45 protein-coding genes and 1 other RNA gene (2 of these 46 only partly in view) are annotated in these 57671 nt (G+C 51.4%); 7 read left to right on the top strand and 39 right to left on the bottom strand.

From position 1 onward, the window contains the following. The 8 genes from HFE64_01070 to HFE64_01035 form a co-directional block, all read right to left on the bottom strand. Positions 1-14560, bottom strand: the 5' portion of a protein-coding gene (locus HFE64_01070) for an isopeptide-forming domain-containing fimbrial protein (GenBank protein MCI8632062.1). The gene continues 7253 nt to the left of window position 1, outside the view; only the first 14560 of its 21813 coding nucleotides appear in the window; its start codon is at positions 14558-14560; its stop codon lies off the left edge, out of view. A 173-nt stretch (positions 14561-14733) separates the two neighbouring features. After that, the gene (locus tag HFE64_01065; protein MCI8632061.1) at positions 14734-15033 is read right to left on the bottom strand and encodes a hypothetical protein; all 300 of its coding nucleotides are present in this window, start codon (positions 15031-15033) and stop codon (positions 14734-14736) included. A gap of 13 nt (positions 15034-15046) precedes the next feature. Beyond that, complete coding sequence (locus HFE64_01060) at positions 15047-15967, bottom strand: ABC transporter ATP-binding protein (protein MCI8632060.1); 921 nt, start codon at positions 15965-15967, stop codon at positions 15047-15049. Between the two features lie 4 nt (positions 15968-15971). Continuing rightward, positions 15972-16652, bottom strand: a complete 681-nt coding sequence (locus HFE64_01055) for an ABC transporter ATP-binding protein (protein ID MCI8632059.1) — start codon at positions 16650-16652, stop codon at positions 15972-15974. Positions 16653-16657: 5 nt separating this feature from the next. Continuing rightward, entirely contained in the window at positions 16658-19468 is a 2811-nt protein-coding gene (locus HFE64_01050) for an ABC transporter permease (GenBank protein MCI8632058.1), read from the bottom strand. Positions 19469-19481: 13 nt separating this feature from the next. Continuing rightward, positions 19482-20588 (bottom strand): hypothetical protein, encoded by a 1107-nt coding sequence (locus tag HFE64_01045; GenBank protein ID MCI8632057.1) that lies wholly within the window; start codon positions 20586-20588, stop codon positions 19482-19484. After that, positions 20575-21939 carry a biotin/lipoyl-binding protein gene (locus HFE64_01040; protein ID MCI8632056.1) on the bottom strand — a complete coding sequence of 455 codons (1365 nt, stop codon included), beginning with the start codon at positions 21937-21939 and terminating at the stop codon, positions 20575-20577. Before HFE64_01040 ends, HFE64_01045 begins: the two co-directional genes overlap by 14 nt. A 19-nt stretch (positions 21940-21958) precedes the next feature. Next, entirely contained in the window at positions 21959-23050 is a 1092-nt protein-coding gene (locus HFE64_01035) for a biotin/lipoyl-binding protein (protein MCI8632055.1), read from the bottom strand. A gap of 237 nt (positions 23051-23287) precedes the next feature. Between HFE64_01035 and HFE64_01030 the strand changes: the two genes are divergently transcribed. Beyond that, the gene (locus tag HFE64_01030; protein MCI8632054.1) at positions 23288-23575 is read left to right on the top strand and encodes a hypothetical protein; all 288 of its coding nucleotides are present in this window, start codon (positions 23288-23290) and stop codon (positions 23573-23575) included. Here HFE64_01030 and HFE64_01025 read toward each other — a convergent pair. The 12 genes from HFE64_01025 to HFE64_00970 all read right to left on the bottom strand — a co-directional run bounded on the left by HFE64_01025 (position 23530) and on the right by HFE64_00970 (position 34423). Continuing rightward, the gene (locus HFE64_01025) at positions 23530-23769 is read right to left on the bottom strand and encodes a DUF2508 family protein (protein MCI8632053.1); all 240 of its coding nucleotides are present in this window, start codon (positions 23767-23769) and stop codon (positions 23530-23532) included. The genes HFE64_01030 and HFE64_01025 overlap by 46 nt on opposite strands. An 87-nt stretch (positions 23770-23856) precedes the next feature. Beyond that, positions 23857-24456 (bottom strand): recombination protein RecR, encoded by a 600-nt coding sequence (gene recR, locus HFE64_01020; GenBank protein MCI8632052.1) that lies wholly within the window; start codon positions 24454-24456, stop codon positions 23857-23859. 2 nt (positions 24457-24458) lie between these two features. Then, a complete protein-coding gene (locus HFE64_01015; GenBank protein MCI8632051.1) occupies positions 24459-24800 on the bottom strand; it encodes a YbaB/EbfC family nucleoid-associated protein in 342 nt (113 codons plus the stop codon). A 1-nt stretch (position 24801) separates the two neighbouring features. Continuing rightward, the gene (gene dnaX, locus HFE64_01010) at positions 24802-26385 is read right to left on the bottom strand and encodes a DNA polymerase III subunit gamma/tau (protein MCI8632050.1); all 1584 of its coding nucleotides are present in this window, start codon (positions 26383-26385) and stop codon (positions 24802-24804) included. Between the two features lie 68 nt (positions 26386-26453). Next, positions 26454-26552: signal recognition particle sRNA small type (gene ffs, locus HFE64_01005), an RNA gene on the bottom strand. A gap of 70 nt (positions 26553-26622) precedes the next feature. Next, on the bottom strand, positions 26623-27636 hold the full coding sequence (locus tag HFE64_01000) for a LacI family transcriptional regulator (protein MCI8632049.1): 1014 nt from the start codon (positions 27634-27636) through the stop codon (positions 26623-26625). A 30-nt stretch (positions 27637-27666) separates the two neighbouring features. Continuing rightward, on the bottom strand, positions 27667-29277 hold the full coding sequence (locus HFE64_00995) for an ABC transporter substrate-binding protein (GenBank protein MCI8632048.1): 1611 nt from the start codon (positions 29275-29277) through the stop codon (positions 27667-27669). A gap of 14 nt (positions 29278-29291) precedes the next feature. Then, on the bottom strand, positions 29292-30242 hold the full coding sequence (locus HFE64_00990; protein MCI8632047.1) for an ABC transporter ATP-binding protein: 951 nt from the start codon (positions 30240-30242) through the stop codon (positions 29292-29294). Further along, entirely contained in the window at positions 30232-31035 is an 804-nt protein-coding gene (locus tag HFE64_00985; protein MCI8632046.1) for an ABC transporter ATP-binding protein, read from the bottom strand. The genes HFE64_00990 and HFE64_00985 overlap by 11 nt, the downstream gene beginning before the upstream one ends. Further along, positions 31028-31957, bottom strand: a complete 930-nt coding sequence (locus tag HFE64_00980; GenBank protein MCI8632045.1) for an ABC transporter permease — start codon at positions 31955-31957, stop codon at positions 31028-31030. The genes HFE64_00985 and HFE64_00980 overlap by 8 nt, the downstream gene beginning before the upstream one ends. Next, positions 31950-32930 carry an ABC transporter permease gene (locus HFE64_00975; protein MCI8632044.1) on the bottom strand — a complete coding sequence of 327 codons (981 nt, stop codon included), beginning with the start codon at positions 32928-32930 and terminating at the stop codon, positions 31950-31952. The genes HFE64_00980 and HFE64_00975 overlap by 8 nt, the downstream gene beginning before the upstream one ends. A gap of 101 nt (positions 32931-33031) precedes the next feature. Continuing rightward, positions 33032-34423, bottom strand: a complete 1392-nt coding sequence (locus HFE64_00970) for an MATE family efflux transporter (GenBank protein MCI8632043.1) — start codon at positions 34421-34423, stop codon at positions 33032-33034. Between the two features lie 218 nt (positions 34424-34641). Here HFE64_00970 and HFE64_00965 point away from each other — a divergent pair, with 218 nt between their 5' ends. From HFE64_00965 to HFE64_00955, 3 genes are all read left to right on the top strand, one after another. After that, the gene (locus HFE64_00965; protein MCI8632042.1) at positions 34642-35817 is read left to right on the top strand and encodes an MFS transporter; all 1176 of its coding nucleotides are present in this window, start codon (positions 34642-34644) and stop codon (positions 35815-35817) included. Positions 35818-35872: 55 nt separating this feature from the next. Beyond that, positions 35873-36631, top strand: a complete 759-nt coding sequence (locus tag HFE64_00960; GenBank protein ID MCI8632041.1) for an AraC family transcriptional regulator — start codon at positions 35873-35875, stop codon at positions 36629-36631. 79 nt (positions 36632-36710) lie between these two features. After that, on the top strand, positions 36711-38102 hold the full coding sequence (locus tag HFE64_00955) for a hypothetical protein (protein ID MCI8632040.1): 1392 nt from the start codon (positions 36711-36713) through the stop codon (positions 38100-38102). Between the two features lie 341 nt (positions 38103-38443). Here HFE64_00955 and HFE64_00950 read toward each other — a convergent pair whose 3' ends face one another. The 19 genes from HFE64_00950 to HFE64_00860 all read right to left on the bottom strand — a co-directional run bounded on the left by HFE64_00950 (position 38444) and on the right by HFE64_00860 (position 55210). Beyond that, entirely contained in the window at positions 38444-39229 is a 786-nt protein-coding gene (locus tag HFE64_00950) for a carbon-nitrogen hydrolase family protein (protein ID MCI8632039.1), read from the bottom strand. After that, entirely contained in the window at positions 39229-39972 is a 744-nt protein-coding gene (locus HFE64_00945) for an amino acid ABC transporter ATP-binding protein (protein MCI8632038.1), read from the bottom strand. The genes HFE64_00950 and HFE64_00945 overlap by 1 nt, the downstream gene beginning before the upstream one ends. Further along, positions 39962-40654 carry an amino acid ABC transporter permease gene (locus HFE64_00940; GenBank protein ID MCI8632037.1) on the bottom strand — a complete coding sequence of 231 codons (693 nt, stop codon included), beginning with the start codon at positions 40652-40654 and terminating at the stop codon, positions 39962-39964. Before HFE64_00940 ends, HFE64_00945 begins: the two co-directional genes overlap by 11 nt. 97 nt (positions 40655-40751) lie before the next feature. After that, positions 40752-41567, bottom strand: a complete 816-nt coding sequence (locus HFE64_00935; protein ID MCI8632036.1) for a transporter substrate-binding domain-containing protein — start codon at positions 41565-41567, stop codon at positions 40752-40754. A gap of 127 nt (positions 41568-41694) precedes the next feature. Further along, positions 41695-43083 (bottom strand): MATE family efflux transporter, encoded by a 1389-nt coding sequence (locus HFE64_00930; protein ID MCI8632035.1) that lies wholly within the window; start codon positions 43081-43083, stop codon positions 41695-41697. Positions 43084-43091: 8 nt separating this feature from the next. Further along, positions 43092-44114: an ROK family protein gene (locus HFE64_00925; GenBank protein MCI8632034.1), complete on the bottom strand. Its 1023-nt coding sequence runs from the start codon at positions 44112-44114 to the stop codon at positions 43092-43094. Between the two features lie 129 nt (positions 44115-44243). Further along, positions 44244-45464, bottom strand: a complete 1221-nt coding sequence (locus HFE64_00920) for a beta-hexosaminidase (protein ID MCI8632033.1) — start codon at positions 45462-45464, stop codon at positions 44244-44246. After that, positions 45461-46270: an acetyl-CoA carboxylase carboxyltransferase subunit alpha gene (locus tag HFE64_00915; protein ID MCI8632032.1), complete on the bottom strand. Its 810-nt coding sequence runs from the start codon at positions 46268-46270 to the stop codon at positions 45461-45463. Before HFE64_00915 ends, HFE64_00920 begins: the two co-directional genes overlap by 4 nt. Before the next feature lie 3 nt (positions 46271-46273). Continuing rightward, complete coding sequence (locus tag HFE64_00910) at positions 46274-47140, bottom strand: acetyl-CoA carboxylase carboxyltransferase subunit beta (protein ID MCI8632031.1); 867 nt, start codon at positions 47138-47140, stop codon at positions 46274-46276. A gap of 1 nt (position 47141) precedes the next feature. After that, complete coding sequence (accC, locus tag HFE64_00905; GenBank protein MCI8632030.1) at positions 47142-48479, bottom strand: acetyl-CoA carboxylase biotin carboxylase subunit; 1338 nt, start codon at positions 48477-48479, stop codon at positions 47142-47144. Between the two features lie 27 nt (positions 48480-48506). Continuing rightward, the gene (gene fabZ / locus HFE64_00900) at positions 48507-48920 is read right to left on the bottom strand and encodes a 3-hydroxyacyl-ACP dehydratase FabZ (GenBank protein MCI8632029.1); all 414 of its coding nucleotides are present in this window, start codon (positions 48918-48920) and stop codon (positions 48507-48509) included. An 18-nt stretch (positions 48921-48938) separates the two neighbouring features. Next, entirely contained in the window at positions 48939-49373 is a 435-nt protein-coding gene (accB, locus tag HFE64_00895) for an acetyl-CoA carboxylase biotin carboxyl carrier protein (protein MCI8632028.1), read from the bottom strand. A gap of 2 nt (positions 49374-49375) precedes the next feature. Beyond that, the gene (fabF, locus tag HFE64_00890) at positions 49376-50632 is read right to left on the bottom strand and encodes a beta-ketoacyl-ACP synthase II (GenBank protein ID MCI8632027.1); all 1257 of its coding nucleotides are present in this window, start codon (positions 50630-50632) and stop codon (positions 49376-49378) included. A gap of 35 nt (positions 50633-50667) precedes the next feature. After that, entirely contained in the window at positions 50668-51411 is a 744-nt protein-coding gene (gene fabG / locus HFE64_00885; GenBank protein MCI8632026.1) for a 3-oxoacyl-[acyl-carrier-protein] reductase, read from the bottom strand. 177 nt (positions 51412-51588) lie between these two features. Beyond that, on the bottom strand, positions 51589-52503 hold the full coding sequence (locus HFE64_00880; GenBank protein ID MCI8632025.1) for an ACP S-malonyltransferase: 915 nt from the start codon (positions 52501-52503) through the stop codon (positions 51589-51591). Then, the gene (gene fabK, locus HFE64_00875) at positions 52491-53438 is read right to left on the bottom strand and encodes an enoyl-[acyl-carrier-protein] reductase FabK (protein MCI8632024.1); all 948 of its coding nucleotides are present in this window, start codon (positions 53436-53438) and stop codon (positions 52491-52493) included. The genes HFE64_00880 and fabK overlap by 13 nt, the downstream gene beginning before the upstream one ends. Positions 53439-53515: 77 nt before the next feature. Beyond that, positions 53516-53755, bottom strand: a complete 240-nt coding sequence (locus HFE64_00870; protein MCI8632023.1) for an acyl carrier protein — start codon at positions 53753-53755, stop codon at positions 53516-53518. 24 nt (positions 53756-53779) lie between these two features. Continuing rightward, on the bottom strand, positions 53780-54748 hold the full coding sequence (locus HFE64_00865) for a ketoacyl-ACP synthase III (protein ID MCI8632022.1): 969 nt from the start codon (positions 54746-54748) through the stop codon (positions 53780-53782). Next, the gene (locus HFE64_00860; protein MCI8632021.1) at positions 54749-55210 is read right to left on the bottom strand and encodes a winged helix DNA-binding protein; all 462 of its coding nucleotides are present in this window, start codon (positions 55208-55210) and stop codon (positions 54749-54751) included. A 129-nt stretch (positions 55211-55339) separates the two neighbouring features. On the opposite strand from HFE64_00860, the gene HFE64_00855 reads away from it, so the two are divergent. The 3 genes from HFE64_00855 to HFE64_00845 form a co-directional block, all read left to right on the top strand. Further along, entirely contained in the window at positions 55340-55660 is a 321-nt protein-coding gene (locus tag HFE64_00855; GenBank protein ID MCI8632020.1) for a rhodanese-like domain-containing protein, read from the top strand. A 222-nt stretch (positions 55661-55882) separates the two neighbouring features. Then, on the top strand, positions 55883-57472 hold the full coding sequence (locus HFE64_00850; GenBank protein MCI8632019.1) for a SpoIIE family protein phosphatase: 1590 nt from the start codon (positions 55883-55885) through the stop codon (positions 57470-57472). 63 nt (positions 57473-57535) lie between these two features. After that, positions 57536-57671: the beginning of a trypsin-like serine protease gene (locus HFE64_00845; GenBank protein MCI8632018.1), read on the top strand. 1088 nt of this gene lie beyond the right edge of the window; 136 of the gene's 1224 nt are visible here — the first part of the coding sequence; its start codon is at positions 57536-57538; its stop codon lies off the right edge, out of view.

Genomic DNA, 57671 nt, shown 5'->3' with positions numbered 1-57671 from the left:
CGATATAGCTGCCATTTTCGGCAACCATGGCCGCCGCGCTGATGGTACCGGCTATACTGGGCGTAATGCCTGTACTGATCAGGTACTGCTGCGGTTGTGCCGGCTGCTCTGCCTCATCCAGCTCCACCTTCAGCACAATATTTTCGGGCATTCCCGCAGCAAACAGATCGTCATATACAAAAGTATATCCATAACTGCCGTCTGCCTTCGTGTACTCCGATGCGGAAAGCGCCGTACCATTTATGGTAACGCTCTTCAATGAGAACTTTTCGCTGTCACTGATCGACCATATAATCTCAGCTGGCGCATCTCCCTTTCTCAGCGTAGCCGCCGCAGGGCTGATGCTTCCGCCTGCATCGATCACCGCCGTGATGCTGTACTGGGCTTCCTTCTCAAAGACAACCTTCACTGTAACATTCTGTCCCACCTCATAAGAGAAGAGATAGCTGCTTTCGTCAAGGCTTTGGATCACCGTACCATCCTCCGTCTTGATCAGCTGCGCTGACTTCACGTACCAGCCATCGCCGGCAGCCCATGTCACGGTATAAGGCTCCTCGCCCTCGCTCAGGGTAGCTCCGTTGCTAATCGTACCGTTTCCTTCATATTCTGTAGAGACCGTAAACCGGTTCTCCTCCGCAGGCGGCGCAATAATCTGATCTCGTTCAAAGACTACCTTGATATTGACATCGCCTGTCAGCTCGCTGTATTTCACGGTATAGCTTCCGCTTGCCGCTTCCTCATCGGAAAGACGCGTGCGGTCAACCACAACCTTGCTCACATGCCAGCCTTCCGCAGCCGTCCATGTCACCGCATGATTCTCGCTGTCCGCATCCTCCTGACGAAGGATGCCCGCTCCTGTCACTGTGCCGCTGCCTTCCTTGGAAACATTGATCCTGTATTCCGGCTGTGCCGGCTCCTCCTCCGTCTGCAGCTCGTAGATCACTTCGATGAGATAGATCTGATTCGCCGCCGGACTGTCAGGAGTAAAGATCAGCTCCGTCTGATTCGGATCTGTGATCGCCTGCGAAACGCCGTCGATCTTGATCGCCTGCAGCACAGCGCCTTCTGCCGGGACCCACTGAATGGTGCTGCTCTGCGTGAGCTCGCACTGCTCCGGCGCTGCCGTGATGCTCTGCACATTCTGCGCAGAGGTTGTGATATAGTAATAATCTTTATCTTTAAATACGATATCGATGGTGGCATCCGCTGCCATCTTGTCATATTCAAATGTATATCCATAGCGGCCGGAGGCTGCATCATAGGTCCAGTCGTCTGCCGTCAGCACCTTGCTCTCGCCAAGCGGCGCATATCCAGATACGGTTACGGACACCAGCTCTGCGCCTTCATTTGGCTTCCACCATACCTCGTACTGCTCGCCCACGCCGTACATCGTCTTCGGATTGGCCGCCGTACCGCTGCCAACCGGATTCACATTCACCGTATAACCGGTATTGCGCTCAAAGACAACATAAAGCTCTGCGTCGTGGCCATCATCATAACGGAAGGTGTACGGACTGGCCGGTGCATCTGCCTGCACGGCTCCGTCCAGCTTATAAACAACCTCTCTCACATGATAGCCAGGCTTAGCCGACCATACGATCTCTGCTGTCTCGCCAGAGGCCTTCAGCGTCGCACCGGATGTGACCGTACCCATCGCCGTATCATTGACACCGGTGATGACAGAATATACCGGAGTGCCCTCCTGCTTAGCAAAGGTCACGGTAAGCAGCCGGTCTGAATCCAGCGCCTCATACTGATAGGTATAGCTGCCGCTGGCGGCATCCACCGTCTTGGCATCACTGCCATCCGGCTTAGAATCCGTTACGCTCACAACCTCATAGCCCTCTTCAGCCGTCCATGTCACCGTATGCGTCTGGCCATCCAGCTTCAGGGTACCGCCTTCGCTCACCCGGCTGCCAGGGCCATATACGCCGCTCATCACCGTCGTAATCGTCCGCTTGTCATTCTCAGCAAACGTCACAATGAGCGCCGCATCTCTATGATCATCATACTTAAACTCATAGCTGGTCGGAATCTGGTTATCCGCACCGCGGTACGGCACACCATTGATCGTAACCTCAGCCACATGCCAGCCAGCCTCCGGCGTCCATGCTACCACATGGGTCTCGCCCTCATGATACAACGTCTTAGGCGCCGTCACGATGCCGGAGCCGATCTTGCTCGTTCCGATGGAATACGGCACAGCCGTCAACCCGCCCGGTGTTTCATCCTTTTTAAAGGTAATCGTAATTTTTCTGTCAGATCCGCCCATGGATGCATAGGTGAAGGTATGGCTGCCTGCGGCAATGGCTGCCGCATCCAGCACCGTCCTGTCACTGCCGTCCGGTCTGGAAATCACAACACTTTCTACATGATAGCCCGTATCGGCATTCCACGTAACCGTCTGGCGGTCGCCTGTCTGACTGAGAACCGCACTTGCAGGCTCTGCTGTGCTTTTTGCACCGCCGCCGATCTTTTCTACTGTTATTTCATAGCTCGGTATGGGCTCCAGCTCTACATGCAGTGCCAGATCCTTTTTGTCCGCATAGCGGAAAACGAATCGACTGCTGGTAAGCTCCTCTGCCGAGGCCTCTCTTGCATTACCTCCGTCAGGATCCGAGATCGTCACCTTCTTCACACGGTAGCCGGTATTGGCACCCCATGTGATTGTACTCTCTCCTGCCGCTCTGAGTGTAACAGACGGGCTTACCCAGCCCATGGCGGCATCATTGACGGATGTGTTAATGGCATAGATCTGCGCATCTGCATTTTCCTTGGTAAAGGTAACGGTAATCGTCTGATCAGAGGTCATCTCATCATAAGAGAAGGTATACTGACCGGCTGCCAGCTCTGTTTCGTCACAGGTCCATACGACCTTGCCCTTTGCATTCGTTACGACTGCACTCGTGGCCTTATACCCTTCATCCGCTGTCCATTTGACCGTATGGGTATCGCCGGACTCGCTGAGCGTACCGCTTGCCGGAAGCACTCTGCTGCCTGCACCGCCGCCCACCATGACTGCCGATGCGGTATATTCCTGATTGGGAGCAAAGGTGACCTTCACAGTTACATCCTTATACTCGTCATATGCAAAGGTATAGCTGCCTGGAGCATATCCTCTGCCATCTATCGAAACGCTCTTGACATAATAGCCCTCATGGGCACTCCAGGTAACCTCATAGGTTGCGCCGGCCTCCTTGAGCGTCATAGACGGGCTCACCGTTCCCATCGTTTCATCATTCACCGACGTGGTCACGGTATACGGCGTCGCCGGAATGCTGCCACCGCCGCCGGGCGTTGTATCTTCATCCTTTTCAAAGGTCACTACCAATTTACGGTCAGAAGCACCCACCCCCTCATAGGTAAAGGTATAGCTGCCCAGCTGAATGGCTGCTGCATCCAGCGTAATTCTATCGCTGCCGTCCGGCTTGGAAACCACCACGCTCTTCACATGGAAGCCCTCGTCCGCAAACCAGGTAACCGTATGTGCCTGTCCCGGCTGAGAAAGTACAGCGCCATCGCTGACAAAGCTGCCCGCGCCGCCGTTTCCTTTCTGCTCCGTCGTAATCACATACTGAGGCTCCTGCTCAAACATAGCGCTCACGGCTACATCCTTGTGATCATTATATTTAAAGGTATAGGAGCTGGGGAGATTTCCCTCTGCGCGCGTATAGGTCTGACCATCTATGGTCACGCTCTTGACCTGATAGCCTGATTTGGCACTCCAAGTGACCGTATACTCCGCATCAGGCCTTCTCAGCGTAGCAGACGGATCAATGCTGCCCATCGCTTCATCATTGACAGAGGTCGTCACCGAATAGGGAAGCGTGCCTGCACCGCCGCCGGAAGAAGTGTCTGTAGCAAATACTACTGTCAGCTTCTGATCGGAGCTCATCTGATCATAGGCAAAGGTATACTTGCCGGCTGCGATCTCCGTCTCGCTCAGCGTCTTTACAACCTGCTGCGCTGCATCCGTGATCACAACGCTGTCCACCTTGAACGCGCTGTCCGCAGACCAGGTAACCGCATAGGTTTCTCCGCTGCGCGTCAGCGTTGCTCCGCTGCGGACACTGCTATTAGCGCCGCCGCCCACCTTTTCTGTGCTGATCACAAATTCAGGGTATTTTTCATAGACAACCTGAACAGCTGCATCCTGATGTCCGCTATAGCGGAAGGTATACGTATTTCCTGTATAATCTGCTCCGTTAACTGTCACGCTCTTGACATAATATCCCTCATGAGCGCCCCAGCTAACTGTATATTCCGCCCCTTCTGCATACAGGTCAGCCGACGGACTGATCCAGCCCATGCTCTCATCGTTCACGGAAGTGACTACAGAATATACTGAAGGAATCGCCTTTTCAAAGGTGACTGTTACCTTACGGCTGGCCGTCATCGTATCATATTCAAAGGTATAGCTGTTTCTCGCTGCTTCTTCGGCGCTGAGCGTCTGTGTATTTGTACCATCGGTATTGGCGATCACAACGCTCTTCACTTGATATCCGGCTCCGGCCGCCCATGTTACCATATGGCTCTGTCCGCTTGCCGTCAGCGTCTTGCCGCCAGTTACCGTGCTGCCTGCGCCGCCGTCTACGCCTATAATGCTGATCTCATAGGCAGGATCCTGTTCAAATACCACATATACATGCTGATCCTTGCCGTCATTATAGGCAAAGGTATACTGCCCTTCGGCCAGCTCCTCACGGCTGAGCGCACGCGCATCGCTGCCATCCGGATAATTAGAAACAATCACGCTTCTTACACGGAAGCCCGGATTGGCTGTCCATGCAATGCTGCAGGTGCTGCCGGCTGCTGTCAGGCTCTTGACAGAAGGCGTCACCGTGCCCATGGCTGCATCGTTTACCTGTGCATGAACCGTACGCCATGCACTGCCGGTCGTATTTTTCTCATAAGTAACGGTTACTTTACGGTCTGCACTCAGATCCGCATAGCGCAGCGTCAGTGATCCTCTTGCCATTGCTGCTGCATCCAGCGTCTGCGCATTCTGACCGTCCGCATCTGCTATCACAATGCTTTCAATCCGGTATCCGGCAGAAACTGTCCAGCTTACCGTGCATTCATCACCGGCCTGCTTCAGCACGCCGCTGCCGGTAACCGTGCATCCTTCTCCCAGATTGCCCGCCGCAGCGGAGCTCACCGCATACTGCGGATCCCGCTCAAACACTACATCAACAATCTTATCGGTATGATCATCATAGGCAAAGGTATACACCCCAGCCGCTGCCTGTTCTTCTGTAAGCAGTACGGGATTGCTTCGATCCGGATAATCGGAAACCGTCACGCTCACAATATGGCAATACTGTTTGGCATCCCATTTCACAGCAGCCTCGGCACCGTCTTCCTTTAAGGTAGCTGCCGAAGGCGTTACCGTTCCAAGCGCCGCATCATTGGTATATGCATATACCGAATATGGCGTAATCACAGATCCGCCGCCGCCAGGCTGACCGGGCTGAATCTTCTCGCAAATGACTTCAACCGTCACAACCTCGTCCGCTGTCTTATCGGCACCGGAAATCAGCAGACTGTAGCCGCCCAGCTGCGCCGTATAATTTGTTACGGCTGTGCCGTTTACCTTAACACTTTGCAGCTGATAGCCGTCCAGCACTGTCCACAGCACCAGATAATCCTCGCCCAGCTTGCGGGCCGCGCTCTCAGAGATAGTGCGTGTAAACACGCCTGCCGTCTGTACCGTATAGAACTGATCGGGCTCCTCCGGCTCCTCGCCGCCGGCACCTTCTGCTACATAAGTCACAATGATCTCATAGGTATGACCGGCTGTGAGTCCCGTTGTATGATCAAATGTATATTCCGTCTGATCGGCAGCCACCGTAACCTCTGTCCCATCTATCGTAACAGAAGATAAAACAAAGCCTTCCGGCGCCGTCCATTTAACCGTTGTATCGGTGTCGATGGTATAGGTGCCGTTTCCGGCCGTAATACCGGTATTTTTGCCAATCGCTTTAACTGTATAATATTTCTGCGGCTCAAATTCCACCCGTAGTGTTACATCCTTGCCGTCTTCATAATTAAAGACATAGCTCTCGCCTGTATACGGCATGCCGTCCACCGTAACCGCCTTGACACGATAGCCAGAGCTGGCGCTCCATGTAACAGTGTAGGATTTTTCTGCATCCGTCTCATACAGCGTTTTAGAAGCAGAGACAACGCCTCCGCTGTTGCGTCCCGTTGTAATGGTATAGGAACGAATCTTATCACAGAGTACCTCTACCTGATAGGTTCCGTTTGCTGCTGTATTGCTGCTGTCAAAGGTATAGCTGTATACGCCGTCCTTCAGCACCGGCGTGACTTCCGTTCCGTTTATCGTTACACTCTTGAATCGGTAGCCTTCTGCTGCCTTCCAGCTCACCGTATAGGCATCCCCCACATAAGGATCTGCGCTGGCGCTCAGATTCTCACAGCCTGTGCCTGTCGGCCGCACATGATAGTACAGCTTGGGCGTACAAATCACATTAAATTGATAGGTCTGGCCGGCTGCTCCCTGACTAGCCGGGAAGCTGTAGCTTCGGTCATTTTCCAGGTCAATGCCGGATACCGACACACCGTCGATCGTGATATCGCTCACGCGGAAGCCGTCGGCAACGGTCCAGCGCAGGATCGCTCCCTTGCCTACATTCACCGTACCGCCGCCGGAAACCGTACCGCCATTTACAATATTGGCAGCAATCTTATAGTTTTGTTCGGAATCCTTTTCCACCGTAACGGCGATCGTGATATCCTTCGTTACATGATCAATCGTCCAGCTATTGCCGTCCACATAGCTTTGCTCGACTCCATCCACCTTCAGACTGCTCACATGATAGCCCTTTGGCGGCGTCCAGCTCACGGTACAGCTTTCGCCGTCGTTAACAATCTTCTGACCGTCGGACGCACCCAGATTGATGGTCGTTGTCACAATATGCTTGCCCGTCAGATCAATATCAGAAATAACACGCTCACATACCACCTTGAGGGTGTGTGCTGCCGTAATATTGCGCAGCGTATAGCTGTTGCCATTCGTCTCTGCGTTATAATCATCCACCAGCTCGCCGTCAAGATAGACGCCGACAACCCGGTGGTTTGGCGCCATGCGCCAAGTAACAGTTACATCCGAGCCATTCGGCACGCTGCCGGGTTTGTCGATCGTACCGCCGTTTTCCATTGATGTCGTGATCGCATGCAGCGCCGGAGCCGGCGTATCGCCGCCGGAGGACTCAACCGGTTTCACCTCTACCACCACGTCATGGTTGGTCTGCAAATTCGTAAAGGTATAGCTGTAGAATATTTTATTGGCGCCTGAATCAGTCTTCTGCAGTACATTATCGATATAAACTGCCGACACATAGTAGCCGCTGTCTGCGCTCCATGTTACGGTATGATTATCTCCCTTGGCCAGCTGCCCGATCGGTGTGGTAGGCGTAATGCTGCCGTGATCATCGATCGTTGTGGTGACATAAATGGTATCAGGAGGCAAGCTCGGATCGGGCTTGCACATAACGATAATCGAGCTGTTCTGTGTGACATTGCGGAATACATAGGTATTATTCTGCGGTGGTGTTGCCAGCGGCACACGGTTGATCAGCACGCTGTCAACTACAAATCCATACGGAACCTTCCATGTAATCGTACTGCTGTCGCCGTAGGCAACTGTCTGGTTAGGCGTGATTTCTGTACCGCGTCCTATTTTAGTCGAAATGGTATAGGGTCCTCTGTTTACTGTACCACCGCCAGAGATGCCGCCGCTGCCGCGCACTGCCGTAACCTTGATTTCCTGATCAATATGGATATTGTTGAAGGTATAGCTGTTATCGCTTTCGCTGATATCCATCGGCAGTCCGTTGATGGTCACGGAGGACAGCGTATATCCGGGAGAAATTCTCCATTTTACCGTATAGTCCTCGCCATACTGCGCTTTATAGGTACCGCCTCTTTCCGGCACGTCAAATGCAACGCCGCCTACAGGCGTCGCCGTTATATTATAGGTCGTTTCTTCTTCAATGCCGCTGTCTCCTTCGCCGAAGCCGAAGACAACATATACGCTGTGATTCTCGCGAATATCCTCCAGATGCCATCCGCCATTTTTAATCAGATCATCGCTCAGGACATTATCGATGTACACATGCTGCACATAGCTGCCCGGATTTGCTCTCCAGCGGATATCCACTGTATCTCCCGGCGCATACGAGCGTTCGCCGCCGGCAGGATCGTTGATATCCCAGATCGTACCGTCACCCTGAGAACTGCGGCTGACAGAATAGGACTCTGTCCACAGTGCTTTGATCGTCACATTCTCATAATTGGGCAGAATGGTATCCTTAGTGACGACGGTTTCCGTCATCTCGCCATTTTCCACCAAACGCCACTCTAGGAAGGTGTATACCTTACCCTCGGTATCCTTCCACGCGCTTGGCGTGGCAGGCAGTCTGCGCGGTTTAGAGCTATACCCATACCGTCCGCTCTCGCTGACAATGGGGTCAAGGGCAATTTTATCGGAACGTGACGCGCCCTGCGCGTGGTTCTGATAATTATAGTCAAAGGTGGCCTGTGCGTTGCCCAGAGGCTGCCAGTGCGCATAAGCAATGAGTTTGCCGCCTGGTTCAATTGTATCAAGCGTAGTCTCATCCACCACGGTGTCGGTGTCGATGATATTGCCGGGGTCCTCGGGATCGGCGTTTTCAAACCATCCTCTGAAGCGGAAGAACTGATTGTTCTGACCGGCATTTAGGGCGGCGGCATTGGGCACGCCGCTGACGTTGCCGCCGTAGGCTACCTGCACCGTTTTGAAGATTCCATTTTCATCGCCGCCGGGAGCGCCGTTGAGGTTATAAACTACATCATAATGATTGATGTCATAATATACCTGGACAATTGCGCCGTCGTTTCTGGTCACGCTGAGCTTTGATTTGCTGGTATTGACCGTATACCCGGGCATCGGGTCTGGTGTAAAGACGATGTTGCCGGATGTTGCCGTATCAATCCGAACCTCTGTATCCTCCTGCTCGTAATCGCCGTTTGCATTTTGCATATAGGTCTCGACCAGATACATTGTCTGGCTGGTTGGGATATAGCGGGCGGTAAGCGTGGTCGGGTTTTTCTCAACATAGAAATAGTTCTCGGCAGGATAAATCGTTGTTTTACCATTATCCTCCGTATAGCTCCATCCAACAAACTTTTGGCCGCTGGGTGGCGTCAGCTTGTCACCCTTAGGCAGGACAATGGGCTCCTGCATGTGAGCCGTCTGCGATGCAGGCGCCGTACCGCTGCCGGCTCCCCTATTGAAATTGACAGTCGCATCGGTGGCTTCTACAAAGATTTCTTCACCGTCTTCGTTCTCATCTACATAGAGAGGGAAGCGCACAGAATCTGTCATGAGACCTGCATCGGAAAGTCCATATACCGTGATAGAATGATATTCACCCGCGACCCAGTCTCTGGGCTTTTCTACTGTACCAGTTATATTGACAAAATGATTCTCTGTTCCGGTTCTGAAATATGCTGTTTGCTGCGCTGCGCTATAGCCGCGGAAGGTGGCTGCCGAGACAACGCCCTGTGCGTTTACCTTGTTGCCCAGGGAGGCCTCACTTTGCTGTGTGGGCAGCCCTTCATCCAGAACATAGTAAAGTCTGAGCGGATATGCCGCTTCGCCGGCCACCCATGCGCTGATATCCAGATTGCTGCCATTTAACGTCACGTTGGTGCTTCTGCCGCTGCCGCTGTCATAATGCGGCACAATGCGCGGCGGCTCGGACATCTTACCAATACCAAACTGGCAGGTAAAGGTGACCGACTCACCGGGCGCAAGCGGATGCTTCTGCGGCACCCAGCTAAAGGTCAGACCAGAGTCAATACCCGTCACATAGGCCTCGCCATTCGCATTGATTTTCTTATTGCCATCCCCGGCAACCGTGGACTGCCAGTGCTGACGGCCGCTGTAAACGCCAATCCAATAGCCGTCTGCCGAAACGCTGATACCGGCCGTGGCTGTAGTGGTATTGATATTAAACTGGCACATATCACCGCTTGCCTCTTCCATCTTGATACCATTGCTGGTAACAGTCAGAGGCGCTCTGTCATTGTTGTGGATCATAACGTCAGAACCATAGGACAGGCCTACATAGCGCGTGCCGGTGCTGTCGTTGCGGAAGGTGACGCTATACTCTACAAAAGCGCCGCCGCCGCGTTCGCTGGTTTTGACCATGTATTTTACGCTCTCGCCGGCATCCTGCCAAACATCCTGAGCGCCAAAATTGGTTGTTTTCTGACTGACAGTCGGAGAGGAGCTAGCTGTATAATAACACTCCCAAGGCTTATCCGCATAAACTGTTTTTTGCCCCGCAGCACCTGTAACATGAGGCTGATTGCTTACTATATTATATTTAATGAAGTTTGTGCTGCCTGAGGTCTTTGAGGGAGGATTAATATTCCAGCTGATTTCTCCGTACGGCTCACGCCCATTAAACTCACGCACAAGATCCTCGCCAAATACCACGCCGGAGGCTGGTCTTTCAAATTGAGCAGCCGGCTGGATTCTGCCGGCAGGCGCCGTCGCATCATAGGCTGGCTGTGTCCATGAGGGCGTAATGGTGCTCTGCTTAAAGCCGGTAGTATTCGATTTATCTAAAAGGGTTACACCAAACGGCTTATTCAATTGGGTGAGTAAATTCCCCCATGTCACCGCCGACTGATTGGTCCCGCCAATCGTCGGCACCTTAATGATCGGTGTTTTGGCAGCCGCAATCGCATCAAAATCAGCACCGCCGTCCTTTTTCAGTCCGGTGATGATCGTACCCCATTGATACCAGACTCTGGCCATTTCGGTGTCTGCATTTTCTGTAAAGGTATATCCGCTAAGCGTCGGCTCGATCGCAACAAAGCCTGCTGCCGATCCAGTGCCTACCTCATCTACAATAGAAGCGGCATTTGCATTTAACGCTCTCCAGTGATACTGCTGGCTCGCATCATATACGCTGCCTTCGATCAGCTTCCAGTTGCTGCCGTCAATCGTGATCGTATCAGTAATATTCAGACCGCCGTTCGCATCCTTAAGCTCGACGCGCAGCGCGGTTGGGATTTTGCTGCTAAGCTGCGCGGCGTTGCTGAGCGCAACAAAGCTTGTAGTCGCGGCATCCGTTTCACTAATCAGTGCGCCCACAATACTGTCAATTACGCGGCTCCAATAAATATTGGCTTCAATGTTCGTATAGCGGAATGCATCTGCCAGAACATATTGTCCTTGCTCTACTGCGTCGATCTTTGCACGCCATACCCATTTAGCGGCCGGTGCACGTGCTCCCTGCATATTGGCCACGGCGGCGCCGCCCATCCAACGGGCTGTCATGCTCTGCGAAGCCGTATCGTATTCATCAACTGTATATTTTTCCCATGTAACAGGCAGCTCCATGACAATGGGCGTAGGATCACTTTCCTCTGAACGCACATCATCCATCATGACTTTAACGGTTCCATAGTGCGCATTTAACCAGGCCAGCTGCTCTGCTTCAGCAGCCGCCTCATTATTTCCCTCTGCCTTTTGGGCAGCCGTAGGCAAGTCTCCATTAAACTCATTATTCGATTTAAAGAACCAGTCACTATAGGTTTGTTTCCAATAAGGATTATTAGGCGCTCCTGCCAGCTCTGCTACCTTGGCTTTTTCCTCTGCACTGCCAGAGGCTCCGTACATACCGTTATATTTTACATAATCTGCATTGTTCGCCAAACCTTTAAGCTCGGTATTCCAGCAAACCTTGATATGCGGAAAACGTCCGTTCAGACCGGCCGCAATCACCCATTTAACGGCATCATCTTCATCATAATCCAGCGCATTCGGATCTGGATGCTCATCAATATATTTCTGCAGCTCCTCTGCATTCCACTGCGGAATGATCTGTGCAAATACAGCATCATACCGGTATTCTGCTTTTGTACTGCTTAGATTGTATTGTTTTCCGTTCTGAACAATAAATCTCCAGGGCACAGGGATCTCCACCGCGCCCAGCTTGGTTTCAACGGTCTCAATATCCTTTTCTACCTGATATTCATAAATCGCAACCACGCTTTCAGGGAAGTTTGCGATAGCGCGCTCTTCTCTGACACCATCAGCAAAGTATTCAACCAGATAGGATCTCGTATAATCATATTGCTGCGCCGTGCTGACATCAAAGTTTTCCGGATCCGCCAGATAGCGCTCTGCTTCCTCTGCGGTAAGGAACGCAATGATTCTGCGCGTGCTGGAGGCCTGACTGCGCAGCAGCTTTGGATTTACCAAAACCGTAAACGCATCATCCGGTGTGCTCGCCGAGATGAATCCCCAGCGCGTAACCTCACTCAGATGGTTCGCCGTAGCAATCGCCGAGCTGATGCAGCGGAAGGACATACCCGTCAGCCGCATACGGCCGGCATAGGTTTCGGGCAGCTCTATTTCTAAGACACTGGTATTTTCCGTATCATCCGTGCCATCCGTAATGGTAATATAATCGAGCACAGCGCTCTCAAGCGTGCTGATGGGCTTCCATTCCTCACTGCCGTTCTCTCTATATTCCCATACATGCTGATAGCCGCCGCCATAATTGGGGTCAACACCTAAAGCATAATCACCAGCTATGGCTCCGTCAGGAAGATTAAATTCATCCGCCTCTGCCCTAGCCGTTGCACGAACGGTCAATATTTCATTTCCTGTTGCAAAGGTATTCAGCTCATTGATTGCATCCACCTCAAGCCATGCATTCTGCAGCCATGACGACTGACCATACTCGGAAATGAGCGCTTCGTTGATGCTTACCGTAACTTCCTTTGAGCGGCTGATCTCATAGGGATCTCCGTTTGCGGCCGCATCTCCGTTGGCATATAGCTCGGCCGTGCAGCGAATCGTCGCTCCGTCCATCGCCTTAAGATTCGCTTTATTGCTGGACCCTGTATTATTGAAGCTAAAGCTATTTCCGCTTTCGCTGAATACGCCGCCTTGGAATATGCCAGAGGCTGCGCTCAGCGGCTGAAAGACAGAAGCCCCCTTTGCCTTGTATTCCCAAATATATTTTATAACTGCCTCATCTGCATGCAGACCATCCACTGCCGTTTCATAGCCAATGGACATACTCTGCCCAGGGTAGTCAATCCGGCTGCTGTTCGATGGCGACGCCGTCATAATCAAACTAAACTCTGTCAAAAGCTCCGGAGCAATTTCTACGACTGCTTCCTCGCCAATCACCTGCGGCGGATTGACCGGACTGACACCGTTTACCGAAACAACGCAGCGAACCTTCGTCTGATTAAGCGCTCTGCGCGAATCCACATTTTCCGGCAAAGGCATCGATAACACAGAATCTGCTCCTGATGTACTGGTAGCATACCGCAATGGACAGTTTTCATCGCTGCGGCTAATACTTGTCCAGTTGCCCTCAGCATCCAGATACTGCCAATCGTATTGATAATTATTGAAGGACGCATCAGCGCCGCTCAGAGCGGGCGTTACCTTAAAGCTTAAAATATCACTGGCATCCTTGATCTGCGCCGCTGTATTGTCGCTCCTCACCAAAAGACCATACTGCAGCAGGCTGCTGTCAACGGAAACCGTCCCGAATTCATAAAAACCAGTTGGCGAATTGCCGATCGTATATCCGTCTGCTGTCGCCGTCACCTTACACTGTACCCGCAGGCCGTCTAGCTTTTTCCTCTCTGCTATCGTTGCCGGCAAGGTCAGCATCAACGTACCATCCGAAACAACTGCATTTTTAAGAGGAGAATTTCGATAGGTAATATCTCTCCACTGTCCGCGCCATCCCGAAGTATCATAATACTGCCATGTATAGGTATATGTAATATCACTGTCAACAGGCGCATTAGCCACCGCAGGCACTGCCTCATAGCTAAGATCCGGCGCCGACACCGTCAGCACTGTATTCTCTGTATAGGTAACCGTAAGGTCACAAGCAAGCAGCGCTGCATCCATGCGGATATTGGTCCTATTCGTAACGATCGTCTTGGAAAGCTCCTCCAGCTCATTGCCTTCTCCATCCTGAACTGTTGCTCCCACAACGCAGCGTACCGTCATCTTGGAAAGCTGCGTACGGCGATCTATGCCATCCGGCACCGAAACAAGAAGCATGCGGCCGACACTGCTGCCGTCCTCTGCTGTGACTCCCTGCTCTGCTGCTGTGCAGAATGGATTAAACGTACCGTCAGGCTTTTCCTCTCCTCCAATGACGCATGTTTTCCAGTCAGCTTCTGTAAGCTCCTGCTCATTGCCCCATCTATCATATTTACGCTCCGCATACTGCCAGCTATATGTATAGGTTATCTGAGCCCCTTCCGGAAGCTCTTCTCCCTCCTCTGGCTGATAGCTGGGTACCGCCGTAAATTGCAGCTTGTCCTGCGCAGTTTCTGCAGAAGCGTCGCTGCTGCCTTCCTCAGAGGAAAGCTGCGCAGAAAGGGCAGCAGGCATAATTCCGCCAGCAGTCATCACACTGGACATATCGCCCAGCATCATCACTGCGCATAACAACATCGCCATTACTTTTTTTATCTGTTTGCAATGTCTTCCGTTCATAAACTTTCTCCTTTGTAAGAATGATATATAAGTTTGATCAGACGTCCCCGTGACGCCCCTGTAGTATGTGCTATACCAAAAAGCTATACATAGTCATAATATAAATTATGCTTCAACTTGTCAATATTGTTTTTTTAAAAATTCACACTTTAAAGAAACTTTTATCCGAACCTTTACATCACCCCTTTTAAAATTAAGAGCATGGCCGTGCCCGGCAGTCCAAACAGACCGCAAATTCCTCCCGTCAGCAGGTTAAGGCCTACCTGAAGCTGCGGTCCGAACGCGACAGCAGCCAGCTGTAATAAACAGAGCCCTACTGCTGCATTGCGGACAAAGCCCAAAATAAATTTCCTCATTCCCGGCCATATGATCATCACCACGGAAAGCGATAATAAAATAATCATAGCCTCTACCATCCATCTAGCTCCCATAAATAAAACACCCCAATCCATAATATAGTACAATTTATGCATTGGGGTGTTTTATTTATGCTTGTTCCTTATCCTCTGTATTCTCCTGTTCTTCCGGAGCAATGACAATCCGGCCATCGACAACCTCTAATTTAACCTTGTGGCTGGTTGCGCCGATCTCATCCAGCATCTGCGAAGGAATCTGCAGCCTGCCGGCCCTGTCCAGCACTGTGAATTCTTCATGTGCTGCTTCCGCCATCGCCTCTGCCATGCCATCGTCCAGCCCATCCAGCTCCTTCATGCGCTCCCGATAGCTCTGCCGCATGATCATCTCACTGCTGGTCTTTCCATCGCGGATGGAAACCACACGGTTGACCTTCTTCGCCAAATGACGGTCATGCGTTACAATCACAATCGTAAGTCCGAGCTCTTCATTCAGCGCACGGAATGTATCCAGTAGATAATCGCTCGTTCTCACGTCTACGCTGCCAGTAGGCTCATCCGCAAGCAGCAGCTTGGGATCGTTTGCCAGCGCAATGGCAATGGCCACACGCTGCTGTTCTCCGCCGGAAAGGGAGCTTAGCTTACTGTTTTTACGATGCCCGAGGCCTACCAGCTCCAAAAGCTCCATTGCGCGCTCCCTTTGCCGCCGCCTGGTCGTAAACATCATCGGCATCTGCACATTCTCCAGCGCGGTTAAATAGGGCATTAGGTTACGGGCGTTGTTTTGCCAGACAAAGCCAACTATGTCACGCTTATAAGCCACCAGCTCTGCTTCTGAAAGCTTAAACAGATCCAGGCCATCCACATACAGACGTCCGGCCGAAGGGCGGTCCAGCCCGCCAATCATATTCAAAAAGGTCGACTTACCGCTGCCGCTGTTGCCGATGATCGCCATCAGCTCGCCCTTCTGCACAGTAAGCTCCAGCCCCTGCAGCGCCAGTACCTCTATGTCTTCTGTCTTATAAATTTTGACCAGATTCTCGCACTCAATCATATTTTCAGCCAATGATCTCACCATCCTCCAGCTCATAGACCTGATCGCCGATCTCCATCAGCCCCGTATCATGCGTCGTCATGATGACCGTGACTCCTTCATCCTGGCAAAGATCTTTAAAAATTTTCATTACCTGTAGTCCTGTATTGGTATCCAGCTCTGCCGTAGGTTCATCGGCAAATAAGACCGCAGGCTTATGCGCCACCGCCCTGGCAATGGCCACACGCTGCTGCTCACCGCCGGAAAGCTCCTGCGGCATATGCTGCATCCGAGCGCCCAGCCCCACCATATGCAGGCATTTAGTGACCCGCTCCTTCCAGTTTTCCTCGTAGCCGGCAAGCCGAAGACTAAACTCTACATTTTCATAGGCCGTCATCATCGGAATCAGCGCTACGGACTGAAAGATATAGCCTACCTCTTTACGCCGCAGATGGGTCCTCTGCTTTTCAGACATTTTCGTAAGCTCATTATCGCCTAAAAATACGGTTCCTTCTGTGGGCTGATCCAGTGCGCTTAAAATGTTCATGAGCGTCGTTTTACCCGAGCCGGAGCGCCCTTTGAGGATTGTCAGCTTCCCTCTGGGGATTTCCATATCGATATGCTTAAGCGCCCAGAACAGATCGTCTCCTCCTACCTCAAAGCCCCGGGAGACGTTTTTTACGATGATCATATTTTTTGTATCCATCCGCATTAGTCCTCCCCTAGCTTGAGCGCCTGCGCGATCTTAATCTTTTTAATCATCCATCCTAGAATGATCATGCAGCTAATCATCACAACCGCGACCACCAAATACAGCTTAAACTGATCGCCTCCTGCACCGCTGATTTCGAGCGGAATAAGCTGATCTGCACTGCTGTATGCCATTTGAATGAGCGGCACATAAAGCTGTGCGGCGAGCTTGCCTACCATGGCTCCGGTCACAATGGAGATTCCTGACATAAAGACCTGTTCGTTAATCAGCATTCCCAGCACCTCTTTCATGGCCATTCCCATTGCCCGGAAGATGCCGAATTGGAGCGCTCTGGACTGAATCGACAGGATCCAGTAGATCAAAAAGCCTACGCTGCAAAGCACCAGTACCACGATAAAACCAACGGTCAGGATTCCGTTTGTGGCCTGAAACACCGGATCGTTCTTTAAATCAATCAAATCAGCATTGGTATCTATAAATAGATCAAATGCGACTTCCTGCTGCTCTGCAAAATCATAGATATAGCGAGAGGAATCTCCTGCATTCTTCATCCAGATCTGATATGGCAGGACTCCCCACTTCAGCTGAAGCTGTGACAGATGCGCTACGATAAAATAGGATTCGCCGTTTTCTTCCGCCTCGGGCGGTATCATGCCCGGCCAATAGTCGACAAAGCCGTAGATGACGCCTCGTATCGTGGACTTGCCGTTTTCTTCGTAGCTGATGCGTTCGCCCAGCTTATAGCCCAGCTTGTCGCGGAAGCTGGTTGACACCAGCACGGCTTCCGGATCCTGTGACATGGCGTTTAGATAATGGTACCAATGCTCCGGCAGCAGTCCGTCCTTCATATACGCGACCTGACCGAATTCCTTGGTGTTGATCCCCATGAGCGTAACCTTGTTGATCCGGCTGCTGCCGCCAACGACTCGGGTGCTGCCCCGCACCATTACCTTTGTCACGGCTTCTGCCCCTTCGAGGAAGGCATATTTGCTGTAATCGGGCTCGATGAAGACCTCTTCTGTTTCTTCTGTGCTCATGGCGCCGGTGGAACCAAATTTGCGGCTGCCCCAGCTCTCCATGACCATTACATCGGCGCCGTTGATATAGCGGATTTTTTCTTCTGCATTATTATTGATGGTATGCGCTGTCTCGGCGCTGAAAATCCCCAGTGCCATCGTCAGAATTAAAAATACCATAATAAAGTTTTGATTATCGCGGCTGCGCAGCATCCTTAAAAAAGAGGCGTACAGAGCCGGAGACCATAATTTTTTGAAGGTATGAAAGACGATCTTGATCAGAATGGGGAAAAGCCTTACGATGAATAGCGCACATCCCAGAATAAACATAGAACTGCATATGTAAAGAAGCGGATCCAGCGCGGCGCCTCCTTCTACCCGCTCTGCAAGATAGGCGGCCTGATTATGATAGGAATACAGGCCGTACAGCGATACACTCAGCAGCAGCACATCCACGAAAAGCTTCTGCCACAGGGGCTTTTTCTTTTTATGGTTTCGGCGCTTATGATCAACAATTCCTACTTTAGAATACTGCACAGCCGGCAGTACCATCGTTAAAACGGAGAGAACAGCGGCTCCCAAACCAAACAGCCATACTGGCAGATAAAAGCGCGCCGGCAGCGCCGTTCTCTGAATAAACTCCAAAAATGCATTGGCGGAGCCTACGATCTGACAAATCAGGTATGAGAGCGGCAGTGCAATCACAAATGATACGGCGGCGATGAGTGTGCTCTGCAGTAAATATATGGTCAAAATTTGCTTTCGGGAGGCTCCTCTGCTTTTGATCATGGCAATCTCATTTTGTTCCATGCCCAGCATCTGCCCAGATACCATAAAGATAAATACCATCAGCAGCAAGAAGACAGGAATCTGAAGCACCACCAGCGTGACGTCAAGCTTATCTGCACTCACCAGATAAGCATCGAGCGTATCATAGAAAACGGCGCTAAAGCCGTGCGAATACAGGGCATCTGCTTTTTCGGTATAGACATCGCACAGTTCTAGCAGGTCATATACCTGCCCGCCCTTAAGCTGCTGATAATCCAGCATGATGTGCTGCGCGCGGCCAAAGCTCTGTCTGTTTTCTGCATCCTCTACCATCTTTTTTACAAAATCGTTTTGATCGACAAAGAGGTAGTTTTTGAGACGATTGGGATTGTTAAACCAGTACGGGTCTGTCTGATTTTTAGGCTCGATCACCCCAGTAATCAGCACCTGATACGGTTTTTCTGTTTTGACGTTGATCAGCTTCTCCAATGTCAGCAGCTCACCTACCACCAGACCACTCTCCATGAGCGTCTTCTGGCTGACAACTGCCTCTAAAACCAGTGGATCCTGCACAGTCTCCGGGAGCCTTCCTGATACGATATTTACATGCTCTCCTAATCGTTCCAGCCCTTCAAGACGTGCATTAAAACTGTCTTTATAGGTGCCTCCCTCTGCCTCATGCCTTACCACTACATCTGACTTATAATATTCTGTCACGGTTTCCGCAATCGGAATGGGACATTCCTGCACAAATTCGTTGCGGAGCGTCTCTAATTTTTCCAAATTTTCATACGGTGTCCGATCCAGTGCTTTTGTGCTGTAGATCGCTCTGAATTCAAGCGTTCCCGGATAGCGATCCCCTGTCTCCATAAGATGCGTCAGGTTTTTATACAGCATCCGCTGCAGCACTGCGTCCGAATACATGGGACTGCATGCAGCAATGCTAATCAGCAGGATATTGCCAATCAAGAGACTGAGAACCATCCATTTTTTACTGAATAATTTATTCTTTACAAATCCCAGCATGGCCCCACCCCCCTTATTCTAAGACTACCGTCTGGCCTGGCTCCAGACCTTCTGTTACCCATGTGACGCCTGCATTTTCACCGCCGACAGAGATATAAACCTTTTGCATACTATTGTTTTCTCCTAGCACAAACACGTAGTAGCTGGTTCCCTCTTTTTTGACGGCCTTACTGTCGACCAAAATTACATCGGATTTTCTAATTAAATTACCCGTCACTTCTAAAAATCCCACGCTGTCAGCCAGCATAATGCCTGCATCATCAGGCTGCACAACCACCTCATCCATTTTCTGACCTGTCACATGCGCGCAGCTGACAACGGTTCCGGTATAGCTTTTTTTCGCCCATTTGTCGTACAGCTCCACCTTACTCAAATAGGGCACTGTACCGAAGGCACTGTTATTGACAAAGCAAATCGCTCTGCTGCTTGTGTCCTCCAGCACAATCAGCGTCTCGTAGGCGACGACCTTATTCCCTTTTTGGAAGCTTCGGCTCACCGACTGCACCCTGCCGTCAAATGGCGCAATCATGCGGCCGCCCTCTTTTCTCTCCCGAAGCTCCTGCAGGCTTTTGCGCAGCGTCTCAGCTTGCCGTTCTGTTTCTGCTACCTGCTGCGCATATTCGCTTTTAAGCTTTTCTAACTCCAGCTCTGCAATCTGATACTCATAGGATGTCAATGTCTTTAAGCTTTCCTGCTTGCTTTCAATGGCCTCCTGATACCGTGTGTGAACTTTTGCCAGCGAAGTCTCTGCATTTTGAATCGCCAGCTCCCTTTCTAAAATATCAGCGTCACTCACTGACGTCACTTCAAAGGTAGCAAGCACATCCCCCTTTTTGACCTCCTGCCCTTCCTGTACCATAAGGTCGCCATAGCGATCCTCTGAATTTTCCCAATACAGCCTTTCTTGCTTCAGGCATGTGATCTGCGCGTTGGTTGAAAAGGGAACCTCAAAGTCTCCTGTATAAGCCTCCGCGGTGCGATAGCCGCTTCCGGTGATACTCCCAAGCTCTATATACTGCGCTGTACTTTGCTGCTCCGCCACTTGTGCGCAGCCGCCGGCTGTAAGCAGCATCGCAGCCGCCAGCGCGCAGGACAGTGCTCTTTTTTTATTCACGCCCATATATTTCATCTCCCTCATGCAGTCCGTCTACAACCTCGGTGTGCGTTGCCGTGGTAATCCCGATTGTGATATATGTCTTAACCCTTTGCCCGTCCTGCGCTTTATACACAAAATACCCCATTTCATCGGACTGTACGCAGGCTCTGGGCAGCACAAGCGTGTCTTCGCTGTATTCTCTGTATACGCGCACGGTACCGCTCTCCCCAAACTGGACCTCCGGTTCGGTCTTAAATGAAAACCGGCTGGGCAGCACAATCTTATTTAAAGCTGCCTGATAATAATACTCTTCATCATAAGGAATATAGGTCACCTCATATGTCTGATTATTGATGACAACATCCATTTTAGTAAAACGCTTTAAGGAGCTGTTGCTGTATTTATCTCCTCGCAGCTGTATTACATCCTCATTGGCCAAAATCATGACGGTTTTATATTCATTTACCCGTTCGCCTTCATTGCAAAGAACGCTGACAATACGGCCGGAGCAGGGGGCCTTTAGCGTATCCTCTCCCACCTTGTCCAGCAATATTTGTCTCTGCTGCTGCTTTTGGGATGCCTTATGCTGATACTCCTCCTGCTTTTGCGTATACGCAAGCTCCGCCTGCCGCACTTTGATGCGCGCCTGCTCAATATCATACTGTGTAACCCCTGATACGGGCGGCTGCGGCGCTATTGTACTGCTTTCCTCTCCGGAATCTGAACTTTCTTCAGCAGAGGATTCATTGGAGCTATCCTCAGATGTCTGATCTGAGCTGTCTTCTGAATTTTCGGCGCTGTCTTCCGGAAGTGAGGATTCATCCGCTGCGCTCTCATCGGTGCGGCTCTCCTCATCCCCCTCCGAATTCTCCTGAAGCTCTGACGCTTCCCTTTCTTGCGCCTGCGGCGCCTGTGCTATGCTGCGGTCAGAGGGCTGCTGGGCACGCTCGTAGTCTGCCTGCAGCTTTTCATATTGAAGCTGCGCGATCTGCACTGCAAGATTTAGCTGCTTTAACTGATGGGCATAGGAGGTCTCTATGTATCCTATCTCCTCCTGCACCTCTTTGATCTGATCCATCAGATCGGATTGATCGATCGTTGCCAGCACTTCGCCTTCTTTGACCAGCTGTCCTTCGTTTACCCGTACGCTGCTGAGTTGACCGTCCATTGTGAAGTACAGCTCTGTTGTTTCGGGCACCACGGATACATCGATGGAATCGGCGCTGTAAAAGCTGCGGCGTTCTACTTTAATTGTGCTGACGCCTACAGATGCTGGCTCCAGAAGCTCCGGCGCTTCCTGCACCGACCTGCCGCAGCCGCTTAGCAAAAGTATTGAAGCTATGGCGACAATGCCTATCTTTTTCCTATTTCTCATATGCGCTCATCCTTTTTCCTTATTCTATGATGACCACTTCGCCTTCTTCAAGGCCTTGTGTAATCTCTGTGATCTTGCCTGTCTGAATGCCGATCTGAACTGGCCGGATCTCTCTAAATCCCTGCTCGTCGATGCAATATACGACGGTCTCTCCTCTTAGGTTTTTGACGGCGCTGTTCGGCACATAAATCGTATTGCGGCTTTCCTCCATGATCAGCACGATCGTACCGGCGGCGCCCTGCTCGAGGGAGGGATCCGGCGTTGTCATCGTAAGATACATGGCGTCTGACTTCAATCCGTCAAAGCTCAGCTCCTCTGCGCGGTGCGCAACTACCTGATACTCATTCCCTTCGCTGGTCAGCGTATAGGTCTCGCCTGCCTGCAGCAGACTCCCGTTCTCTGAATATACCTCAAACATAGCTTCACTCATATCGGAGAGTGTCACTACTTTTTTATCCTTGACTGACCGCTCTCCTTCCTGAAATTCATATAGGTATGTCACCACCCCGTCGATCGAGGCGATGATCTGGCGCGTTTTCTTTTTTTCTTCCAGCTCCTTTAGCCGCTGCTCGGCAACCTGAATGGAATTTTTGAGCTGCTGTGCCTGACTGGCATAGGTATCCACAACCTCGTCCACACGCGATACCCAGCCGGCCTGACTGTTTTCTGCCGCCTGCTTGTCCTGCAGCTGTGCCTGACTGATGCTCACGCCTTCATTCTGATACAGATGATTGAGGCTCATATATAGATCGTCGATCTGATTCTGCTGCTGCCGAATCTGCTCATCCAAGCTGCTTACATCCAGCTCCATCAGCACATCGCCTGCTTTGATGCTGTCTCCCACGCTCACATACACCTTACTGATTTTCTCATCGCCAAGCTCAAAGCCCAGCTTTTCCGTGGAAGAGGGCACATAGCTCGCCCGAATTTGCTCCTGGATCACAACATCGCCACGAACGACCTGAGAAACCACGTAATCCTCAGTTTCTCCTTCCAACAAAAGAGGGGCCATTGGAAGCTCCTCTTCTTTTGGCAGCAACCCACAGCCCGTCAGCGTCATCATGCATGTTACGATCCATATCCATATGATCCCTAAAATTCTTTTCTTCATTTTAGCCTCTCTGCAATTATATCCTACGATATGCTTTATTTGCTTCCATCATACCATATCTTATTGATATAATCCAGATGAATCTCTATATTTATAGAAAAGCAGCGGAAAAGAAGCGCTTACTTTTGCTGCCTTTGGTTTTTCGACTCAGTAGATTTTGCTTTTTTGCGGATGTTTGTTGTTATCCGCCTTTGGCAAAATTTAAAAAATGGCGGAACTTTTTCCTCCATTCACAAAGTGTCTAGGCTCGATGGTGGAATTTTTTCCGTCATTGTTTATTATAAGAAGCTTGCTAACGGGCATTTTTCTCCTATTTTTGAACTGTGCGCCATGCACGGCGGAAAAAATTCAGCTATATCGCCCATTTCCGCCAGCGGCGGCGGAAGAGCGGCGAAAAGGCTGAACCGCCGAAAGGACTGCGAACGGGTTACGGGGCGAAAGGGCTACGAAGCGCCGCAAAAGCAGAGCATCTCCCTCTCTTACCCCACTACCTCTGTCCGCTCCTCCAGCATGCGGATGTTTTGATAATGATAATCATATTTTGCTTCCTGTGATTTAATCTCATAGATAATGCTGTCCACTAAACGCTCGTCCACCACATCCTCTAGCTGCAGATACAGGCGTTCCAGCTCCTGCTTTGTTTCCTCCAGCTGATACGCCTCATGCTGCCAAAAGCGGGCCAGTCGTTCCTCTCGATCGGTCTTTTTTCTTCTAAACATAGAAACCTTCCTCCTTATGCAACTTACCGGTCTTGCTGTTACCAGTATATCCATAAAAAGGAAGGTTTATTCCATTGATCTTTCATTTTAGAGAGGCACGCGCCCCTCTAGCGCCCGGGCCAGCGTCACCTCATCGATATACTCCAGATCGCCGCCCACCGGCACGCCGTTGGCGATACGCGTCACCTTTACGCCAAGCGGCTTGAGCAAACGGCTCAAATACATTGCCGTCGTCTCGCCCTCCACCGTAGGATTGGTCGCAACGATCACCTCTTGCACCGTCTCATCCTTCAATCGGTCCAACAGCTCCTTGATCTTCAGATCCTGCGGATTCACCCCCGAAAGCGGTGAAATCACCCCCTGCAGGATATGATACACGCCTTTATACTGGCGCGTGCGTTCATATGCCGCCATATCCCGCGCATCCTCCACCACCATAATCACCGTATGGTCCCTGGCGGTATCGGAGCAGATGGGACAGAGCTCCTCATCCGTCAGACATCCGCATTCCTTGCAGTAACGCACCTCGGTCCGCGCCGACACAATAGCCTCCGCCAGCGCCTGCGTCTCCTCCTTCGGCATGCGAATCATATGAAATGCTAGTCGCTGCGCACTCTTGCGGCCGATCCCGGGCAATCTCGACAGCTCCTCAATCAGCTTAGAAACCGGACTGCCAAAATAATCCATCCTTAGAAAATCCCCGGAATATTCAGGCCGCCGCTGATGCCGCCCATCTTCTGCTCATGGTATTCGTCGATCTGACGCAGCGCCTCATTCGCAGCCGCCACAATCAGATCCTGCAGCATCTCGATATCCTCCGGATCCACAACCTCAGGCTTCAGCTCCACGCTGACCACCTGCTTCTTTCCGGTCACCGTCACCTTCACAGCCTCGCCGCCGGCCGTTCCCTCGAACTCCTTGGCCTCCAGCTCCTTCTGCATCTCCTCCATCTGGCGCTGCACGCGCTGCGCCTGTTTCATCAAATTATTCATGCCGCCCGGCATGCCGGTAAAACCACCACGTTTTGCCATTCTATTCATTCCTCCAATTCACATCCGTATGGATTTGATTCTTAATATCACTCAGGTCGCCGCTGCCAATGCGCGGTCTCTCATCACTGACAACCCGCACCCGATAACGGCTCCCTGTAGCTTCCTCAATCTGCTCCTCGATCAGCGACAGCTTCTCGCCGCCCTTCATCTCCAGCTGCTGACAATAAATCGCCTTAGAGGCCCGAAGCACCAGCTCATCCGCAGCCGCCCCCGCCTCCAGCCGCATCAGGTTCAGCGTATACAGGCTCTGCCACTGCGTACTGATTTTCTTTCGGATCTCCGGCCATCTTTGGATCACGGCCTGCTGCTCCGCCGTTCCTTTTGCTGCGCCTTCCGCCGGCGTTTTTTGTTCTGCCTGTTTAGGCGCCGGCACAGCCGGAATCGTCTCCTGGCTTCTGCTCTGCTGCTGTCTTTCAGGCGTCCTTACAGGCGCTTTGTATGACGGCGCCTCCTGCAGGCGCTCCGGCCTCTCGGCCGACCGCCCCCGTAAAAGCCCCAGCAGTCCTACCTCTAAAATAATCCGCTTTTCAGAAGCCGACTTTAACTTTGCCTCCAGCTTCGCCAAGCTCTCAATATACCACGTCAGCTGCTCTGCACTGAGCTCGCCTGCCTGTCTTTGAATCCGCTCCAGCTGCTCGGGGTCTGTCTCAATCAGCCCCTCAGCTTGATCCTTTAACACTTGGCTAACCAGTACATTGCGCAGGTATTCGCTCCATGTACTGACAAACTGCAGCACATCCCGTCCTTCTGCAAACATCTGCTGAATCAGCGTCAAAAGCGCCGCGGCATCCTCCTGCGCGAGTGCCGCAGTCATCTGCGTGAAAATCCGGCTGTCCACCGCACCCAGCACATCCTGCACTCTTGCCAGTGTAATCTCTTCATTTATATAATATGCATGACATTGATCCAGGATACTCAGCGCATCCCTCATGCCTCCGTCCGCCAAAGCAGCAATATAATGCAGCGCTGCCTCTTCTGCACGGATGCCTTCTTTTTCGCAGACCTGTGCCAAATGCTCTGCAATCTCCTGCACCGTAATGCGCTTAAAATCATAGCGCTGGCAGCGCGATAAAATGGTTGGCAGCACCTTATGCGGCTCTGTGGTTGCCAGAATAAAAATCACATGTGCAGGCGGCTCCTCGAGCGTTTTCAAAAGCGCATTAAAAGCTGACTGCGTCAGCATGTGTACTTCATCAATGATATAGACCTTATACCGTCCCTTGGTCGGCGTATACTGTACTTCTTCCCGAAGATCCCGAATATTCTCTACGCCATTATTAGAGGCCGCATCAATCTCGACCAGATGAAAGCTGCTCTCTGCCTCCCGGCACAGCTCACACTCGTTACACGGATTCCCATCTACCGGATGCAGACAATTAACCGCCCGCGCAAACACCTTTGCCGTTGAGGTTTTGCCTGTTCCGCGTGTGCCGCAAAACAAATAGGCATGCCCCACCTGTCCATATTTTACTTGATTTTGCAGCGCTGTGATGACTGCCCGCTGCCCCACCATCCCATCAAAGGTGGTCGGTCGGTATTTCCGGTACAATGCCAGATATGACATGGGATCTCCTTTCACTAAAGTTTTCTCCGCTATCCAACCATACTAAACAAATACCCCGCGTGAATAGCTCCCACCCGGCGGGCCATATCACATAGAAAGGTCTTCTTAGTGCTGCTTCCTTCCGGACCTGACACGATTCAAAGTTTTCTATTGTATGATGCCAAATGTTCATTACTACTCACGCGGAGCATAGTTAAGTATAGCCAACTTTTTTCTATCTGTCAAGGCCTTTGTCAACTATTCACGCCGGGTGCTGTCGCGTACGACCAGCTCAACCCCCAGCTCCATTTTGATGCATTCTTCCGCCTTTGAATCGCTTTCCTGAATCGTGGATAACAGCAGCTGTGCCGCATGGCGCCCTAATGCCATATCTGGCACTCGGATGGTTGTCAGCGGCGGATTTACCATCGCTGCGATCTCGCGGTCCTCGAAGCCGACCACTGCAATTTGCTGCGGCACCGTATGACCGCTGGCCTGAAGCTGCTGAATGGCCTTCCAGGCTACCATATCATTGTCCGTAAGAAAGGCCGTGGGTGCGTTTTCGCTCTGCAGCAGGCGGTGAATGCCCTCCGCATCGGAGACCTCCAGACACCACTGCGGCTGCTGCGGCAGCCCCAGCTGCGCCAAGATCATATGATAGTACCCCTTGCGCTCGCAAAAACTGGCCCGCTGCGCACTGCAGCTGATATAGCCAATTCGCTCATGCCCTTGCTCCTGCAGGTGACGGATCAGCTTATAAACACCCTGTTCATTATTGACGGAAACGCTGTTGACTTCCTCATCCATGTAGTAAGTATCCAGCATGACAAACGGCTTTTCCATAGCCTTCAGCTCCTGCAGGTCAATACTTTCCAGACAGGGCTTCTGTACGATGAGTCCTTTTACGTTTTTATCTGCCAGACATTTTTCCAAGCTGCATCCACATTCCGGCTTGACATGGAAAATAAGCATTTCATAGCCCTGCTCCTGCAGATAAGCAGAGGCACCTTCCATGACGGCTGCATAAAATGAGAAAATATCGCTGCACTCCTTGCACACTGGGTAGATCACAAAGGCGATGGCGCCGCCGGCCTCATGAACAGCCTCAGAGCCCTGTGGGTTTTTCAGCATATAGCCGTATCCCATTTCACAGATTTTTCTGCGCAGCTCCTGCCGAGTCTCCTCACAGATCCCCGGCTTGTCATTGAGCACCAATGAAATGGTAGCGGGCGAAACGCCCAGTCTGGCTGCCAGCTCCTTTGCTCGAATCATACGGCTCTTCCTTTCTTTGTTAGGCCCTCATCAGGACTTTAACTTCATATCCTTAAAATACATTCCCCATGTGACAAGGTCAAATGCCTCAATGGCTTCCCCGAGTCCCATTTTATAATACATATAGCTGATCGGTACGATCGGGCTCTCATCAATGATGATATCCAGCGCCTGCTGCAGGAGCTGCGTCCTCTCTGCTTCATCCATGCTTGCTGCCTGCTGGTTTAAAAGCGCATCTACCTCTTCATTGGCATATCCGGGCACATTGCTGCCCCCTTCTCCCATATACGCAGAGTTGAAAATACCCATGATGTTGCCAGAGGGATCCGGCCAATCAGCCTCCCATTCAAAAATACCCATCTCATAGGTATGATTACCGTTTTCATCCACATATTCGCCGAATTCATGGCAGATGATTTCATCATAAGACATTCTTTCAATATTGACGGTAATCCCGATCTCTGCCAAGGCCTGCTGAATGACCAACGCAATGGAATTATTCATATTGCTCTCGTCGCAGATCAGACTAACTGTAAAACCATCTGCATGCTCAGAGGCTGCCAGATATTCTTTGGCCTTTTCTATATCATAGGCATAGTCCTGAGCCGTCTTTTCATAGGCCTCCCATGACGGACGCTCAAAGGTGTACAGATAGGAGCTCATCGGAATAAAGCTTGCTTTCTCTCCTACTCTGCCCACAATTGTATTGTTGATTTCTTCCTTCGGAATGGCGCTGGCAATCGCGCGGCGGACATTCACATCGTCAAAAGGCTCCTTACTGCAGTTCATAGCCAAAAACAGAAAGTCACCCGACTCCTTCATCTGTATCTTTACTTTTCCGGATTTTTCGATCGTCTCCAAGAGATCGCCGGGCAGCCAGGTGTCCAGATCTGTCTGACCACTGGTCAGCGCGGAGGCGCGCGTCGTATCCTCTGAGATAACCGTAAAGGTAATATTTTTTACATCCGGATTGCTATACTGCGGATCCCAATAGTTTTGATTGTAAGAAAGCTTTAACTCGCTGCCCACCGTCCAGCTGTCAATCACATACGGACCTGTGGCCACCAGCCCTTCTACAGAAGAACCAAACTGATCTCCCGCGGCCTCACAGGCTGATTTTTGAATAACCGCACCGGCGGCTGTGCCCAGTACATACTGCCATGTCGCATCCGGCTCATACAGCTTTACGGTAAACTCCCAGTCACCTGTCTGTGTAATCGATTCTACATTATCATACATCCAGCCCAGATAAGATGCCACAGCCGGATCTCTGTGCCGCTCCATAGAAAACAGCACATCCTCCATGGTCACCGGATCTCCGTTTGAAAATTTGATGTCACTGCGCATGTGATAAACATAAGTAACATTATCTGTCGCTTCCCAGCTCTCGGCCAAAAATGGCTTCATGCTTCCATCCATCTGCTGCGCCAGAATATTTTCTGTTACCTGTCCCAGCACCAGCATCGTGGATGTGTCATACATACGCGCCGGATCCAGTGCTACTACGTCTGCGATTAGCTGCGCTGTTACCTTTCCTTCTTTTTCTTTTGGCTCTTCCTGTTTGCTGCAGCCTGCTAAACAGCTCAGCAGCATGGCCAGCAGCAACAGGCTGACCAGTCCTTTTTTTACTACCTGCTTCAATTTGATTTCTCCTTTTAATTTTGATTTATACAATGACAAGCGGCTCTGTGCCCCTTGCCCAGTTCAACCATCGAGGGACGGAGTCTTTGACAGTTTCCCATTTGCTTTGCATAGCAGCGCCCTGCAAACAAACAGGCGTTTTCGTTTTGCCCTGCATCCCTTACATCGCCGCGCAATAAAATACGGCCTTCCTGGCTCTTTCCCAGCCGCGGCCTGGCAGAAAGCAGCGCCTTCGTATAGGGATGCGCCGGAGCGCGAAACAGCTCCTCTGCTCCGCCCTCTTCAACAATGCGGCCGCGGTACATTACAAGCACTCTCTCACAAAGCGCCCGGACTACCGCTAAATCATGAGAAATAAACAAGACGGCAATGCCGTATTGACCTCTTATATCGCGCAGCAGCTTTAAAATAGATTCTTGTATTGATACATCGAGTGCTGACACCGCTTCATCTGCAATCAGCAGTCTGGGCGACGAGAGAAGCGCTCTCACGATTGCCAGCCTCTGTAGCTGTCCTCCGGACAGCTGAGAAGGTCTTCTCTCCAGCAGCTCTTTGTCAATCTCGCAGTACTGCAGGAGCTCAGCCAATTTGTCCTGATATTGTTGGGGCGTAAGCCCATAAAATTTTCTTACTTTTTCTAATGTTTGTCCGATGGAAAAACGCGGATTAAAAGAGGCATACGGGTTTTGGAAGATCATCTGAATCTGAGGCCGGAGGCTGCGCATCTGCTTTTCGCTGTGATGACTTATATCGCTTCCGTTCCATAAGATAGCGCCCTCTTCTGCCTCTATTAAACGGATGATACAGCGTGCCAGCGTCGATTTGCCGCAGCCGCTTTCTCCTACAATGCCTAAGATTTCTCCTTCTTTTACAGAAAATGATACGCCATCTACCGCCTGTACGGTCGCCTCTTTTTGATGATATTCTTTTCTTAGCTCCCGCACCTCTAAAAGGTTAGGTTTCATAAGCTCCCTCCTTTCTGACGGCGCTGTCGATCAGACGCTTGGTGTATTCCTTTTGCGGCTGGTTAAACACAGCATTGGTATCGCCTTCTTCTACAATCGTTCCTTTATCCATCACGGAAACACGCTGACAGACTTCGGAAACAACACCGAAATCATGTGTAATCAGCAGAATTGCTAAGCCTTCCTTTTGAAGCTGCCTAAGCAGCTCTAAAATCTGCGCCTGCGTCGTGACATCCAGTGCTGTGGTCGGCTCGTCGGCAATCAGAAGCTGCGGCCCGCAGCATACGGCCATTGCCAAACAAATCCGCTGCAGCTGACCGCCGGAAAACTGATGCGGATAGCGCCTGCTCATCTGGGCGCCGGGTACGATCCCTACCCGCTCCAGCTGTTTGACTGCTTCCTGCATCGCTTCCTTTCGGTTCATGCCTTTGTGATAACGAAGCATCTCCGCAATCTGCTCGCCCACGGTAAACAGAGGATTCAGCGCTGTTAAAGGATCCTGCGTAATATATCCGATCTGCCGTCCGCCCAACCTTCGCCGCTGCGAAGCGGGCAGCTCCGTCAGCTCCTGTCCGTCAAATCGGATCGTCCCTCTTACAACTGTACGCGCGGCATCCCCCATGTTCAAAACGGCCTTTGTCATCATCGTTTTGCCGCAGCCGCTTTCTCCGATGAGCCCATGGACCTCTCCTTTTTGTATGTCCAGATCAACGCCCTGCAAAATGTGATGGAGCCCCTGCTCTGTATGAAGCCACAGATGCAGATCCCTGATTTTCAATATGCTATTATCCATGCGCCTGCTCCTTCTGCTGCTTTTGCACCGCTGCTTCCATGCTGCTTTTCACCATGGCCTCAAGACGTTTTTTCCGCAGCCGCGGCAGCCTTCTCTGCGCAGGGTCGATATATCTTAAGACGCCATCACTGATCAGATTGATGGCAATGACTGTCAGAGCAATGGCAATCCCTGGGGCAACCGCCCCCATTGGATGCAAAAACAATAACTGCTGCCCTTCCTCCAGCATCGCGCCCCAATCCGCCGTTGGCGGCTGCACACCAAGCCCCAGAAAACTCATCGCCGCTAAATCAAGCACTGCATATCCGATGTCGAGCGTCAACTGTGCCGTAAGCGGCGCTACGCAGTTGGGCAGAATCTCAGTAAATAAGATTCTAGGCCTTGAATAGCCAATGGTTCTGCCGGCTTCCACATAGGTCTTATTTTTTTCAGTCAGCGTCAGCGAACGCGTAAGCTTAGCCGTCATCGGAATATAGATAATACCAATGGCAATAATACTGTTGATCAAGCTGCGCCCGAATGCCGCCACAAATACAAATGCCAATAATAAAGAGGGAAAGGCGATGATCACATCGCAGATCCTCTGCGTAACCTTGTCAAACCAACCGCCATAATATCCGGCAAACAGCCCCAGCGGAATACCAAACAGCATCGCAAACGCTACAATGGCCACTGCGCTGAGCAGCGTCGTCCGCCCGCCGAAAAGAAGCCGGGAAAAGATATCACGGCCCGTTGGATCCGTCCCTAGCCAATGAGTCAAGGAAGGCCCCTGCAGCGCCTCGCCCAAACTGATGGCATTCGGATCATAAGGCGCCAAGACATTCGCAAGGATGGCGCCGCCGATCACAATTGCCAAAATCATCACTGCTACGATCACAGCAGGGCTGAAAAATGACCGAATTCTCTTTCTTTTTTTATCCATTGCGGCCTCCCATTCCGGTACGGATCCTCGGATCGATAACCGCATATAAGATATCGGTAATCGTGCTGATGAGCAAAAAGACAAACACCATCAGCATTGTAATCGCTTGTGTGACCGGATAATTGCTGGTCTGTACAGCCGATATCAAAAGTCCGCCGAGGCCCGCCAGCGAAAATACTGCCTCGACTAAAACTGCCCCTACCAGCATACTGCCCATCTGAATGCCGTACACCGTAATCAAAGGAATGAGCGCATTTTTAAATGCATGCTTCCAGATTATCGTCTTTTGCGGAAGTCCCTTTGCCTGCGCCATCTGAATATGCGGACTCTGCAGCTCTTCGATCATGGAAGAGCGAATCATGCGCTGCGCTAATGCAATCATTCCCAGTGCCAGACACAAGGCCGGCAGCCAGAGACGCTCTATCATCTCCCCGAGTGAGCTAAAGCTCCCGGTGAAGGAAATCCCTGGTGCAACGCGGGCTAAGATCGCGATGGCAATGACACTGATAAAAAACGGAGGACAGGCCATCGTAATCAGCGAAAACAGGGATGCGCCCCGATCCACCAGCGTATGACGGCGTATCCCGCTAAGCACCCCAAGCGGAATAGCCACAAGCAGCGCGGCAATCGAACTGCAAAAGGTGAGCGTCAGTGTCACCGGAAGCCGCCCTGCGATTAAATCCCACACCGGCTGCTGATATTTGAAATCAAGTCCAAAATCACCCTGCAGCATTCCTTTAAGCCATCGCCAGTACTGCATCGGCAGCGAATCATTCAAATAAAACTTTTCACGAAGCGCCGCAATGGTCTCCGGCGAGGTCTGCTTGCCGCCTAAAATCACTGCCACCGGATCGATGTTAGACATGTGGCACATCGCAAAAACAAGCACGCTGGCTGCCAGTAAAATAAAAACAAACTGCAGCAGACGGTCGCCGATATACCAGCCGATCCCTTTTTTCTTTAATTTCTTCATTTAACTTTATTCCTTGCTTTTCATCTATGGATATAGGTCTGGTTTATTATAAATTTTCTTCAGAAGAATGTCAAGTTTTCTAAATAAAATTTATAAACTCTTTAGATTTCTAAATTTTCTTTCCATCTGCTTTCACCGAATAACGCTCTCTTTTGTATACAAAACGCACCAACCAAGAAGACCAGCATAATCACCCATGTCAGCGGCTCTGTAATGCTGCTGCCAAAAAAGCCAAGCTGCGGTATTAAAAACGCAGCCGATACGCCTTTCATCCCCAGCTCCAAACAGCTGGAAATAATGGGCGCTATCTTTTTGCCCATGGCCTGCATCGCGGTACGCAGCACAAGCAGAGCTCCCAGCACCGGGAAAAAGAATAAATGCCAGCGCAAATTCATGACCGCGTTTTGTATGATCATTAAATCCTCTGTCCCCGTCGTAATCCGGATCAGTATATCTCCGAAAAACGCGGCGATGATGCAGGCAATTCCGGACCATACCATCTCCATTTTCAGCACCTGCTTGAGTCCTGATCGGATTCTGTCCGTCTTTCCTGCTCCCCAGTTCTGACCCACAAAGGTAGAGGATGCTGTTGCAATGGTAGCCAGCGGCTGCATGGTAATCCCGATGATACGCCTTGATGCCGTTTGCGCGGAAATAATGCTTGCTCCCAGACCATTTGTGGCCCTCTGAAACAGAATTGACCCCAGATCCACAACGCAAAGCATTAAACCCATCGCGACTCCTTGTGACACCAGCTCTCCTAACAGCTTTTTGGAAACTCGCAGATCCTTTCTGCTTGGCAGAAGAAAGCGATAATTTTTAACGATATACCATCCGCAAAATGCTGCGGCCGTTCCCTGTGCGATCACAGTAGCCAGCGCCGCTCCTGCAACTCCCATCTTCAGGCCTACCACAAAAAGCAAATCCAGCCCTATATTTAATAAAGAAGCAAGAATTAGGAAGTAGATAGAAGTACGGCTATTCCCTACCGCCCGCAAAATCCCTGAAAACATATTATAGCAGATTGTAGCCAGCATACCCATACAGATAACAACAATATAACGGTATGCTTCTGAAAAAATTGCCTCCGGTGTATTCATGAATCGCATCAACGGCCTCAAAAATACAACGGATACCACTGTCAAAACTGCCGTCACCACTATATTGAGCTGTATCATGCCCGCAACGGCCTCTTTTAGCTTTTTTTCATTCCCCGATCCGAAATACTGTGTGACGACAATCGCATAGCCGCTATTTAGACCTGATGCGATATTGATTAGAAGTGAATATAGCGAGGAGGTCGCTCCTATGGCCGCTATCGCACCGTCGCCCAAGCTATACCCTGCAATCATCGTGTCGATCATGCTGTATACCTGCTGAAAGATATTACCTATAAATAAAGGAACAGCAAACATCAGAATGATGCGCATTGGATTTCCTTCTGTCATGTTCACCACTCTTGCGGTTGATTTTTTGCCCGTTATCTGTTTCATAAATCAATCACTCCTTTTTCATTATCTTTTAAGCGCTTATCATGCAGGCATTGTATCAAAAAAGAGAGTTTATGGATTGCACATGTATTGGATTTATAACATTATTATCCTCTTCATTTCCCATAATATCAGGGCTAAAAATACAATATACGTGATATTTAATTGAACAGATTTGTGCTACACTCCTCCCATCATTCACCATATCAGGAGGTCATTTTATGCAGCTTAAGGCAATCAAAAGAAAACGGTATAGCAGCTATGCCCTGCTCTATTTCGCCTATTTTTTCGGAATGGGAATCTTCAATTCCATCCTTTCTATTTATCTCGCCGGCAATGGCAAGGCCGATTCGGAAATCTCCGTCATTATTTCCGCCGGCGGTATTTTTACTATGCTTTTACAGCCTGTAATTGGTCTTGTGTATGACCGGATGCGCCGTGACCGCACGATCAGCGTCGCCCTGCTCTGTCTTTCAGCGATCTGTGCGCTTTTATTTGCTTCTTTTCAAAATAATGTATTGCTGTTCATTTTAAATGGCCTTACCACGATGTTTCTTTCTGGGGTCAATCCTCTGTGCGAGCAGCTGGCTACCAATACGCCATACCGCTATGGCCTGATCCGCTTATGGGGAGCGGTTGGATATGCCGCGGCCACACAGGCTGCTGCATTCATCTATGAAACAATTGCTCCGCGGTTTAATTTTTATATATTTGCTGCAGCCATGCTGGTCACAATGGGCGCTTTCTTTTTAACTACTAATAACGACGCTGCTCATGAGCTGCATGCCACAGCCGTCCCAAAAAGCGCTGGCATTCTTCGTGTTCTGCTAAAAAACCGTTCGTTCCTTTTATTTAGCTTTGTCAGCTTTCTGTTCAGCGGCGCGGCGGCCGCAAACGGCACCTACCTTACTCTGCGCCTGCAAGAGCTGCTTGGCAATACGACTCAGGTTGGCAGCATTTTATTTGCCTCTACACTGATGGAAATCCCGATTATTTTATTTTCTAACCGGTATATGAACCGGCTCTCGGCCAAACAGCTGCTACTTATCTCTTTTGGTTTGCTGCTTATTCAGTTTGCTACTTATTCTCTAGTGTCCCACCTCGCTGCGCTTTGCCTTGTCCTTTTCCTCTGCAAATCTACAGCTACTATGCTTTATATTATGCTCACGCTTAAAATCATTCTGAATCTAGTAGAGGAGGGTTGCACAACGACCGCGCTTAGCCTAATCGCTACCTTTAAGAGCATCGGCAGTGCTGTCATCCCGATTGCTGCCGGCTTGGTTTCTGACTCCTTTGGACGACCTGCCGTATTTGTTTTTCTGCTTCTGCTTTCTCTTATCGGCTTTCTTTGCGCTGCTGCCCTGCATTTGCCTCGGCAGGAACGTGCCCTTTTTTAAGCATTGCTCCCTGCCGCTATTTGTGATATGCTCATTTCATACTGGGAGGTGAAACATGGCTACTTTAACTGAAAAACAGCTCAAATATATGGAGTACATTCATCGGGAAAATGATGACCGGCATCATACCGTCACGGAGGATATGTATCAATATGATCTGCTGCGCATCGGTGATCCTAGGGCTATAGAGGAGGGGGTCCGTATGTTTTCCTCCGACCTTCCGGGCCACGTATCGGATGATCCCGTGCGTAATTACAAATATCTTTTTGTTGCTTCCATTACTCTTGCCAGCCGCAGCGCTATCGCTGGCGGAATGGCTGCGGAACGCGCCTATAACATCAGCGATCTGTATATTTTAAAAATGGATACGCTGCGGACGATTGACGAAATCAAAGCTCTGCACGCCGATATGTTTGCTTTTTACACCAAAGAAATGGCTGCACTTGATAAGATAAAGGTCTATTCTAAGCCTATCACGCTATGCCTTGATTACATTTATCATCATCTGCATGAAAGCATCTCTGTCCGGGACCTGGCGGAGCAGGTTCACTTAAACGAAAGCTATCTCTCTACTCTATTTAAAAAAGAAACCGGCTGCTCCATCTCCTCCTATATCCTGTCCAAGCGTATGGAGGCGGCCCAAAACATGCTGAAATTTTCTGACTACACCTATGCTGAAATCAGTGCTATTCTGGCATTCAGCTCTCAGAGCCACTTTATCCGTGCATTTAAAAAGCATACCGGCTATACCCCCAAAAGATACCGGGATGCCTTTTTTCAGCTGCCTGTTTCGACAGAGCATGTGCAAAAATAGAGCTTGACTTTTTATTTTGGCAGACGTATATTCAAGGCATCACAGCGGCTATGCCGCAAAAAAAAAGAGGTATGAGAAAATGAAAAAAATATTTGCATTACTGCTATGTGCAGCCCTTGTCTGCTGCGCCTTTGGCTGTACCCGCACAGAAGAACCCAAGCCGAGCAGCTCGGCTGTTTCCGGCGAGGCGGCTCCGCTTCGCGTCTACTATGTCGGCGAAGCCGATACGGAACCAATGATCCGCGCACTGCTGGACTGGTACAAAACATCTGACGACTGTCTACCGATCGAAGCTACTTCCTTTAAAAGTGCAGAGGAGCTAGAACAGGCGCTGGAGGGCGATAAAGCACCGGATGTGATTCTCCTTGACAAATACAGCAGCTCCTTTATCATAAACCCATTCCAATGGGCCAAGGACGGCAAGCTTGCCGGGCTGCATGAATATCTGCAGGCAGATACTGATTATGATCCGGCTAACTATATAAACGGTGCCATAGAAGCCGGAAAATGCGGCGATGAGCAGTTCATCCTTCCTTTATCGGTTTCTATACAATATCTGATTACAGATGCACAAACACTCGGCGCAGGCGGCTTATCAGAGTTAAGTGATCAATATACTGCTCAGCAGCTGCTTCAAGCCCTGATGGCCGACGCGGACCTGCATAAGGATTCTGCTGATTACTGCTCCCAGCTCCCTCTGATGCTTTCTATCAGCAATCGCTATCAATGGATGTATGAAGTGCTGGAGCACACCGGCGCGCTTCATGTGGACCGCGAAGCCGGTCAAGTAGCTGTAGATCCCGCGCTCTTTGCCCTGACGATGGAATACTTTAGGACTACTATGGATATGGCTTTCCCGTATTTTAGCGGTGCTGCCACGGTCACCAGCATGTCCTTTGCCGATATCAGAGACTTTTGTACCGTAATATTAGGAAACTCAAATATGATTTGCGCTGCGCGCTACATGAGCAGCGCCTGCCACCAGCTCCTGCAGCAGGATGCTGAGCTGCTTTTTTATCCGTTAGGAGATGGCGACGGATACTCTGTTAATATCAATATTATGGGTATGGTGAGTGCTAGCTCCTCTCAGCCCGAGGCCGCGGTTCGATTTTTAAGAGCATTGATGGATATTCCTCATGACCAATGGGAAATGATTACGATGTATGATGCAATGGCAATGCTGACTCCCGTCAATCAAAATGAAGCACTTGCTCTTATTGATTCCTTCCGGTCACTGTCTGGCGGGCAGTACCAAATCCAGAAGCAAGCCTTTGACAGAGAGGCGCTCCCGCAGGATCTGGCCGACTCGCTCCAAAGCCTGATACAGGAAAATAAGCAGGCCTTCATTGTAGATGCCGATATCTGCACGGTTTTAGAAGCATATTTAGCTGATTATCTAAGCGGTCAAACTAACTCACTGCCTGATGACATCGCGGAAAAGGTGCAAAAGGCTATAGAAGACAGCCTATAAAACTCAGAGGATATCATCGTGCCTGCGCCACGATTGGTGAAAATTAAAAAATAGCGGAGAAAATACCGTCGCACACAAGCTCTCAAACTGGAATGGCGGAATTTTTTCCGCCATTTTTTATGCCAAGATGCTTGCTAACGTGTATTTTTCCGCTATTGTATAAATTTTCCACCATGCACGGTGGAAAAAGTTCAGCTATATCGTCCATTTCCGCCAGTGGCGGTGGAAATCAAAAGGAACGGGCCAGTGGCGGTGGAAACGGCAGGATGCCAGTGGCAGTCAAAAGGGACGGACCAGCAGCGGTGAATGTAAAAAGTCCCCCGTACCAGCACAGGCCGCTCCTAGCAAAGCTGATCTGAGATCTCCTTTCGCCCCTGCTCTCCGAAATCCAGCGGGCGTTTCTCCAGCTCATATACGAGGAGCCCCTCTTCGCCGCGCGTCAGCTCCGTCAGGCAGCGACCCGACCGGTCATACAGCCCCGTCGGCGCAGTCTGATAGGGAGAAATGGTATTCACCGACAGAGTATGCGTCACATTCTCAACAGCTCTTGTGCGGATATGCGAGCGGATCATCTCATATCGATCCTCATTCTCTTGATCGCAGACATCATAAAATAAAAGAAGATTCAAATCCGTCTGCGCCCGGTACAGCTCCCGGAAAAACTCCGGAAACCTGACCTCAAAGCAGATGCGGACGCCCAGCCGCCAGCCCTCTATCTCCAAGATGCCGCTCTCGGCGCCGGGCGCAAAATTATCACGATCCCAGCCCCACAGCGCCCGCTTATGATACAAAGCGCCGCTATCAGAGCCCGCCCGCTCACCAGAAAAAAGCAATACGCTATTATACCGGCAGCCACTTTGCTCCGTAATGCTCCCTGCAAGGATATGCATCTCATACGTCTCCGCCAGCTCCTGCAGCCTCGCGCAGGCCGCCTTCGCCTGCTCAAGATCCGCATCTGCAGCGCACGCCAGATCCCGCGGCGGATATCCCGTCAGCGCACACTCCGGAAATGCCAGCAACCGCACGCCTGCGCGCACAGCGCAAAGAATCCCGCGCTCCATACTCTTCAGATTTCGTTCAATATCGCCCGTCACGGCAAATTGATAGGCGCCAACTTTCATCTTCATTATAGTACCTTTGATAAAAATTCTTTGAGCCGCGGATTCTTAGGCTGCTCAAAAAACAGCTCCGGCACATTCTCCTCCTGAATTTTGCCTTCATCTATAAACAAAATCCGGGTCGAAACCTCCCGCGCAAAGCCCATTTCATGCGTCACTACGACCATCGTCATGCCGCTCTCCGCCAGCTCCTTCATCAGCGCCAGCACCTCGCCCACCATCTCCGGATCCAGCGCCGAGGTAGGCTCATCAAACAACATAACATCCGGATTCATCGCCAGCGCCCGGGCAATCGCCACCCGCTGCTTCTGGCCTCCGGAAAGCATCGCCGGATAGGTGTCTGCCTTATCCGGCAGCCCAATCCGCGCCAGCAGCTCATCTGCTTTTTTCGATGCCTCTGCCGCGCTCATCAGCCCCAACGTCACCGGCGCCAACATAATATTCTGCTTAATCGTTTTATGCGGAAACAGATTAAACTGCTGAAACACCATCCCGATCTTCTGACGATGGCGGTCGATATTCACCGATTTATCAGTAATATCCACCCCTTCAAAATTCACTGTGCCGCTCGTCGGCTCCTCCAGCAGATTCAGCGTGCGCAAAAAGGTCGACTTGCCTGAACCCGAGGGTCCGATCACCGTCACGACCTCTCCCTTATGGATCTCGGTACTAATGCCCGATAGCACCTCCAGCTCGCCAAACGCTTTGTGCAGATCCTTCACTACAAGTAATGCTTCCTGTTTATCGCTCATTGCTCCGCAGCCTCCTCTCCAGCCGGCTCACCAGCTTTGTCATCACCAGTACCAGCGCCAGATAGATCAGCGCCGCCGCTAAAAGCGGCATAAACGGCTGATAGGTGCGGCTCTGAATAATCGAGGCGCCGCGGGTCAGATCCATCATGCCAATCGTCCCGATAATGGACGTTTCCTTTAATAGAGTAATGAACTCATTCGCCAGTGCCGGAAGTACATTCTTAAACGCCTGCGGCATAATAATCAGCCGCATTGTTTTCGTAAAATTCAGCCCCAGACTGCGGCCGGCCTCAAACTGCCCCTGATCCACCGACATAATGCCCGACCGGAAAATCTCCGCCACATAGGCGCCTGAATTGAGGCCAAATGCAATCGCACCCACAATGATACCATTCACATTGGCAGAGCCAAAGACTACAAAATTGATAATCAGCAGCTGAATCATCGTCGGCGTGCCGCGGATCACCGTTAGATACAGGCGGCACAGCGGATCAACCAGCTTAAAGCTCCCGGTTTTATCATGGCTTGAACGGATAATCGCCACAATAAATCCCAGAACAATGCCCATGATCGCTGCCAGCACCGTGATCAGCAGCGTATTGCCCAGTCCTTTTAAAAGATACAGATACCGGTCGTCCTTAATAAAATTCAGGTAAAAATCGTCCCCAAACGACAGCCATATGTTCAATGTACTTCCTCCCCCGCTATACGCTTAAATAGTAAAGGAAGGGCTGAAAGCCCATTCGCTCACAGCCCCTTCCCCTTATATGCAGTGCCGATTACTTTCTTACGATAATCACCTGCGTTGCATTGGCATAGGTATCGGTAAAATCTACGCTCTGCAGACGCTCCTCATTTACGGTCATGCCAGCAGCGCCAAAGTCAGCCTTGCCAGAGGTCACTGCCGCAATGATTCCCTCAAACTCCATGTCCGTAATCTCTAATTCCATGCCCAGCTTATCAGCAATCGCCTGTGCGATGTCGGCATCCACACCCACGATCTTATCGCCTTCATAATATTCCCAGGGCTCAAACGCAGCATTCGTAGCCATCACCAGCTTACCGTTAGAACGGTCCACATTGGCCGGAGACTCATACGGCGTTTTGCCGATCTCATCACCGATGTAGTTCTTCATGATAGATTCCAGCGTGCCTTCCTGCTTCAGCTCTGCCAGCGCCGCATTAAACTTCGCCAGCATCTCGCTTTCCTTTTTCATGCAGATCGCATACTGCTCTTCCTCAAAGAAGTCGCCCTGCAGGATCTCCAGATCCTCATTGGCCTCCACAAACTTTTCCGCCGGCAGAGAATCAATAACCACACAGTCAACCTGACCCGTCTTCAGTGCCTGCACCGCCTCGGCGCCCTTGCTGAAACGCTTAACCGTAGCGCCCTGCGACTCATACTCGCTCGCTGCCTCATCACCAGTCGTTCCCAGCTGCACGCCGATGGTCTTGCCAGCCAGGTCATCTAACTTCTCAATCGTCACCTTTTCCAAAGCAGAATCCGCTCCGCTTGTTTCCTTCTCATCACTTCCGCAGGCAACCATCGTCATCATCAGCGCGGCCGCCAGCAAAACTGTCAACAGTTTCTTCATCTCTAAAACTCCTTCTATATGATTGTATTTTTATACACTTTTGTGTCGTGTTAATCTATTATATCACGCATAACCCAATTGTCAATCAGCACTTTTTGCATAAATATTCGTTATTTTTGCATGAGGATTAGCCCTTTTGCACAGCCGCGGCATCGCGTGTAATATTTTTAATCCATTTAAAACGATTCACCTTCACCACAGCCACAATGCATTTCAGCAGCTGATCACATTTCAAACAGGCAAACACCACCCATGTCGGCGCTCCCAGCACAAACGCCGCAATCAGCCCTGAAGGGATCAGCACGCAGCACACAAATATCGTATCATTGACAAACACAAAATGCGTGCAGCCTCCCGCGCGCACAATGCCCGTCAGACACGATACCTGATACGCCGTACCCAGCACCATGATCGAAAGCACGCAAATCAGCTGATACGTCACCTCTGCCGTCTCCGGCAAAATCGTCGGATACAGCACCGGGATCAGCCAGTGACTGCCATACATCAAAAGCGCCGTCACGACGCCCATACCGATAAACACCAGCTGCAGCGTCTTTGCATACTGCTTCACCCGCTCATAATCACCGCTGCCCACCGTCTTGCCAATGATAATGCCCGTCGCACTCGACACGCCGTACATCGCCACCGAAATGATATTAAACAGATTGTTAGAAATGCTCACCGCCGAAATCGCGCTCTCGCCGAGCCGGCCAAAGATCGCGCTCTGCACCGTCATGTTAAGCCCCCACACAGCCGAGCCCGCAAAGATCGGGATGCCATAATGAATATAATCCTTAAGCAGCACCCGGCTATGCCGGGAAATATCCCGCAGCGTCAATTTCAGTTTATGATCCTTAACTTTAACATAATACAGCATGATCACGGCTTCCAGCACTCTGGCGGCTAATGTGGCCACGGCGGCTCCGCGGATCCCCAGCGCTGGCATGCCCAGCTTGCCAAAAATAAGCACATAGTTCAGCCCCACATTGACAATCAGCGTGCTGATCGATATGTATAGGCCAATGCCCACCGTCTCCACGCATTTCATCGACGTCATCAGCACTTCCGTCACACAGTAAAACAGATACGAAATACACACAATCCGCATATAGCGAATGCTTTCCTCAATCACAGCCTCTTCATTGGTATACATTCCCAGCACAAAACGCGGAAAAAAGAATGCCAGCACAAAGAAAATCAGACTGCAGGCAAAGCAAAATTTTGCCGTCATCGCCATAATCGTTTTGATGCTGTCGGTATCCCGCCGCCCCCAGTACTGCGTAGCCAAGACGAGCGACGCCGTGGAAAATCCGGTTACAAATTTTTGCAGCAGCGTCATCCACTGATTGGCCATATATACGCCTGAAAGCGCTGTATCGCCCAGCTGCCCCACCATGATATTATCCGCCAGCCCTACTGAAAAGGTCAGGATACTCTGTCCCGCCATCGGCAGCGCTAATAAAAACAGCCTTTTGTAAAAGCTTTTATCTCGTACCAGCCACTCCGCCTTCATCATCCCTACTCCTATCGATTAATGATTCGATATCCTGCCAAAAGCAAATCACTGCCAAACTGAATCAAGCCGCTTTCAAAATCTTCTTGATAGGTATCGGTAAGAATCAGCTTAGGCACCACTTCCTCCGGCAGAAACCGGTGACAGGCCTCCTCCACCTGTGGAAGAATATTTTCTACAATTGGATTTTTATAAAAAACAATATAGCCCGGGTCTACGGTTGCACATAATGTCGATACGGTCTGCGCAATCCGTGTCACCGCGTCCTGCGTCATAAATCCGTTTAGATACTCATAGTCCAGATTGGTCTCATGATTCATCGGCAGATACCGCAGCTCTCCGGCAAAACCATTGGCCCCGCGAATCAGCTGCCCGTCCAAATACAGCCCACAGCCGCAGCCTCTGCTGCCAAAGCTGACACAGACAAGCGAAGCATTTTTTTCTTCTTTAAACATTCGCTGATAGCAGCCGGTCACCATCGCGTTCATATCATTTTCTACCCGCACGCGCATCCCAAACTTCTCTTCCAAGTGCGCCTTCAGATTATAATTCTGCATATCATAGGCTTTAGCGCCAAATAAAATCGTACCATTAGATATTCCCCACGGCAGACCTGCTGAGATCGCCCGAATCGGGTATTTTTGCCGTTTCAATTCTACAATCTCATCAATCTGCTCAGCCAGCCGATCCTGCTGCGCCAAAAACTTTTCCTTTTCCACCGGCTGCCCCAGTGCATTGATGACCAGCGTATGTAAGGATTTTCCCGGAAAATACAGACAAAGCACATAGGCGTACTCTGGATTGACGGAATAGGAGTGTGCATGCCGTCCTCCTGTCGTAGGATCTACGCCGCTTGCCAGAATCTCGCCCTCCTGCGCCATCTCATCCAAAATACGGCTTACCGTCGGAAAGCTTAGCCCCGTATCATGCGCAATTTTAGTTTTGGTAAATGTCTCCGAGCCTCGCAGTGCCTTGCGGATCAAACATTCATTGATATTTTTTACAATCGACTTGTTATAACGAATATCACTCATTTTTTCCTCCCGTTGGATGCTCCCTGTATTCTCTAATTTTAAAAACTATTTTAAAAAGTGCCTTGATTGTATCATAAATATAAAAGGACTGCAACCGTTTGCAGCCCTTTTTATAAACAATTCTGTGAATTAAAGGATTCCGATCTGTTTTTTAAACAGTAGAATCCGCCTGACGGATTCATCGATTCGTTCCTCTGTGATTCTGCCTGACTGCACTGCGCTTAAAACAGCAGCATACTGACTCTCAAACTCCGTGGAAATCAGCAGATCATTACCGGCCTCCACAGCCAGCACCGCCGCGTCTACCTCGCCACAGTAATCCAAAATAGCGCCCATGGCCAGATCGTCCGTTATGATCACGCCTTCATATCCGAGTTCCTCACGCAAAATCTGGTGAACCTTCGGCGAAAGAGAGGCTGGATATTCACTGTCAAAGCAATTCACGATGTTATGCGACACCATAACGCTGCCGGCTCCTTTTTGGATCCCCTCCAAAAACGGCTTAAAATCACGTTCGTAAAATGCGGATGCCTCCCTGCTGTCCACCGCAATTCCCGTATGCGTATCCACATTATCGCCATACCCGGGAAAATGCTTTAACGAAGCGCCCACGCCCTGCTCCTTCATGATGCTGACTGTCCGTCCTACAAAATCAGCAGCCAGCTCCGGATCTCCGCTAAAGGAACGCGTGTACATAAAATCCTCTGGATCCCCTGCCAGATCACACACCGGCGCCAAATTAACATTGAGATGCAGCTCCTTTAAAAGCGCACATTTCTCCTCGGTCGTGCTGATGATCGCATCCCAGCCGCCCGCTGCATACACATCCCGCGGAGAAGCAAAGGGCTCCTCACGAAAATACTGGCTCACCCTTACCACACGGCCGCCTTCCTCGTCAACGCCCATCAGCATCGGTGTGTTTGAAACTGCCTGACAGCCATCAATATGGCTGATGACCTGCTCCTTGGTATATCCCTCAAAGTCTACCGCAAACAGTACATAGCCGCCCAGCTGATATTCCTCTGCATAATAAGCCGCTGTGTCTGCTCCCGTAAAGCGTGCGAAAAACATTTGCCCTATTTTCTCTTCCAGACTCATGCCCGCCAGCCTTTGCTCGATCTCCTGATCCGGCTGCTCCAGAGCCTCGCTGCTCTCTTCGCTTTCTTCCAGGCTTTCTTCTATGCTCTCTTCTTCACTTTCTGCGCTCACTTCACTGCTTTGCTGTGAGCTGCTCTGCTGCGCCTCTTGGGCGCTGCTGTTTGGCTGCCCTGCTTCCTCTTTAGCTGTACAGGCCGTCAAAAGCAGCAGTGCTGCGCACATCACACAGATGCCCTTTTTTATCATTTTCACTTTTCCTCCTCTGCCTCACTGCTGATTCGGATCTTATCCGTCCCTATACGACGAAACCGCTGGTACCGGCTCTCGGTCAGCTCTTCCCTGCTAAGCTTCTGCAAGCTTACCAGCGCCTCATACAGATCGCCGCCCAGCCTTTTCATCAGCACCTCAAATGCGGCATCCTCCTGAATGACGCGGTCTACAATGCCCAGCTGCCGCAGCTTTTCTGCCGTGAGCCCCAGATGCTCAGCAGCATCTTCGCGGCGTGCCGCGTCCTTCCATAAAATGCTGGCGCATCCCTCCGGCGAGATCACCGAATAGGCTGCATTTTCCAGCATCCATACCTCATTAGCCACCGCCAGCCCCAGAGCGCCGCCGCTGCCGCCTTCTCCGGTGATCACCGTGATCACAGGCACCGTCAGCGTCATCATCTCCATCAGATTTTCTGCAATGGCCTGCCCCTGTCCGCGTTCCTCGGCCTCCAGACCACAGAATGCACCGGCGGTATCGACAAAGCAGATCACCGGCCGGCCAAATTTCTCGGCCTGCTTCATGAGCCGCAGCGCCTTGCGGTAGCCCTCCGGATGCGCGGAGCCGAAGTTGCGGCGCACCTTTTCGCGCGTGCTGCGCCCCTTCTCGGTGCAGATAGCCGTGACCACCATGCCGTTTAGGCGGCCTATGCCGCCAACAATGGCCGGGTCATCGCCAAAACAGCGATCGCCATGAAGCTCCATGAATTCGGAGAATATGGCGCTGAAAAACTGCAGTCCTGTCGGGCGCTCGGTATCGCGCGCCGCCAATACCCGGTCGAAGTCTCCCATAGCCTACCTCTCTTTCTCTTGCCGATGATATCCTAACAAGCGCTTCAATGTGATTTTAAGCCGCTCTCTGGGTACAATTTTATCTAAAAAGCCTCTTTCCAGCAAAAACTCGGCCCGCTGAAAACCAGCTGGAAGCTTCTTATGAATTGTTTGCTCGATCACGCGCGGCCCGGCAAAGGCAATCAGTGCTCCCGGCTCTGCCATCAGCACATCTGCCTCCATGGCGAAGCTTGCGGTCACGCCGCCGGAGGTTGGATCGGTGAGCACCGCAGCATAAAAGCCGCCTCGGTCGCTATGACGCTTGACTGCGCCTGACACCTTAGCCATCTGCATGAGCGAGGTCGTCCCCTCCTGCATGCGGGCTCCGCCCGACACGGTAAATCCAATTACCGGGAGCCTAAGCTCTGCCGCCCTTTCAAATACGCGTGTGATTTTCTCGCCTACGACGGCGCCCATCGAGCCCATCATGAAGCCCGGCTCCATCACAAATACGACGCAGGGATATCCCCCAACCGCCGCACGGCCGGTGATCACGGCTGATTTTTCACCGCTCTGCTCGCTGTGCTTCTCCAGCTTTTCTTTATAGCCGGGGAAATCAAGAAAATCATCTGATACCAGATCGGCATCCCATTCTTCAAAGCTGCCCTCATCTAAAAACATCCCGATGCGCTGTCGCGCGCTCAGCCGCGTATGGAATCCGCAAAACGGGCATACGCCCAGATTCCGCCCCAGCTCCTCTGTGAGGATCATCTTTTTGCATTTTTCACATTTAATATACAGACGATCCGGGGTCTGCGGCACATCCGCTTTATGAGCGCCCGTTTCTTCTAATGCATTTAAAGATTTTTTAAACTTATTTCCGTTTAGCATCTTAGCATCCTCGAATCCTCATTAAATCTGTATGATAATTGCCTTGCAGAAACTCCGGCGTGCTGAGGATCTCCAGCTGGAGGTCGATATTGGTCGCCACGCCGCCAATCAGCAGTTCCCCTAAGGCCGCGCGCATTTTGCGCACTGCCTCTTCTCTTGTGGGTGCAAACACGATCAGCTTGCCGATCATAGAATCATAATACGGCGGAATCGTATAATCCTGATATAACGCCGTATCAAAGCGCACCCATGGTCCGCCCGGAATATGAAGATCCGTCACCTTGCCGCAGCTGGGCCGGTTTCCGTGCGCCGGATCCTCTGCATTGATCCGGCATTCAATCGCATGCCCCTGCAGCGCCAGATGATGCGTGGCAAACGGAAGCTCCGCCCCGGCCGCTACCCGGATCTGCCATTTCACTAGATCAACTCCCGTCACAAACTCGGTGACCGGATGCTCTACCTGAAGCCGGGTATTCATCTCCATGAAATAAAACTGACCATCATCTGTATATAAAAACTCAATCGTACCGACACCGCTGTAGCCTACAGCCTTTGCCGCTCTGCGGGCGGCCTGCGCCATCCGCTCACGGGTTCTTTCGTCAATCACAGGCGAAGGGCTCTCCTCCAGCAGCTTCTGATTTTTGCGCTGCACGGAGCATTCCCGCTCCCCCAGCGTGATCACATTGCCGTATTGATCACACAGCAGCTGCACTTCGATGTGATGCGTTTTGGTTAAAAATTTCTCCATATAGCACTGCCCGTCGCCAAACGCGGCCTTGGCCTCCTGATACGCGGCCTCATAGGCAGCTCTGGCTTCCTCAGGCTTTTCTACCAGCCGAATACCTCTTCCGCCGCCGCCGGAACGCGCCTTGATGAGCACCGGACAGCCGATTCGCCTGGCCTCCTGCACGGCCATCTCTGCATCGCGCAGCAGGTCGCAGCCTTCGATAATCGGCACGCCCGCCGCCGCCACGCTTCGGCGCGCCGCTTCCTTATCGCCCATCTTTTCGATCACTGCCGCCGAAGGGCCGATAAACTGGATGCGGCATTTTTCGCACAAGCGGGCAAACTGCGCATTTTCGGAAAGCAGGCCATAGCCCGGGTGGATGGCCGCCGCTCCGGACTCTACTGCCACAGTCAGCAGCGCCGCCATATTCAGATAGCTATCCTGCACATTGGCGCCGCCAATGCAGTAGCTCTCGTCTGCCAAAGAAACATGCAGCGCATCGCGGTCTGCCTCCGAAAACACAGCCACGGTCTGCACGCCCATCTCCTTGCAGGCACGAATGATCCGCACCGCAATCTCTCCTCTGTTTGCTACCAATATCTTAGGAAACATGCCATTCTCCATCCTGTCCTTATCGCTTTATCGAATCAGGGCAAACGCAAATTCTCCCTGCACTGCCACCTGATCCCCTACAAACGCCTTGCCCTCGGCAAACCAAAAATTGCCCCGGCGCTTATTGATCCTGCATTTTGTCACAATCGTATCGCCCGGCTTTACCATCTTGCGGAATTTCACTTTATCCATATGCGTAAAATAAGGCGTTGAGCCTACCTCGTTACTCGTCAGCAGCACACAGCAGGTCTGCGCCATAATCTCGCACAGCACCACGCCCGGCACCACCGGATTCCCCGGAAAATGCCCCTGCAAAAACCACTCGTCGCCCCGCACGGTATAGCGTCCCTCCGCCTCATCCGCATTCAGCGCCTCCACCTCATCCACCAGCAGCATTGGCTCGCGGTGCGGCAGCACCTTTTTTAACTCTTCTCGGTTCATAATCATCTCATCACCTGCTTACACAAGTCTAAACAGCGGCTGCCCATACTCCACCAGCTGTCCGTTCTGTACCAGCACCTCTGCAATTTCACCGGCCTGCTCTGCGCAGACCTCGTTCATCAGCTTCATCGCCTCAATAATACACAGCGTATCCCCCGGCTTCACCACGTCACCCGGCCTGACAAACGGATCCGCATCCGGCATAGACGCCGTATAGAACACGCCCACCATCGGCGCGCAGATCACCCTGCCGTCAGGCGCCTCCACCGGCTCCCGCTCTCCTTCGGGGACAGATATCTGCTGTGGCATTTGTTTTTCCGCCGCCTGCAGCGGAAGACTGGCGGCGGCTGGCTGCCTTTCCATGGTTACCTCTCCGTCAGCAGAAAGCGCCACCTTCGTCAGCTGGTACTCCTGCATCAAGGACGCCAGCTCTTTTAATTCCTGCATATTCATTCTCAGACGTCTCCATTCTCATACTTATGAAACACCAGACAGGCATTATGCCCGCCAAAGCCTAAATTGGTAGACATCGCCCATTTTCCGTCAAAGTCCTTTGCCTCCGTGCCCGGCGTATAATCCAGATCACAGGCCGGATCCGGCTGCTCCAGACCAAGCGTCGGAGGGATCTTGCCATCGCGCAGCGCATACGCGCATACGCATGCCTCTACTGCGCCCGTGGCGCCCAGCATATGGCCCGTCATAGACTTCGTGGAGCTGATGGCCGCCTGCCGTGCGCCCTCTTCTCCGAGCGCCTTTTTAAAGGCAAGCGTCTCGCTGCTGTCATTTAGAGGTGTGGAGGTGCCATGTGCATTGATATACAGCCCTTCCGCCGTCTGCAGCCCACTTTGCTCTGCCGCCATGCGAATCGCACGAGTAATGCCATCGGCCTCCGGATCAGGCGCCGTGATATGATGCGCATCGTCCGTATTGCCGTAGCCTGTAATCTCACAGTAGATATGCGCGCCCCTGGCCTGCGCATGAGAAAGCTCCTCCAGCACCAAAATGCCGGCGCCCTCTCCCATGACAAATCCATCGCGCCGTGCATCGAACGGGATGCAGGCCGTGGCAGGGTCTGGGTTTTTGCTCAGCGCCATACAATTGGTAAAGCCGGCAATGGCAATCGGCGTAATTGCGGCCTCCGTGCCGCCGGCAATGATCGCGTCTGCATAGCCGTGATGAATGGCTCTGTACGCTTCTCCCACCGCATGGCTGGAGGTTGCACAGGCCGTTACAATCGGCAGGGTTGGCCCCTTCGCCTGATACTCAATCGCTACGAGTCCCGTGGCCATGTTGCTGATCATCATCGTCACCAGATACGGAGAAATCCTCTTCGGCCCGCTTTTTAAAAGCTTCTCCGTCTCAGAGACCAGCGTCTGGATCCCGCCGATACCGCTGCCGATATAGACGCCCAGCCGCTCGGGATCGATCTGTCCCTCCTGACCTAGGCCGCTGTCCTCCATGGCCTCCTTGGCCGCCGCCAGCGCATACTGGCAGTTCAGATCCGTACGGCGCGCCTCGCTCTTATCCATACATACCAGCGGATCAAAGTCCTTGACCTCGGCCGCTACTGTTACTTTATACTCCGCCGTATCAAATTTAGTAATATGGTCGATCCCGCGGCGTCCCTGCTGCAGGCCTTCCCATGTTTCCTTCGCCGTATTTCCCACAGGGGTTACGGCTCCCAGCCCTGTGATGACTACTCTGCGCTCCATATTGTCCGGTCTCCTTTCATGTATGCTCTGCTTTATCACATGCACAGACCGCCGTCTATACGGATGACCTCTCCCGTAATGTATCCGGCCGCTTCAGACGCCAGAAATGCTGCCAGCTCAGCGATCTCCTCAGCCTTCCCCATGCGCTTAAGCGGAATGCTCTGTGCATATAAATCCTTCATTTTTTCGTCCAGCTGCGCCGTCATATCCGTTTCAATAAAGCCCGGCGCAATGCAGTTGCAGGTGACATTTTTACTAGCCAGCTCCTTGGCTACCGACTTGCTGAATCCGATCAGCCCCGCCTTGGCCGCCGCATAATTCGCCTGCCCGGCATTGCCCATCAGTCCTACCACCGAAGTAATATTGATGATGCGTCCGCTTTTTTTTCGAATAAAATTGGAGTACAGATTTTTCGTCATATTAAAAGCGCCCTTTAAATTGGTCGCCAGCACAGCGTCAAAATCCTCCTCCTTCATCAGCGGAACGAGCTTATCTCTGACGATTCCGGCATTATTCACCAAGATATCAACCGGCCCCAGCTCCTGCAGCATCGTCTTGCAAAGCTGCTTAACCGCCTCAAAATCAGCCACATTGCACTGATATGCCTTGGCCTCGCTGCCCAGCGCCGCAAGCTCCGAAACCGTCTGCTCCGCTGCCTGCGTATTGCCGGCATACACAATCGCCACCTTGGCGCCCTGCTGCGCAAGCTTAAGTGCAATCGCCCTGCCAATCCCCCGGGATCCGCCGGTGACAATGGCCGTCTTTCCTTCTAAAGTCATGGTACCCTCCATTCCGGAGCATAAACGTTCCGAATACATCGGAACGTTGCGACGGGGCGCCGAGAAATTCGCGAATGCGATTTCTCGGCTGCCATCAAAGCTTATTTGTGACGCTCCGGCACAAATAAGCCGTATGAAAAATAAGCTATCCAGCTTATTTTTCATACTATCCTCCCATTATAGCTCACTGATGATGGCCTGCAGGCTCTCCATTGTATCACAGTGATATACGGCAAAATCCGGCGCCAGCCGCTGCACAAACCCAAACAGCGTTTTGCCGGGACCCACCTCGATCATCGTATCAATGCCGCTCTCCATCATATTTTCCAGCGCTTTCTGCCAGAGCACCGGACTCTCAATCTGCGCTGCCAGCGTCTGCTTCATCGCCTCGCCCTCTGTATAGGGCTGCGCTGTCTGATTGGCATACACGCTTATTTTCGGCGTTTTCATCTCGATCTGCGCCAGCTCTGCCGCAAAGCCCTCCGCTGCCGTTTTCATGAACGGGCTATGAAAGCCTCCGCTCACCGGTAGCACAACTGCCCGGCCCTTGGCTGCCTTGACCCTCTCGGTAAACGCCGCCATCTTGCCGGCCGCGCCGGCCACGGCCACCTGCCCGGGACAATTATAGTTGACCGGATACACATCGCCCACTTCGCGGCAGATCGCCTCGACGGTCTCTGCCGGCAGCTTCAGCACAGCAGCCATCTGACTGGGATGCGCCTCGGCAGCCTCCTGCATGAGCTGCGCTCTTTTCTGTACCAGCCGGAAGCCCTCCTCTGCGGAGAATGCACCGGCAAAGGTGAGCGCTGCCAGCTCGCCGAGCGAGAAGCCGGCCACGGCCTCCGCCTTGACGCCGGCAAAGGCAAGCGCCTCGGCAATCGCCAGATCGACGGCGAACACACAGGGCTGCGTGTTGACTGTTACGGAAAGCTCTTCCTTGGTGCCGGCAAAGCACTGCGCGCTTGTGCCGGGCCGCTGCTGATCCGCGATCCGAAAGATGCGCTGCGCTGCGTCGTTTTGCTCATAAAAGTCACGTCCCATACCCGGGTACTGAGCGCCCTGCCCTGCAAATAATAAACCTATCTTAGCCATTTTGCCGCGCCTCCCAGCACCTGCTCTGCTTCTTCAAACATCTCTTGGATGATCTCCGCTGCCGGCTGCTCCTTTGTGACCATCGCGGCAATCTGACCGGCCAGAAATGTGCCGTCCTGCTCATTGCCCTCCACCGCCGCCTTACGCAGCGAACCGGCGCCCATGCGCTCCAGCTCTTCATCGGAAATATTGCTGTTATATTCTTTTTTTAGGTATTCCTTGGTGAAAGCATTGCGGATGGCACGCACCGGATGCCCCAAACGGCGGCCCGTCACCATGGTGTCGATGTCCTTCGCTTTTAGGATTCGCTGCTTATAAGCGGGATGCACTGTACATTCATGAGCGACCAAAAAGCGCGTTCCCACCTGTACGCCCTCTGCTCCCAGCATGAAGGCTGCTGCTATACCGCGGCCATCGCCGATGCCGCCTGCGGCCAGCACCGGAATATCCACAGCGTCTACCACCTGCGGAACCAGTACCATCGTCGTCAAATCGCCCACATGTCCGCCGGATTCACCGCCCTCTGCAATGACGGCATCGACGCCTCGCTTGGCCATCATCTTAGCAAGTGCTACCGACGCAACCACCGGTATAACTTTGATCCCGGCTGCCTTCCAGTCCTTTACATATTTAGCCGGATTCCCGGCGCCTGTGATCACGACCGGCACCTTTTCCTCCATCACCAGCTGCGCTACTTCCTCTACAAAGGGGCTCATCAGCATCACATTGACGCCAAAGGGCTTATCGGTCAGACGGCGCACCTCGTGAATCTGCTCCCGCAGCCAGGCCGCATCTGCATTCATTGCCGCAATAATGCCCAGCCCTCCGGCATTGGATACGGCGGCCGCCAGGCTGCTGTCGGCGATCCATGCCATGCCACCCTGAAAAATGGGATACTGAATTCCCAATAACTCACAAATCGACGTTTTAATCATCTTTTCCTCTTTCTTCCCGCATTAAAAAAGTTCGCCGCAGATGGATCATAACTGCAGGCGAACTCTTACTTAAAAGGTTAGGCTTCTTCGCCCGTTAATTCTGCGATCTTCTCTACCATGTCGCCAATCGTCTTGGGCACGCTTTCTGAGTCGATATCCAGCTCAATATCGAACTCCTCTTCACAGCTCATGGTCAGATCAACGACCGCCAGGCTATCGATGTCCAGCTCATCAAACGTGGTTTCCATCGTCACCGTATTCTCGGTAATGTCCTGCTCCACTAAGATTTTGTTGATTCTTTCTAAAATGCTCATGATGTTTCCTCCAAAACTGAATTTGTTTTATTTATGACACCGCAGCACGCAGGCTCCGGTGGTAAAACCGGCTCCAAACCCCGCCAGGGCTATATACCGGCTATTAGCAAGTTTTCCGCTTCGGTTTAATTCATCCAATACAATGGGGATGCAGGCCGAAGATACATTTCCTGTCTCTGCAATCACACTGGGCACTTTTTCCGGCGGCATTTTCAGGCGCCGCGCAGCCGCTTCCATGATGCGCTGATTGGCCTGATGCAGCACCATAAAATCCAGATCCTCCGGCGTAATGCCGGCTTCCTCCGTGACCGCCGTGATATCCCGGCAAATGGAGCTCACCGCAAACTTAAATACCTCCTGGCCATCCATGGCCAGTACGGAGGCCGCGCCCTGCGGCTGTGTATACGGGCAGCTGCCCTTTTCATGCGGAATCACCAGCGACTGATCATTGCCGTCTGCCGTGAGGCGAATCGAAAGCAGGTCATCGCCCTCGCCCAGCACCACCGCTCCGCAGCCATCTCCAAAAAGCACGCAGGTACTGCGCTCGCTCCAGTCTACAAAACGGCTCATTGCCTCTGCTGCGATCACAAGTACCTTTTTGACGCGGCCCCTGGCAAAGTATCCAGCTGCCACATCCAGCGCATAGACAAATCCAGAACAGGCTGCATTGATATCAAAGGCCGGACAGGTAGCGCCCAGATATTTCTGTACTACGCAGGCAAAGGCCGGCGAAACAAAATCTCCCTGCAGCGTGCTGCAAATAATCAGGTCCAGCTCCTCCGCCTTTGTGCCGCTGCTCTCCAGCGCCTGCTGTGCAGCCGGCAGCGCAATATCGATCAGCTTCTCCTCCTTAAGCAGATGCCGCCGCCGAATTCCGGTGCGCGTCCGGATCCATTCATCGCTGGTGTCTAAAAAGGTACTGAGTTCATCATTCGTCACTGCCTGCTTCGGCAGCCGGCTCCCTGTTCCTAACAGCGTAAAGCTTGTAAAGCCCATCTAAACCTCCGTTTTTCCGGCGAAAAAATCCCGCAGCTTCTGTATGCCCCTAAGCATAGCATATTGTTCTTCTTTTGTCAGCCCCAAAGCAATATATTTCACCATGCTCATATGAAAATCTGTATGCCGCTGGTAAACAGCCCTGCCTTTACTTGTCAGGCTCACATAGATCACACGGCCATCCTTCTCGCTTCGCTTTTTCTGCAGCAGTTCTTTTTTTACCAGTTTATTCACGCCCACCGTGACCGATGCCAACGTAATATTTAACCGCTCTGCAATCGCTGAGATCGTCTTGCGTTCCTTTCCTCTGCCGACTGCCTCAATCAAATGAATCTCTGCCATCGAGAGCCGCGCAGCGGCTGCGCTTCCTTTGCAGATCATTTTCCGCTCCATCTTTTCAATTGTCTGATAGGTGGATACCAACAATTGATTCAACTCTTTAACAAATCGTTCGCTTCCCATGGTACCCTCCCTCCAATTACTTTGAAAGACTAACTAAGTATAGCGTGCTCTTCTTTGCCTGTCAACCCATTTTTTTCTGACCGTTTATTCCCTGGCGGCATATGCTAAAGGGAGAAAGGAGTGATTGCCATGCCATACTATCAGACTATCAGCTGTCAGCAGGCCTGGCAGCTGATTCACAGCCGCTATGGATGCCGCATTTTAGACGTACGGGATCCCGCTGAATTTGCCGAAGGCCATATTCGCGGCGCTGTCAACATCCCTCTTCATAGCGTTCCTCACCGGGCGTCTGCGCTTTTTCCCGGCCGCCGTCAGCCTCTTCTGGTTTACTGCGGCAGCGGTGCTCGCAGCCTCCCGGCCGCACAGGTTCTTTCTGTCATGGGCTATACCCGCATCTATAATCTTCGGGACGGTCTACAGCACTGGCCCTATGAACTCTGGCAGGGCTAAGAGGACAAAACAAGAGACGCTGCTTTCCCTTTGAAATGCAGCGTCTTGTCATTTTGTCTCTGATTTGTAAATTCTTTATAACTTATCGCGAAATTTAGAAAAACTCGTTGAACTTAAGAAGGCTTTAGTATATAATATGTAGAAAATAGGCTTATATTGTATGTTTTCGGCACCTCTTGGAGCCGAAACAGCTAAACGAGATAAAGAAAAGGTGGTGCACAAATGGCTGAAGAATTAAAAATTGCGGCGTATGCCCTTTCTTCAACGGGAAAAGAATTAAACCTCGACAACATGTATGTAAACGGACGGTATGTAAATGTCGGTTCTGATACGCAATCCGTCTTTAATAAAATCTCTCACGCAGATTTTCAAATTTACGGCGTGTGCGATTCCGAAATCGGCACAGACGATTCGCGTGAACGCGGCGCTGCGAACAGCAATGCCGTCATGCAAATGTTTCAGCACCTGCAGACAACCCTGACCGATGTAGGCAAAATTGAAAAGGAGCGCATCTGGGATGCTTTGGTAGAGACCAATCGTGCATTTAAGCGCCAGAAAAATGATGCGCTGCTCGATGAGATGGGCTCTTCTTTTGCCGGACTCTTCCTGCATGGCAACCGCGGATTGGCCGTTCATTTAGGCGACAGCCGCATCTACGTTGTCCGCGGCGGACGCATGCTGCAAATCACGGATGACCATTTAGAATCCAGCGATATGTATCGTCTGGGCGTCATTTCCCAGTCTCAGGCTGAGGTTCACAAAGGTTCTTCCCATCTGACCGCTTATTTGGGAATGGATGATATCTATGATGCTAAGGAGGAAGCCTTCTCCAAATATTTCGTTTTCTATCCCGGCGATACTTTCCTTATCTGCACAGACGGCGTGTCCGATGCCATTTCCAACGAAGAGATGGAGCGCATGATTCGCCTTTTAAAGGATGCTTCCATAGACACGCTTGCTACCATGATCATGAAAGCGGCGACCGACCACAGCGAAGACGATATGACCCTTATGGTGCTTCGTGTGGAGGAGGCTCCCGGAGAGGCTCCCAAACGCGGCACCTCTACCATTCCGAGAAAAGAAAACTTTGAGAAGAAGACCCGGCCAAGCGGAGAGGACACATCTCGTCAGAGTCTCCTCTCTAAGATTCCCAAGGGCGTGCGCAAGACAGAACCGGAGGATGAGAATATCGATTTTGACGCTTCCCCTGACTCTAGGCCTACGCCGGCTCGTCTTTCCCCTCGTCCCCGTACGCTTTCTCCTTTGCAGGAGGATCCCATTTACGATGATGAAGACGATCAGGAAAGCATTTTAGACCGCCTTCTGAGCAACCGTAAGCAGCTGGCTCTTTTGATTGGCGGCGCCGTCGTCGTGATTCTTCTCTTGATTATCATTATTTCCGCTTTCAGCAAGGAGGACACGCCGCAGAATTCTTCTTCGGCTCCTAATTTGGAAAGCAGCACCCTGATTGACTCTAATATTTCGAATAACAGCGATGCTTCTTCTCCTGATAATTCCTCCAATTCCAACAATTCACAGGATTCACAGAGCCAGCAAAATTCAGGCGATTCTTCCTCTCCTGACAGCAGCTCTCCTAATTCCTCTGAGCCTAATTCCTCTGCTGTTACCACGGTACAGGATTATACGGTAGAAGATGGCGATTATTTCTCCAGTATCGTTTTATATTTCTATGACAGCGCTGATGTATCATTGATGGAAGCTTTTGCTGCATATAATGATATGACGCTTGATACCCCTCTTTATCCCGGTATGGTACTCAAGGTACCTCCGGTTGAAGAGCTAAACCAATAACAGACCCACAAAAGGAGGGCCGGCATACGCCCTCCTTTTCTATTGAATGAAATGGAGGAACTCATGAACGATTCCGAAAAAAAAGCGCCCCCTAAACGAAGAGGCCGTATTTTTTTATTCGCTCTCTGCTCGGCTGTTCTCCTTGGCCTCCTTCTCGGCAGCGGCATTTTCGTGCTGACCCGCCATCAGGCCAAGGCGG

The organism is Lachnospiraceae bacterium (assembly GCA_022794035.1).
Lineage (GTDB): Bacteria > Bacillota > Clostridia > Lachnospirales > Bianqueaceae > CALWPV01.
The sequence above is the reverse complement of the archived record's forward strand: the minus strand, read 5'-3'. Positions and strand labels throughout refer to the sequence as shown.

Excerpts from the sequence above, each read along its gene's own strand:
- accC (MCI8632030.1), bottom strand. The coding sequence starts at position 48,479 with ATGTTTCCTAAGATATTGGTAGCAAACAGAGGAGAGATTGCGGTGCGG.
- HFE64_00985 (MCI8632046.1), bottom strand. The coding sequence starts at position 31,035 with ATGGATAATAGCATATTGAAAATCAGGGATCTGCATCTGTGGCTTCAT.
- fabZ (MCI8632029.1), bottom strand. The coding sequence starts at position 48,920 with ATGAACCGAGAAGAGTTAAAAAAGGTGCTGCCGCACCGCGAGCCAATG.
- HFE64_00960 (MCI8632041.1), top strand. The coding sequence starts at position 35,873 with ATGGCTACTTTAACTGAAAAACAGCTCAAATATATGGAGTACATTCAT.
- HFE64_00860 (MCI8632021.1), bottom strand. The coding sequence starts at position 55,210 with ATGGGAAGCGAACGATTTGTTAAAGAGTTGAATCAATTGTTGGTATCC.
- HFE64_00855 (MCI8632020.1), top strand. The coding sequence starts at position 55,340 with ATGCCATACTATCAGACTATCAGCTGTCAGCAGGCCTGGCAGCTGATT.
- recR (MCI8632052.1), bottom strand. The coding sequence starts at position 24,456 with ATGGATTATTTTGGCAGTCCGGTTTCTAAGCTGATTGAGGAGCTGTCG.
- HFE64_01060 (MCI8632060.1), bottom strand. The coding sequence starts at position 15,967 with ATGATTGAGTGCGAGAATCTGGTCAAAATTTATAAGACAGAAGACATA.
- HFE64_01015 (MCI8632051.1), bottom strand. The coding sequence starts at position 24,800 with ATGGCAAAACGTGGTGGTTTTACCGGCATGCCGGGCGGCATGAATAAT.
- accB (MCI8632028.1), bottom strand. The coding sequence starts at position 49,373 with ATGAATATGCAGGAATTAAAAGAGCTGGCGTCCTTGATGCAGGAGTAC.
- HFE64_01035 (MCI8632055.1), bottom strand. The coding sequence starts at position 23,050 with ATGAAGAAAAGAATTTTAGGGATCATATGGATATGGATCGTAACATGC.
- HFE64_00965 (MCI8632042.1), top strand. The coding sequence starts at position 34,642 with ATGCAGCTTAAGGCAATCAAAAGAAAACGGTATAGCAGCTATGCCCTG.
- HFE64_01050 (MCI8632058.1), bottom strand. The coding sequence starts at position 19,468 with ATGCTGGGATTTGTAAAGAATAAATTATTCAGTAAAAAATGGATGGTT.
- fabK (MCI8632024.1), bottom strand. The coding sequence starts at position 53,438 with ATGATTAAAACGTCGATTTGTGAGTTATTGGGAATTCAGTATCCCATT.
- HFE64_00990 (MCI8632047.1), bottom strand. The coding sequence starts at position 30,242 with ATGAAACCTAACCTTTTAGAGGTGCGGGAGCTAAGAAAAGAATATCAT.
- HFE64_00865 (MCI8632022.1), bottom strand. The coding sequence starts at position 54,748 with ATGGGCTTTACAAGCTTTACGCTGTTAGGAACAGGGAGCCGGCTGCCG.
- HFE64_00975 (MCI8632044.1), bottom strand. The coding sequence starts at position 32,930 with ATGAAGAAATTAAAGAAAAAAGGGATCGGCTGGTATATCGGCGACCGT.
- HFE64_00950 (MCI8632039.1), bottom strand. The coding sequence starts at position 39,229 with ATGAAGATGAAAGTTGGCGCCTATCAATTTGCCGTGACGGGCGATATT.
- HFE64_01000 (MCI8632049.1), bottom strand. The coding sequence starts at position 27,636 with ATGATTCGAGCAAAGGAGCTGGCAGCCAGACTGGGCGTTTCGCCCGCT.
- HFE64_00850 (MCI8632019.1), top strand. The coding sequence starts at position 55,883 with ATGGCTGAAGAATTAAAAATTGCGGCGTATGCCCTTTCTTCAACGGGA.
- HFE64_00915 (MCI8632032.1), bottom strand. The coding sequence starts at position 46,270 with ATGGGAGACTTCGACCGGGTATTGGCGGCGCGCGATACCGAGCGCCCG.
- fabG (MCI8632026.1), bottom strand. The coding sequence starts at position 51,411 with ATGACTTTAGAAGGAAAGACGGCCATTGTCACCGGCGGATCCCGGGGG.
- HFE64_00955 (MCI8632040.1), top strand. The coding sequence starts at position 36,711 with ATGAAAAAAATATTTGCATTACTGCTATGTGCAGCCCTTGTCTGCTGC.
- HFE64_00935 (MCI8632036.1), bottom strand. The coding sequence starts at position 41,567 with ATGAAGAAACTGTTGACAGTTTTGCTGGCGGCCGCGCTGATGATGACG.
- HFE64_00910 (MCI8632031.1), bottom strand. The coding sequence starts at position 47,140 with ATGCTAAACGGAAATAAGTTTAAAAAATCTTTAAATGCATTAGAAGAA.
- HFE64_00880 (MCI8632025.1), bottom strand. The coding sequence starts at position 52,503 with ATGGCTAAGATAGGTTTATTATTTGCAGGGCAGGGCGCTCAGTACCCG.
- dnaX (MCI8632050.1), bottom strand. The coding sequence starts at position 26,385 with ATGTCATATCTGGCATTGTACCGGAAATACCGACCGACCACCTTTGAT.
- HFE64_00945 (MCI8632038.1), bottom strand. The coding sequence starts at position 39,972 with ATGAGCGATAAACAGGAAGCATTACTTGTAGTGAAGGATCTGCACAAA.
- HFE64_00970 (MCI8632043.1), bottom strand. The coding sequence starts at position 34,423 with ATGAAACAGATAACGGGCAAAAAATCAACCGCAAGAGTGGTGAACATG.
- HFE64_00980 (MCI8632045.1), bottom strand. The coding sequence starts at position 31,957 with ATGGATAAAAAAAGAAAGAGAATTCGGTCATTTTTCAGCCCTGCTGTG.
- HFE64_00930 (MCI8632035.1), bottom strand. The coding sequence starts at position 43,083 with ATGATGAAGGCGGAGTGGCTGGTACGAGATAAAAGCTTTTACAAAAGG.
- HFE64_01065 (MCI8632061.1), bottom strand. The coding sequence starts at position 15,033 with ATGCATAAATTGTACTATATTATGGATTGGGGTGTTTTATTTATGGGA.
- HFE64_01055 (MCI8632059.1), bottom strand. The coding sequence starts at position 16,652 with ATGGATACAAAAAATATGATCATCGTAAAAAACGTCTCCCGGGGCTTT.
- fabF (MCI8632027.1), bottom strand. The coding sequence starts at position 50,632 with ATGGAGCGCAGAGTAGTCATCACAGGGCTGGGAGCCGTAACCCCTGTG.
- HFE64_00925 (MCI8632034.1), bottom strand. The coding sequence starts at position 44,114 with ATGAGTGATATTCGTTATAACAAGTCGATTGTAAAAAATATCAATGAA.
- HFE64_01040 (MCI8632056.1), bottom strand. The coding sequence starts at position 21,939 with ATGAGAAATAGGAAAAAGATAGGCATTGTCGCCATAGCTTCAATACTT.
- HFE64_01045 (MCI8632057.1), bottom strand. The coding sequence starts at position 20,588 with ATGGGCGTGAATAAAAAAAGAGCACTGTCCTGCGCGCTGGCGGCTGCG.
- HFE64_01025 (MCI8632053.1), bottom strand. The coding sequence starts at position 23,769 with ATGTTTAGAAGAAAAAAGACCGATCGAGAGGAACGACTGGCCCGCTTT.